Here is a 56,043-nt window from a genome sequence, read left to right as displayed (position 1 = left end):
AGGGCGAATCCCGTGTAGACCTTGTGCCAACGGCCATTCAGGAGGCCCAGGATGCGCCGGGCGTCCGAGAGATTCTTGGGCTTGAGCAGAATTTGTCCGCGGCATACCACTATGGTGTCTGCCCCCAGAACCCAATCGTCGGGGTGGTCCCGGGCCACGCTTTTGGCCTTGCGCAGGGCCAGGAGTTGGACCAGTTTTCTCGGATTTTTTTCGGCGGAGCGCTCCGAGACACAGCTCGGCACGACCTTGAAGACAAGTCCGAGCTTCTTCAAGAGCTTGCGGCGCTGAGGAGAAGCGGAGGCCAGGATCAGCTTCAGTAGTCCCCCCACTTCTCGTAATGGATACGGTCGCGCGGGATCCCTTTCTCAAGGAGGGCCTTGGTGAAGCCCTCTACCAAGGAGACCGGGCCGCAGAGAAAATAGTCCGCCTCGGCCAAGTCCGCGATCTGCTTTGAGAGCACGGCGACGTCGAGGCGTCCGGTAGGTCCCGTCCAATTGTCTCCCGGCCCCATGTCCTCGGGCCGGGTGATCGTGAGGTAGACTTGAACGCCTTTCCTGCGGAACTCCTCCAATTCTTCGCGGTATAGTATGTCCGCGGGGGTTTTCGAGGAGTAAAAAAGGGAGAGTTTGTTGGGAAGGCCTCTTTCCAGGGCGTAGCGGCATATGGAGCGAAACGGGGTGATGCCCGTGCCTCCGGAGATGAGCACTCCGTGCCGGGCCTCGTCGCTGTAGCGCCATTTTCCATAGGGGCCCTGGAGCTCCACGCGGTCCCCGGCTTTGAGTCCGGAAAGCTTGCGCGTGAACTCCCCGACCTGGTTGAAGCTGATCTCAACGGCGCCCCTCTCGAAAGGCGAGGAGGCCAGCGAGTAGGCGCGGGAGGGCTTGGGCCGGCCCGGCAGTCTCAGCATCACCCACATGCCCGGAATAAACTGGAAGTCCCTCGGGACTTCTAGTCGGAAGGTTTTGACTCCCGGGGTTTCCTGCTTGGTCGAGATGATGCGGGCCGAAAAGGCCCTGGCGGGGCTGGCCTGGAGGGCCGCTGGCCCTCCGGTCATAGGGCCCGGAAGCCTTCCTCGGATTGACGCGCCATGCGGGTGCCAGCGCCCAGCCACTCCAGGTAGGGCTTGGAGCCGCCCGTGATCGGGAGCGCTATGATCTCGGGGACCTTGGCGGGGTGCTTCTTCCTGATGTATTGAAGAAGCTCCCCCATGAGCCCGGTCTTGGTCTTGATTACCAGGAGTATTTCAACCTCCTTGCGGAGCTTTCCCTCCCACATGTAATGGGAGCTGACCTGCGGCACCTCGCTCACGCAGGCCGCGAGCTTCTCCTGGACCAAGCCCGAGGCGATCTCCTCGGCGGCCTTGGCGTCGGGAACCGTGGATAAAACGACGCAGTACTTTATGCTGTCCATGTCCCCATGGTAGCAAAAAGCGCGGGCGCGGGTCCCTCACCCGCGCGGAGGCGCTTATTGGCAGTAAGTGATCGTCAGATTGGAAATGAGCACGCCGCCGAAGGCCGCGAAATGTTGGGAGGTGATTTTGCCCTCGGCGTTCCTGAAATAGATGTCCCCATCGGAATTGACGCGCACGGAGTCAAAGCCCTTCTTGGGATCCTTGGCCGTGAGAGTGAAGGTCTTGGCCGGAAGGGGATTGTCCCGATTGAAATATTTGATCATCTCTTCTTCGATCTCGGCTGCGACCGCGCCTCCCGAGAAAGCTATGGCCGCCCAGTAAGGGTGCGAGATGCCGTGCTCTCCCGCGATCAAGGCCGGGCGGGTCAGACTCAGCTCGCAGATCGGCCGCTTGAAATTCATGGTGAAGCTGATGGGGCCGTTGGCCCCTTTCTGAGTCATGATGTTGGGGTTGTCATAGGAAGGCGGGAGCACGGCCTTGCCCTCATACTCGGTGCGGGCGTCCACGATGACGACCCGGGTGTTCTCAGCCACGTTGGACAAAGTGATTCCCAGGTCCGCCAGGGCCTGCTCCGCTGAGACGTGTTTCTTGGTGGCGTCCACGCCGCTGACCTTGAGGAATACCGTTTTTTGAGGAGTCGCTTCGGCGTCGTTCTGTTGAGCCGCGACTTTCCCGGAGGCCGCCGGAGCCGAGAAGTAGTTCTCGCGTCCCACCTGATCCATCAACTGGCGCATCGCGGGACCTGTCAGCCCCTGGGGGGCGAGCTGCGCGGAGAGATTGGCGGTCAGCAGCGGCATGAGGATGGGTACCAGCGTCATTTTAAATTTCATAATTCTCCTATGAGGGCGACAATAAATGATAGAGGATATGCCCAAGGCTCGCGAGGGTCCTTGAGCCCAGCGGATTCTAGGCCTTTGGGCCTATGTTATCCACAGGACTTCGCCGCGAAGTTTTGTGGATATCCCCTTTGCGGCGCTACCGATACGTGAGAGAGCCGATCACGTGGATCTTGAGCATATTGGAGGCCTTGTGCTTGGCGGTGCCGCCGGCCGTGATGAGGACGGTCTCGCCCTTCTGCAGGAGGCCCGCCTTGACCATGAGGCGTTCCCCGATGGCGAGCATGGTGTCGGTGGATTGTCCGAGCGGGCAGAGGATGGGAGTGACTCCCCAGTAGAGCGAGAGCTGGTTGAAGGTCGTGGCCAGCGGAGTCAGGGCGTAGATGGGGGCGCTCGGACGGTACTTCGACATGATGTGCGCGGACCATCCCGTCATGGTGTAGACGGCGACGGCCTTGGCTCCGGTCGCGTTGCAGGCGTCTCGCGCGGCCCGGGCCAGTGCGTTGGCAAATCCCGTTTCCTGGGTGTCTATGAGGCCCTGCGGCAGGTGCGGATACTTGAACGGGGACTTCTCCGCCTTGGCGATGATTTCCGTCATCATGGTGACTGCCCCGACCGGATGCAGGCCCACCGCGGTTTCCCCGGAGAGCATCACCACGTCGGCGCCGTCGAAGATCGCGTTGGCCACGTCGGAGGCCTCGGCTCGGGTGGGGTAGGGCTGTGAGATCATGGACTCGAGCATTTGAGTCGCCACGATGCATAGCTTTCCCGCCTCGTTGGCCTTGCGCACCAGGAGCTTCTGCGCTACGGGGACGTCTCCCGGGGAGAGCTCGACGGCCAAGTCCCCGCGCGCGACCATGATGCCGTCGCAGGCGTCCAAGATCGGGTCTATGCGCTCCAGTGCGAGGGGATGCTCGATCTTGGCGATGACCTTCATGTTGGAGCCCGCTTGTCGCACCATTTGCCTGGCCCGGTGGATGTCGTCGGGGCTCCTGACGAAGGATAGGGCCACGTGGTCGAGGCCCAACTTCAGCCCCATCTGCAGGTCCCGGATGTCCTTGGAGGTCAAGGCCGGCAAATCTATATCGGCCCCGGGAAGATTGATGCCCTTATGCTCCTTGAGAAGCCCCCCCACCATGACCTCGCACTCCACGCTCGAGGAGGCGGTCTTGAGGACTCGAAGGACGATGGAGCCGTCATCGAGGAGTATTTTTGAGCCCTTCGATACGGTCTTCGGTAGCTTCGTGAAATTCGTCGAAATCTCATTCTCGGTGCCGGGCACGTCGTGGGTCGTGATGCGCAGGCGCGCTCCTTTCTGGAGCGCCACCGGTTCGGCGTTCCTGAGGCGGCCTACGCGCAAGCGCGGCCCCTGCAGGTCCATCACGGCCGCGCAGGCGATCTTGAGCCGCGCGGAGGTCCTGCGTATGAGGCTGACGTGGCTCGACAGTTCCGCCATGGATGCGTGGGAGCAGTTGAGGCGGAAGGCATTGGCTCCGGCTTGGAGGAGTGCCGCCACGGCCTCGGGCGTGGCCGAGGCCGGGCCCAAAGTGGCCAGTATCTTCGCCATTTTTTGGCGGGAACGGCTATTGAGCGATGACGGGCTATCCAGCATAAAGCTCCTTGAGTTTCTTGGCGTTGGCCGGAGAGGCGATTCCCCTTTCCGTGACTATGGCGCTCACGAGCCCGTGGGGAGTTACGTCGAAGGCGAAGTGGCGGGCTTTTGCGCCGGACGGGGCGATGGGCCGGCCGAAAATCTTCAGGACTTCATCCGGGCCGCGTTCCTCTATCGGAATGCGGCTCCCATCGGGGCAGGCGAAATCGATGGTGGTGGAAGGGGCCACCGCGTAAAAGGGGATCCCATGGTGGCGCGCCAGGATCGCGAGCCCGTAGGTGCCTATCTTGTTGCAGACGTCTGCGTTGGCCGCGATGCGGTCGCTGCCCACGATGACCGCGTCGATCCTGCTGATTTTCATGAGGTGGGCCGCCATGTTGTCCGTGATCAAAGTTGCTGGCACCTTGGCCCGCATGAGCTCCCAGAGGGTCAAACGGCTGCCCTGCAGATAGGGCCGGGTTTCGCAGGGGTAGACATGCTCGATTTTCCCCAAATAGTGGGCGTAGCGAATGACTCCCAGGGAGGTCCCGAGCCCCGAGGTCGCCAGGGCTCCGGCGTTGCAGTAGGTGATGACCCGCGAGTTCTTGGCAAGCAAAGAGGCCCCGAGCCGCGCCATAGCTTGGTTGGCCGCCAAGTCCTCGGCATGGAAACGCTCGGCCTCGCGCGCCACGGCCTGGCCCATCCCCCGGCCCGGCGAGCGGCGGGCCACGGCGAGCATGCGCTCGACCGCGTGGGCGAGATTGACCGCCGTGGGGCGGGCCCGGCGCAGGATCTCGGCCGCTTTCTCAACCGATGCAAGAGAGCTTTGCCGCGCGGCCAAGGCCATCCCGTAGGCGGCCGCCACTCCGATAAGAGGAGCTCCCCGCAATGCCATGTCCCGAGTGGCCTTGGCCACGCTTTCCGGGTTTCGGCAGTTCAAATAGAGGATTTTGGCGGGAAGGAGGCGCTGATCCAGGACTTCCAGGCGTTCCCCCCGCCAGCGCACGGGAGCGACCGGATCCTTGAGGGGGAAGTCCTTGGCTTTCGTCATATCTTTTAAAGCGGAACACCCGCGGCTGTCAGGAAAGTCGCCGCGGGTGTTCCCCCAGATCAGTTGGCGCGCAGCGATGCTTTTTTAAGGAATCGACTCCATGACCCGCTTGAGCTGTTCCTCGGTGCGTCCAACGATCTCGACGGTTTTTTCCCGGCCATTGGCTCCCCGCAGGATGTTCACCTTGCGCGCAGACACCTCGAAGAACTCCGCCAAATAGTTTTTCAAGGCCGAGTTGGCCTTTTCGTCCACGGCCGGGGCCGCCACTTTGACTCTCAGCACGCTGCCGATGCGGCTGACGACCTCATTGTCAGGGGCATTCGGGATGACGCGGACTTTGACGATCATTCATGCCTCCTTTGCGTCATGCAAATAACAATGAGCCGATGCGCACGTGAGTGGCTCCTTCTTCAATGGCGATCTCGAAATCACGGCTCATTCCCATGGAGAGCTGCGCCTCGGCGCGGCCCCCGAAGAACTGCTCAAAGGCCTGGCGCAGGCGCCTGAAATGGGGCCTTGTTTTCTCAACGGGATCCTCGGCCGGGGCGATGGCCATGAGCCCGCGGATGTCCAGATGGGGGCGGGCCTGAAGCTGCGCAAGGACCTCGCCCAGGGCCTCCAAGGCCAGGCCCGACTGCTGCTGCCGGCTCGTGAGCTTGACTTGAACCAGAATAGGAAGGCGCCTGCTTTGCTCGATTAGAAGTTTTTCCAAGATATCCGCCAGTTCCACGCTGTCTAAAGAGTCGATAACGTCAAAAATGCCTAAAGCCTTCTTCGCCTTGTTGGTCTGAAGGTGGCCTATGAGGCGCCACTTAGCTTTCTGCGCCAGGGGGCCGAGGGCCGCCTTTTTCGCGGCGGCTTCCTGGACCCGGTTCTCGCCGATTTCCTGGATGAGGCCGGATTCGAGCAAAGCCTTCATTCCTTCAAGCTTCGCGTACTTGGTGACGGCCACCACCTTGACCGAGTCGGGATCCCGCCCCGAGCGCCGAGCGGCTTGATCCACGCGATCTCGAATTCGTCTTAAATTGTCAAGGACCATGCTAAAGTCCAACAAAGGTATTTTATCAAAATTCATCCCGTAAAACAATCCCCCGCCCCGGGAACCGGGGCGGGGGATTCCTAGTCTTTCGCGTCTTTTTAATTAATACATGTCTCCGCCGTGGCTGTGCGCGGCCGCGGGAGCGTCCTTCTTCTCCGGGATGTCGGAGACCAGCACCTCGGTGGTGAGAATGGTCCCGACGATGGAGACTGCGTTCTCGAGCGCGGTGCGGGTGACCTTCAAGGGGTCGACGACTCCGGCCTTGAATAGGTCGATGTATTCCCCGGTGGCGGCGTTGAGCCCCACACCGTTGTTGGAGGACAGGATTTTCTGGACCACCACGGAGCCCTCGAAGCCCGAGTTCTCCGCGATTTGGCGAATCGGAGCTTGGAGAGCCCGGCGCACGATCTGGGCGCCGGTGGTCTCATCCTCGTCCTCGCCCTTGAACTTCTCGAGGGTCTCGGAGGCACGCAGGAGGGCTACTCCGCCGCCCGCGATCATCCCTTCCTCGACTCCGGCGCGGGTGGCATGGGAGGCGTCCTCCACCTTGGCCTTCTTGGCCTTCATCTCGGTCTCGGTGGCGGCTCCCACGTTGATGACGGCGACTCCGCCGGAGAGCTTGGCCAGCCTCTCCTGGAGCTTCTCCTTGTCGTAATCGGAGGTGGTTTCCTCTATCTGCTTGCGGATGGAATCGGCGCGCTTCTTGATGTCGCTCTTGTCGCCGGCTCCGTTGACGATGGTGGCGTTGTCCTTGTCCACGACCACTCTCTTGGCGCGGCCCAGCATGTCCAGGGACACCTTGTCGATCTTGTGGCCGAGCTCCTCGCTGATGACATCTCCTCCGGTGAGGACGGCGATGTCCTGGAGCATCTCCTTGCGGCGGTCTCCAAAGCCCGGGGCCTTCACGGCGCAGGCCTTGAGGGTCCCGCGCAGTTTGTTGACCACGAGGGTCGCCAGGGCCTCTCCTTCCACGTCCTCGGCGATGAGGAGGAAGGCCTTGCCCGTCTGGACGATCTTCTCGAGGACCGGCAGGAGGTCGGACATGGCCGAGATCTTCTTGTCGGTGATGATGATGTAGGGATCGTCGAGCACCGCCTCCATGCGCTCTGAGTCGCTGACGAAGTACGGGGAGATGTAGCCGCGGTCGAACTGCATGCCTTCGACCACCTCCAAGGTGGTCTCGGCGGATTTGCCCTCCTCGACCGTGATCACGCCCTCGTGCCCCACGCGCTCCATGGCCTGGGCGATGAGGTCTCCGATGACACGGTCATTGGCCGAGATGGTGGCGACTTGGGCCTTCTCTTCCCGGGTCTTGACTGGCTTGGTGCTCTTCTTGAGCTCCTTGACCACGAGTTCGACCGCCTTGTTCATGCCCCTTTGGATGGCCTTGGCGTTGGCGCCGGCGGTGATGTTCTTGACCCCTTCCTGAAGCAGGGACTGGGTGAGCACGATGGCCGTCGTGGTTCCGTCTCCGGCGACGTCGCTGGTCTTGGAGGCGACCTCCTTGACGAGTTGGGCGCCCATGTTCTCGAAAGGCTCCGGGAGCTCTATGTCCTTGGCGATGATGACTCCGTCATCGACGATTTGCGGAGAGCCGAACTTCTTCTCCAGCACCACGGACCGGCCCTTGGGGCCCAAGGTGATCTTCACGGCATTGGCGAGCTTGTCCACGCCTTCCTTAAGCTCCTTGCGGGCCTCCTCTGCGAAAATAATCTGTTTTGCCATTTAATCGCACCTCTCCTTTTAGAATCAGGTTACTTCAGCACGCCGAGAATATCGTCTTGATGCATGATCAAGTACTCGACGTCGTCGAGCTTGACCTCGGATCCCGAATATTTGCCGTAAAGGATGCGGTCCCCGGGCTTTACGTCCATGGGAAGGACCTTCCCGTCCTCGGTGATCTTGCCCTTGCCGGCGGCCACGATCTCCCCCTCTTGTGGCTTCTCCTTGGCGGTGTCGGGGATGATGATGCCCCCGCGCTTGGTTTCCTTCTGCTCAACGGGCTTTACCAGCACGCGGTCGCCAAGAGGCTGCAATTTGACTTTGGTCAACGTCGCTTCGGCCATATGGTCTTACCTCCGGATATTAGTGTGTCTGACTGAGATTATGAGGTCGAGCTTTATTGGCAGTCGCTCTTCCTCAGTGCTAATTATATCACAGCGGGCTGAAAACTGTCAATCAAATCTTGGGAGTGCTAATTATAAGGGAAGGTTCGGCGGCGTCTATTTCCCGAATTTTGAGGTGAAGCCCTGGAATAGCTCGGCCAGGGTCCGGGTCTTGGCCAGTTCACGCTCCTTCTGCGCCAGCTCGGCCTCCAGCCAAGCCGCGCGCCGAAGGCGCGCTTCGAGCTCCTGAATCAGCCGGGTCCTACGCGCGGATCGGTGCTCCATTTGCCTCAACTCCTTGAAAGCGCCCTGAGATAAGACAGCACCTCCGCGGCGTCGCAATTCTTCTTCAAGCACTCCTTGGCCCGGGAATGGGCGTCCGAGAAATCCGGGTGGGTCAGGACCCAAAGGAAATCCCGCCGCGCTTCCTGGTCTTGCCCTAGGCCCGCGTGGGCGTAGCCGCGGTAGAGGTGGTTGAGGGCGAGCCAAGCGTCGCCTCTCTTGATGGCAAGGGCCTGGTCGAACCAGTTGACGGAGTCGCGCAGCACTTCAGGAGAGAGGCAGCGGTCTCCTGTCATCCCGCAGGCTAGGCTCAGGAGCTTTCGGTTGAATTGCCTCGGATCGGCCTGGGCTTTCTTGAGGATAGCGCCGCCGGCCTGTAGAGAGCCCTCCAAATCCCCGGTTTTATAGAGAAGCATCGCCTCCAAGAACTGGAAATAGAGGCTGTCTGGAAAGCTCTCCAGCAGCTTGCGGGTAATTTGAAGGGCCTGAGCGTAATCGCCGCGGTCGGTGATGTAGATGCTGCAGAGAAACTGCGCGGCCTGCCGCGAGCCGTAGCGGCCCCTGTCCATGGCGAGCCGCATTCTTTCAAGACCCCTGTCCTCGTCGCCGCGCACGCCGAACAGGAAGCCGAGCTTGAGCAGGCCCCTGAAATGGTCCACTTGGTAGTCGTAGACGCCGAGGCCCAGATAGGCGTCGTAGTATTCCGGGTCGCTCTTGAGGCATTTCTTGAGGTGCTTGAGGGCCTTCTTGCCGTCGAAATAGGCCTTGAGCCATTGCCCCCTCATCATATGCCATTGCCCGCGGGTCCCCAAGGCCATTCCCATAACGAAATGGGCGTCGGCCTTGACGGACTTGTCCTCCGAGTCGGTCAAGGGCTCCGCCTTGGCCAAGGCGGCCTCCACGTCGGCCTCGAAGAGGCCCTCCAAGGTGGGGGTGTCCTTGAAGAGCCCGTACTCCTGGAAGGATTGCCACCACAGGGCTCCAGACTCGGCCAAATACCCGAAGGGATTGTCCGGCTCGAGGGCGATTATTTCCCGGAACGAGGCTCGCGACTGCTCGTAGTTCAGGTCGTACAGGTTCTTGAGGCCCGTCTCGATTCGTTCGGCCGCCTGGGGGCCCAAGCCCAGGGCCGCCTCGGGCAGCAGAAGTAGGGCCAGGAGGGCCTTATTCGGCATGGCTCTCCTGGCCCTGGGCGCAAGATTGCCTGTCCCCCCATCGGCAAGCTTGGCGGTAGGCTTGGGAGAGTTTCTCTCGGGATTCGAGGATGTCCACGGGGCTTGCGCGGCCGCGGGTCAAGTCCTCCAACTCGCGCAGGCCGAGTTCGATGGCCCGGCGCTGATCCGAGAGAGCCTGCCTTTCGTTTCCCCGCGCGGCCTCGAGGTCCGCCTTAGCCGAAAACACCTCGGGCGCTCGGCCCCGGGATTTGGACCTAGCGAGCTCGATAGCACCTTGCGCCGCGGGCCAGTCCTTGCGGGCAAGCGCCGCGCGGGCCAGTCCGAGGTCCGTCCGGAAGTCTTCCGGCGTCGCCTGCGCGGCCTTGGCGTAGGCCTTGGCCGCGGCCCGGTGTTTTCCGGCGCCTCGGTAGGAGTCCGCCAGCCGCAGCCAGCCCGCGCCGTCCTTGGGGTTGAGCACGGTGTATTCCTTGAACGCGCGCGAGGCGCTCTCCCAGCGCCCAAGCCTCATCTCGATTTTACCCAGCAGCAGGTGGGCTTGGGCGTTTCCGGGGTCGAGGGAGAGGCTTTTGGCGAGGTCGCTTTCCGCCTCGGGAAATTTCGCGTTTTCGTAGCGGGCCTGGCCCCGGCGGAAATGGCAGTGGGCCAGCAGAGAATTTCCGTCGGAAGGGGTCCAGGCCCGTATGGCGCGGGTGCAATACTCGATCTTCTCCTCAAGCCCGCTCAGGCGTTCGGCCCGGCGCAGGTTCTTGAGGAACTCGTCGGCTCCCCAGGCGGGGCGCAGGAGCCCCAGCAGGAGGAAAGCCAGCCTCAAGCGGCCTCCTTCTTGTCGTTCCAAAACCGGCGGATGTAGTCCCAGCCCTCCTCGGCCTTCTCCACCACCGCGAAGAGCTTCGTGTCCTCCCAGGAAATCATTCCCTGCTCGGCCAAGAACTTGAAGTCTATGAGGCGGTTCCAGAACTCCCGGCCGAACAGAACGATCGGCAGCGGCCTTTTCTTGCCGGTCTGGACCAAGGTCAAAGTCTCGAAAAGCTCGTCCAGGGTTCCATAGCCTCCCGGGAAGGCCACCAGGGCCTTGGCCCGCATCATGAAATGCATCTTGCGCAGGGAGAAGTAATGGAACTGGAAGCTCAGGTCCGGGGTGATGTAGGGGTTGGGATCCTGTTCGTGGGGCAAGGTGATGTTGAGGCCGATGCTCTTGAACCCCGTCTCGAAGGCTCCCCGGTTGGCCGCCTCCATGATTCCAGGCCCTCCGCCGGTGACGATCACAAACTCCAGGCTCTTGTCGGCCCGCTGGGCCCGTGAGATGAGGGCCGCGAAGCGCCGGGCCTCCTCGTAGTAGCGCGATTGCTTCAAGCGCTGGTAGGCCAGGTCGAGGCGCCGCCGAAGCTCCCGGTTCTTGGGATCGGCCGGAAGCTTCCGCTTGGCCGCGTCCACCTGCTCTTGGGCTTCCTGCCTCGAGATCAGCCGGGCCGAGCCGAACACCACTATGGTGGACCGGATCTTGTGCTCGCGCAGGATCAGTTCGGGCTTCAAGAGCTCCAATTGCAGGCGCACGGGGCGCAGGTCCTTCTTGCGCAGGAATTCGTTGTCCTCGTAGGCCTTGAGATAGGCCCTGGAGGACTTGATGCGCTGGATCAAGGCCTCCTTTTGGGAAACGGTGATTTCGGGGTCGTCTTTTTTCATGTTCATTGGATTTTCAGGGTTCGAGGAAGCCATAGGCTGAGATTGGGCACGTAGGTGACCAGGGCCAGGACGCCGAGGAGCAGGGCCCAAAACGGGAGCACGGCGCGGTAAAGGACCGGCAAGGGGCGCTCGAAGCGCCGGCTGGCGAGGAATAAATTGAGGCCCAAGGGCGGGGTCATGTAGCCGATTTCGAGGTTGAGCAGGAACAGCGCCCCCAGGTGCACCGGATCGATGTGGTACTTCAGGGCCACGGGAACTATGATGGGCACCACGATGATGATGGCCGAGAAAATCTCGACCATGTTGACGACGAGCAGGAAGACATTGAGCAAAGCGAGAAAGCCCCAGGGGTGGCGGATATGGGCGCTCAGGAACTTGAAAAGCCGGCCGGGGACCTCCGCGTCTATGAGGTAGTTGGTGAGCCCCAGGGCCGTGCCGAGAACGATAAGGATGGCTCCCACCAATATTTGGCTTCTCACCATGATCCCGGGGATGTTCTTGAAGTCCAGGTCCTTGTACATCAGCGTTTCTACGACCAGGACGTAAAATGCCATGACGGCGGCTGCCTCCGAGGCCGTGAATTTGCCGCTGTAGATGCCCCCCACTATGAGGAAAGGCAGCGGGATCTCCCAGAGGGCTGCGCGCGCGGCCTGGAGCAGGGCCTTCACGGAGAAAGGCGGGCGAGGAACCTTGTGGCGCGCGGCCACGGCCATGGCGTAAATACCGAGTGCCGCAAGGAGTACGAGGCCCGGAACGGCGGCGGCCGCGAAGAGCTTGTCCACCGAGATCTTCCCCACCAAAGCGTAGAGGATGATGGGAAGGCTCGGGGGAAAAAGGAGCCCCAGGCTTCCCGTGGTGCTCACCAGCCCCAGGGAAAAGCTCTCTGGGTAGCCCTGCCGGCGCAGGAGAGGATAGATCAGCCCGCCCAAGGCGATAATGGTCACGCCCGAGGCGCCGGTGAAAGCCGTGAAAAGGGCGCAGGCCGCCAGGCCCGCCACGGCCACGCCTCCCGGCATCCAGCCGAACAAGGCCTCGGCCAAGGCCACGACCCTCTGCGGCGCCCGGCTCTCGGCCAGGACGTAGCCCGCGAAGGTGAAGAGGGGTACTGCGACCAAGGACGGCAGGGCCGCCAGCCGCGCGAGCTCGATGATCACGGCCGATGATTCGATCCCCGCGCTCCTAAAAAGAAGGAGGGCTATTCCCCCCAGGAGCGCGAAGATGGGAGTGCCCAGGAAGGCCAGCGCCAGGGCCGCGGCGGCGACAAGGATCGTCATCTTGATTTCCGCAAGGCGAAGGCGCGCAGGACGGTGTGCAAAAATACCAGCAGGAAACCCAGGGGAATCACCGAAAGCAGGAGCCAGCCGGGAACGTCGAGGCTCCCCAAATGAAAAAGAGTCGCCCCGGAGGCGCGCTCGTCGCGCAGGAAATCCCATGAAGCCTTGAATAGGAGGAAAGTCACGGCGGCCGTCACGAGCTGGATGAGCTCGGTCGGGATGGAGAAGCGGTTCTTTCGCTCGGAGCTCGGGGTTTCCCAGGCGAAGTGTTTGCCCTCGGCCGTGGCTAGGGCCGCGCCCAGAAAGCCCACCCAGAGCACGAGGTGGCGCACCAAGGTGTCGGCCCAAAGCAAACCGCTGGCAAAGAGCTGTCTCATGAGCACCTGGAGGAAGGAGAGCGCCACGATGGCCGAAAGGAGAAACACCAGCAGGGCTTTTTCGACGCGGATCAGGCGGGCCAGCATTCTAGCGGCTCGTGGACTCGTTTTTCCCGTTTTTACCGGCGCGCAATTTTTCCAAGGACTTCTCCACTTTTTTAAGGAGTTGCGCCGAGTAGAGCCTGCCCGCCAGTTCCTGGCGGGCTTTCTTGCCAAGCTCTTGGTAGAGCTCGAGGGTATCGGGGGATGGCTTTCCCGAAAGAACGAGACCCTGCTTCTGCAGGGATTTGAGAGCCTGGTCGTTTTCCTCGCGGGAGAGCTGGTTTAAGCGCTTGAGGTGCTTGGCGCTGATTTCGAGGAGAGTCTTCTGCTCGGCCTCGGAGAGCTGGCCATCGAAGAACTTGTTGGAGATCAGGACGGCCCCGGTGGCGTAGGCCATGGGCACGGGATAGATGTATTTCGTCCGGGTAAACCACTGAAGGGCCAAGACCCCCATGGGCGGGCCATAAACCGCATCGATCATCCCCGTTTGCAGGGAGGACAGGACATCCACCACGGAAAGCGGTATGGGGCTCACCCCGATGGCGCCGTAAGCGGCCTGGGCGATGGGGTCGCCCTCCCACACCCACATTTTGGCCTGCTTCATGTCCTCCGGTCCCCGGATCGGCTTCTTGCTGAAGAGGTAGACAGAGCCCAGGTCCACCCAGCCCAGGAGCCGGTAGCCTCCCTTCCGGACCGCCGCCTGGAAGTCCGGGTCGAAAAGCTTGTGGACATGGTCCACTTCCTGGACGTTTTGGAAAAGCCAAGGCGAGTCGAGCACGCGCACCTCGGGGGAGATCTCGCCCAAGCCCACGCCGGTGAATCCCGCGGCGTGAAGCTGGTTGATGCGGATTTTCTTGACCACGTCCTTCTCGTCGCCGGAGACGCCTCCGGGATACATCTTCAGGGCGAGCGCGCCGCCGGTCTTCTCCCGCAGCTCGGCGTTGAGCTCGGACATCACCTTCATCCATGTCGAGCCCTCTGGAGCCAAGGTCGCGAACTTGACGTGCTTGGCCGCGGCCCGGGCCGGGCCCGCCAAGGCCTGCAGTAGGCATCCCAGAAAAAGCGCCCGCGGCAGCCTCGACTTAAAAGTAATCATCGGCCTTCTCCAAGAGAGCCTTGGCCCGGCCCTTGGCAACCTGGTCGGCGAGCCGCGCGTCGGGCAAGGAGCCTGGCGCGGCTTCCTTGATCTTTTTCAAAAGATCGGCGAAAAGCTCGCGGTCCTGGGCCGCGACCGCGTAATAGCGTGCCTCGAGCCAGTAGCCCATGAGGTAGCGGCCCTGGGTGCGGCGCCGGGCCTCCTGGAAATGGGCCTTGGCCTTGCCAAGGTTGCCTCCCAGGAGCGGCGGGCGGGAGGCGTAATAGAGCCCAAAGAAGAGGTCGGCCCCCGCGAAATTGAAGTCGGGTCCGAGCTCCAGGACCGGCTTCATGAGGGCCACGGCCTTGGGAAGCTCGGAAACGGCCTCCGGGGAATCCTTGGCCAGGTTCACGGCGTTGGCCCAGCCGAAGGCCGTCCAGAACAGGGCGGGGACGTCGGCCTTGGAGGCCGAGCCCAGGGCTTTCTCGAGGCTCTCCAGATCCATGTCCCTGAGCCGGGCCCAGTCCCTCTTGCGGGCCAGGGCCTTGAGCCCGTAGTCCCGGCCGCGCTCGTAGAGGGCCTTGGCGCGCTCGGGAGCCGAATCCTCCAGGAAAAGGAAGGCATAGCCGTTGAAGCCCTCGGCCGCGAGGAGGTTGAGGCGGGCGTTGTCTGGCTCGTTGCGCAGGAGGACTTCCAGCAGCTTGAGCTGGCCCGCCATCGCGTCCTTGGCCAGGGCTGGATCGGGCTCCTCGTAGAAAGCCCCCGCGCCCCCCTCCAATAGCGCCGCGGTCGAGCGCAGCGCCGCGCTCTTGAGGCTGCAGCCGGACAAGCCCAGAGCCGTCAATAAAAGGAAGAATCTCATTCGGCGTCATACATTAGCAAATTGGCCACTTCATCGGCGATCGCGGGGCTGGCGGTAAGCCCGGGGGAGTCGATCCCGATCAGATTCACCCAGCCGGGAAGGCCGCGGGAGGATTCCTCGGCGAGCACGAAGTCGCGGAAGCTGCCGTCATCGGAAAGCTTGGGCCGGATTCCGGCCGTGCCCGGAACCAGGTCCTCTAGACGCAGCTCCGGCAGGTAGCGCCGGGCCGCCCGCCAAAAGGACTCCTTGTGGGAGGGCTCCACCGAGTAGTCCAAGCCAGGCGTTGGGAAAGCGTTCGGGCCCAGGCGCTGCCGGCCGAGCCTATCCAAGGTAAGATGAATTCCAAGGCCGTGGGCTTCGGGAATGGGATAGACCAAGGTCTCTAGGGGAAGCTTGCGGCGCAGGTTGAAATATTCCCCCTTGAGGTAGCGCAGGCGGTACCCGGCCGCATCGGGGTCTATCCCGGCCAGGGCCGCGACCTTGTCCGCCCCGAGCCCCGCGGCGTTGACCACCGTGCGCGCCAGGATCGGCTCTGCCTCTCCCGAGACTTGGAGGCGGTAGCCGCCGCTCTCGCGCTCGACGCGCAGAAGCTCGGCCTTCCACAGAAATAAGGCGCCGCGGTCCCGGGCCTGGCCCAGGTAGAAGCGCATCAGCTCCTCCGAGTCGAAAATCCCGGACTCGGGGGACCATAGCGCCGCCGCGGCCGAGACTCCCGGGGCCAGGCGCGTGATCTCCCCCGGCTCCAGGATTCTCAAGCCCTCGACCCCGTTTTCAAGTCCGCGGCGAAGGAGGCTCTTGAGCTCGGAAACCTCCGAAGGATCGCAGGCCGCCACGAGCTTGCCCGTCTTGCGGCAGAAGAGATCGTGGCGGGAGCATAGCTCGTAGAGTTGGAGGCGGCCGCTCAGGCAGAGCCTGGCCTTGAGGCTCGAGCGCGGGTAATAGAGCCCGGCGTGGATCACCTCGGAGCTCCGGCTCGAGGTCTCAAGGCCCTGCCTTTCATGGCGTTCCAGGACCACCACTTCCCGCCCGGGGCCGGCCAGGCGCCGGGCCACGGCCAGGCCCACGGCCCCCGCGCCCACGACCGCGACGTCGACGCGGGTCATAAGGCCCTGTCAAGTAATAATATGATCATATTATTACTTGACAGGGCCTAACTTGGAGCCGGGGCCTTGGCTGATGCCGCGGCTGGTGCTGTTGAATATCTGGAAGGCCTGCTGGCCGCGCACCGAGACGACCCAGCGCGAGGGGCCCGGGCCGCGGTTCAAGGCGTAGGCCAGATCAATTCGGATCACTCCGCCGCTCTGGGAGCGCGTCGAGCTCATGCGCAGGCCGACTCCGACGTCGGACTTGAACCGCGCCAGGGAGTAGCCGCCTGCTTGGGGCAGCACCACTCCCGAGTCGAAGAAGACCACGCCCCCGAAGCGCAGGAGGTGCAGGTATTCCCCGGGGAGAAAGAATCGGTTCTCGAGGTTGAGGAGAGCCGATTTGGCTCCGGTGAAGCTGTTGTTTTTGTAGCCGCGCAGGCCGGTGTTTCCGCCCAGGACCATTTGCGCGTCGGAGTCCAGGTTGTGCCCGAAGTTGCCCTCGAGGTGCGCCACCCAGGTCTGGGCCAGGCGGTGCTGGGTCTTCCAAAACAAGTTGAGGCTGCCGTAGAGAAGGCTGTTTTCCCAGCGTCCTTGCGCGACCCTGCCGCTCATGCCCGCCTGGCCCAGCAGGAACCGACCCTCGGAGAGGGAGAGCCCTTGCTGGTCGGCGACATTGACCAGCCAACGGTCCCGGGTCGAGCCGGTGTATTCGCCTTGGAACCAAAACACGCTCGAGAGCTCGTTTCCCATGTTGAAATCCTCGACCCGCTCCATCTTGTTGATGTAGGTTTCCTTGACGTAGCGCGGCTGGACCCAGGAATAGCGCAGGGCCGGCCCGGAGAATTCGCGGTTGGCGGGCAAAGTCCCGGGCGCGGTCTGGGGCAGCTCCGAGAACCGGTCCCGCTGATATTCCCAGCCGACCTCCCCCCTTTGGACGAGCCGGGGGTCTCGCCCCAACCGCATGCCCAGGCTCGCTGAGGCCTGGCGCGAGCTCCGGAGGAATTTGGTGCTTTCCGAGGCGTTTTGGAAGAGCTGGTTCTCGGCGTTGGTGCGGGAGGCAGAGAAGGAGCCCGCGTAGGGGGTGTCCACGGAAAAGAAGGGCCTTGCGAGCTCGATTCCCACGGAGTCGCCGTGCTGGGATTGGGTATAAAAAGGAGAGAGGCGCACGCGCGAGCCCAGGAAGCGCGGATCGCTGTAGCGCAGGTCGTTGCTGATCTTGGATCCTACCTGGGAGTGTGAGAAGCCGATGGATTTTCCATAGCCCAGGAGGTTGTCCTCCGAGGCGCCGTAGGTAAAGAAGTTCTCCCCTCCCTCGGTCCCCGCGGAAACGAAGACGTTGGTGGTCCATGCGTCCTGGGTGTAGACCGCCAAGTCGAGCTTGCCGTCTGGCCGGCGCTCGGGGCGGACCTCGGCTTTCCGGAAGAATCCCAGGAAGCGCATATTGCGCTCGGACTCCAGGGCTTTAAGCTTGTCCCAGCGGTCCCCCGGCCCAAGGAGAAGCTCGCGCCGGAGCACGGATTCTTTGGAGATGAAATGGATTTTGTTGGCTATCCGGAACGGCCACCAATTCTCGCCCGGTACTCTCGGATCGAAGACGTTGAGGCGCTCCACGCGGACGTCGCTGACGGCATCCGAGGGCTGGGCCCCGGCCGCGGGGGCCCAAGACAGGGCCGCCGCCAGCCAGGCCAGCCTCCCTGTCTGACCTAGCACTATAGATTTTGACGCAGACGGGATAGGATTTCGGCGGTGGAGCGGGAGCGGTTGAGGGTGTAGAAGTGGATGCCGGGGGCACCCCCCTCCAATAGCTCGAGGCATTGGCGGCTGGCGTGCTCGATGCCGTAGGCGATGACGGCCTCTGGGTCGTTCTGGATATCCTCGAGGCGGGCGGTCATCTCCGGCGGGAGCTTCGCCTTGCACAGGTTGGTGAAGCGCTTAAGCTGGGCGTAGCCCGTCACGGGCATGATCCCCGGCACTATCGGTGCTTGGACGCCGGCCGCGCGCGCGCGGCGCACGAAGTCGAAGTAGTCCCGATTGTCGAAGAATAGCTGGGTGATGACCCAGTCGCCTCCGGCTCGCACCTTGGCGCGGAGCCTTCTCAAGTCGTCCTCCGGAGAGGAGGCCTCCGGGTGGGTCTCCGGATATCCCGCCACCGCGAGACTAAAGCCCCCCCGTCTCTTGACCGCGGCCACGAGATCCCCGGCGTAGGCAAGCTCCCGCTCTTGCGGCGGCGGGACGGCCTGGCCGTTCGGGGGGTCCCCGCGCAGGGCCACGATGTTCTCGATGCCCAATGCCTCCAGGCGGTCCAGGATTTGGATGATCTCGGCCCGGGTATGGGTGATGCAGGTAAGGTGGCAGGCCGTCTCTATTCCGATCTCGGCCTTGATGCGGCCCGCAGTCTCGACCGTTTTCTCGCGGGCCGATCCCCCCGCCCCGTAGGTCAAGGTGACGAAGGATGGGCGCAGTTCCTTGAGCCGGCGCACGCTTTGCAGGAAGCCTTCCATGTCCTCAGGGGCCTTGGGAAGGAAGAACTCAAAGGAGAATACGGGTCCGCCCTGGCGGAATAGCTCCGGAATCCTCATGGCGCGTCATTCTAGCATTCCTAGGCTGTCTTCAATAAGCCTTTGATACTCGGCGGCCATGGACGGGTCGGTGTTGGCCAGGCTCGCGATCTTGTAGTCCGCCGCCGCGTTGGCGAAGGCGCGCATGTTAACGTAGGTGGAGCCGCGGTTGCGGTAGGGGCGGTCCATGTTGGGGTTGGCGGCGATGGCACGGCTGAAGGCCTCCAAGGCCTCGGGATAGCGGCGCAGGGCGAAGAATCCGAGGCCGAGCCCGTTCAGGGTCACGGGATTGTCCGGGTCGTATTTCACCGCGAGCTCGTAATTGTCGAGAGCGCGCCTGAAGTCCTTCTGGAAGTAATAGATGTTCCCCGCGCGCAGGAAGGCCTGGCTTCCCTTGGGGTTGAGGCGTATGGCCTTGCGTATCTCCGCCAGGGCCTCCGGGTAGACCTGCTTCAAGGTCAGGATGTTGGCCAGTTGGACGTGGAGCTGGAAATCGTCTCGGTTCAGCTCCATGGCCTTGAGCGCGTCCTGCTGGGCGTCCTCGAGGGACTCGAGGGAGGCCTGGCAGAGGGCGCGTCCTGAATAGGCGTCGGCGATTGTCCCGTCCAGATCCATGGCCCTGGTGTATTCCAAGACCGCCTTGTCGTAGAGCTCCGCGTTGTGCAGGGCGTCGCCCTTGAGCACGTGCACGTAGGGGTTGGAGTCGTCGGCCTTGAGGGTCTTCTCGAGGTCCCAGATCGCGTTGTAGAAGTCGTCGTCGCGGCCCGCGGCCGGGCCGAAGCCGATCTCCGGCGAGCGCACTCCAGGGTGGAGCTGGAGGGCCACCAGGTACTCCTTGTGCGCCTGTCGGTATTGGCGCATGGCCGCGTGCGCGACCGCCTGGGCGAGATAACCCTCCGGACTTTTGAGCCCCAGGCCGACCGCGGAGTCCACGTCCTCGATCGCCTGCGGATATTCCTTGAGCGCGAGATGGGCCAGGGCCCTTTGCAGATAGGCCGGGGCGTAGGACGGGTCGGCCTCGGCGGCGCGGCCGCATTGCTCCACGGCCTTGCGAGGTTCTTTGAGGAAGCGCCGGACCTGGCAGAGGGCGGCAAGGGCCTCCGCGGAGCGGGGTGCCAGGCGCGCGGCTTGGCTGAAATCGCGCAGGGCTTTTTTGAGCTCGCCCGAGGCGGCCTCGGCTTTGCCGCGGCCGAGGAAGGCGGCGGCGCTCTTGGGGTTGAGCTCCAAGGCCTGGCTCATGGCCCGCGCCGCGGCCTCGTAGTCGTGGCTGAGCAGATGCGCTTGGCCCACGGCCTTGTAGAGCGAGGCCTGTTGGGGGTCGGCCTCGAGGGCCGTGTGGAGGTCCTCGAGGGCCCTCTTCTTGTCGCCGAGCTGCGCATAGGCCGCGGCGCGGGACTCCAAGATCCAGGAGGCGGGGACGTCCGAGGCCAACGCCGAACTCAGGGCCTCCACGGCCTTATTGAAGCGTCTGACCTTCAGATAAAGCATGCCCAGGCGCAGTTGGTATTGGGGATTGCCGGACTCAAGAGCGGCCGCGGCTTGGACGTCGCTCAAGGCCTCCTCAGGCCTTCCCGCGGCCGCGAAATAGGCGCCGCGGCGGCTGTAAGCCTCGGCGGACTTGGGATCGGCCTCGAGGGCCGCGTTGAAGTCGTCGAGGGCTTCCCGGCCTCTGTCCGCGTTGGCGTAGCAGGCCCCGCGGGCAAGCCTCAGCTCCGCATTCTTGGGCTCGAGCGCGATTCCTTCGTTGAAATCGGCCAAGGCGGCCTCTTGGCGGCCAAGGGCCAAAGAGGCCCGGCCGCGGCCGAGGAAGGCCCGGGCCTTGAGCTTGGTGGCGGGCGCCGACAAGCCTCGCCCGAAGGCCCGGGCCGCCTCCTCGAAGAGCTTCAGCGCCGCTAGGCGCTCGCCCATGACGAGGACGGCTTCCGGAGGGACCCCGGCAGCCTCCAAGGCCTTTTTGTAATCCCGCGCCGCCTCGTCCTTGCTGCCGCGCCTCCAATAGGCCTCGCCCCTGTTGTAATAGGGAGCGTAGCCCGCCATGTCCGAACGCACGGCCAAGGCGAAGTTCTTGAAGGCCTCCTCCTCAGAACCGGCGGCGATTGCCAGCGCCGCCCGGCCAAGGTAGGCGAAGGAGTAATCGGGGTTGATCTCCAAGGCCTTGCCGAAGGCCTGCGCGGCCCTCTTCTTGTCTCCCTGGAGGGCGAAGACTTCTCCCAAGAGGCCGTAGGCGGGGTAGAAATTTCGGTTGCGCCGCAGGATTTGCGTGATGTCCGCCACGCCGGCTGGATATTGGCCCAGCTCCCGGCGGGCGTAGGCCCGGTGGTAGAAATAGAGCGGGACGCCGGGATTTCGCGCGATCAAAGCGTCGAGGTCCTTCACCGCCTCGGCGGGCTTGCCGAGGGCCCGCCAGGCCCGGGCCCGGCCCTCGAGCGCCGCCGCGGACTTCTTGTCGAGGGAGAGGGCCGCGTTGAAGTTGGCCAAAGCCTCCTGGGGCTGGCCGAGGATCAGGAGCATGCTTGCCTGAAGGACGCGTTCCCCCGCGCCGAGATTGCCCAAGGAAGCGCCTTGGAGCCGGGCGAGAACTTGGCGCGCCTCGTTGGCTGACTCTTCCTGGGAGCCTAAGGCCGCCAAAGTCCGGGCGCGCAAGGCCCCCGCCTGCTCGGGATAGACGCCCATGGCGCCGGGCTCGCTTGCGGCCTTGAGGGTCCGGCTCCAGTCGCCCTTGAGGAAGAGCTCTTCCGCCCGCTGGAGGGAGGCTTTGGCTTCGAGCGAGCCCGCGGCATGAGCCGTAAGAAGGGGCCACAGAAAAGCCGCGCTTACAGCAAGCGTTTTTCGTCCGGACATGCCCTAGTAGTATAAGAGGAATTGTTACAAAATCAATATGCGCCGTTTCTTTCGTCGTGGGCCAGGCAGTTTTTCTCGGCGACCGGCATTTCTTCAAGCGCTTCGAGGGAGGAGGCCGTCAGGTCGAGAAATTCCTTTTCCTCGGCGAGCCAGGCGTATGAGTATTCCGAGCAGCGCTGGCGCACCTCCAGGGCGGAGAGGGGGCGGGCGCGGGGAATGGCCCCATGCTGGTCGAACATGTCCGGGGACTCCCCAATGACGAAGGGCTTGGGATGGGTCAGCTCGTAGTCGCCGCGCACCCAGGAGCGCAGTTTGGCTTCCTTGCTCATGAGGTTGACGAAACGGTTCTTGAGCGAGGGATGAGTGCGGCCTTCCTTTTCGATATTTTTTGCGCAGCCGAATAAGATAATGGCGCCCAGTATCCAGTCCCTGGGCTTGTAGCCCGCCCGCACCGCGAGCCGAGCTCCCAGCCAATCGGCGTGGCCCTCCACCTTCTTATCGCTCCACGGGGAGTATCCGAAATCATCATCAATCAGCTCGCCTTTGAACAAGACGGTGTTTTGAATCCAATGCCCCATTTCGTGGGAGATCGCGGCGATCAAGGCTTTTGAAGGCAATCTCAGGAGCCCTCCGTTGATCCGGATTTCTTTAAGAGATTCGATATACTTGGCGTTTATTTCGTTTTTATGCGTCAAAAAATACAAGAGGAGCTCCCCTTGGGGGAGACCGCTTCCCGCGAGCAGCTTTTTAAATATTTTTCCGCCGGCGTAGGCGTTCAGGCATTGGACCTTGGTCCAGGCTGGATCACGGACTTCATTTTTGCATGCGTCCTCGGTTGCCGGGGCCGTGAACTGTTCGGCCGACGCCGTCCCAGCAAGGCAGAAGGCCAGCGCCAAAGAAGCGGCAAGGGCGTGCCGCGAAATGCTTCTGGCCATGTCCTGGGGAGTATGGCCCGGAAACTAGAAAAATTCAAGGATGGGTGCCGCCATGTTCCCGGGCTTTGAGGGCCCAGGCCTATTCATCCCTCCGCCCCCGGGCCCCGGGGAACCCGTCCTGGGTTCCCCCCTAAAGGGGCCCCCTTCCCCACGGGGTCGTCGGGATAAATAGGCCCGAGCCCTCCAAATCGCGGTCCCAAGCAAGACCGCGGCAATTTGCTCCGTTTCCAAGCCCGCGAACTTTCGCCGGCGAAAGTTGGACTTAAAATATATTGGCAAAGGCGGCGTTTTTTATGAATCAGGTCGCCTTATCCGCCCCGGTTTGTCTCGCGGCGAAGGGCCTTTCAAAACCCCGGGAACATGGAGTGGGCGCCGGCGGCCAAAATGTCTAATGGTAACGGATGACGACGAAAGAACTTGGGCCGGGGATCCCCATCTTATTAATAGAGCGCACTTCGAAAAAGTTGTCGCCGGCAGACAGGGACCAGGGCATGGAGTTTCCGTCAAGATGCTCCCAGGCTCCTTGCCTCGATGTCCGATACGCGTAATATGAATGCCAGGCGGAGCCATTCGCCAATGAGACTATGAAGTCGGGCTTGGGAGCCCAAAGGGGCATTTTGGCCAGATATTCTTCTTCCGTCTTGATTCCCTGGGCCAGCAGCAACTCCTGCTTTGTGCCGCTGCGCTTGTTTCGATATTCGAAACTAATCAAGGTCCGATTCATGTCGGGATAGAAGTCCTCCGGCTTGCGTGTATAGACAGCATTCTCATACGGCCACCCTTGAAAGGCCAGCGCTTGGGTCTTGTCATCGAGCTGCAAAGCGAGAAGATGTTTCCTCCCAGAGAGATTGACGGTCGTTGCCACATGCCCGAAGTACCTTGCAATAAACTCCCGGTAAGTTCGGTCGAATTCGTGATCGTTGAAATCCGGATAGCGTTTTCTGAAGCTTTCGGTTACATTGAACTGGACCGCAGCGAATTTTCCTCGTCTTTTTAGATCGTATAAATCATAAAAACTCAAGAGTTCGCCATCAAAAGTGGGATAGGCACCGTTCTGGGGATCGATGAATACCCATTTCTGGAGGCTATTGGACCAAACCTCAGCGGCGACGTGCTGGCGCCCAAAGCCGCCATAGGTGAAATCATCGGAGTCGATCTCTACGGATCGAGCCGGATATCCCAACGAGCGCAGGAGCTCGGATGCGACGAGACCGTACTCGACGCAACGGTAACGCTTGGCGCGCTCGTGGACATCTTTGAGAATGTCGAGAGCTGATTCATCTTTTCTGGGCTCATTCATGCCGTCATGCTCCCACTGGGCGCTCACCCAGTCGAGAACGCGGATGATCACCTCGGGATCGTTTGCCGGCTCAAAAGCTGCCCTCTTGGCGACATAGGAGCGCAGTTTTTGGAGGGCGGAGTTGTCGGTCATGTCGAATGGATAAGAGGAAGCCCCAGGCGCAAGGAAATTATTGGTGTCGATGATTTCGATCTTTCTGAGAAGCGGCTGGTTTGCTGACATGGCGACGCAAAGCCGAGGAACGAGCAGGAATCCGATTAGGTTGATGAGCAAGATCATGATCGTGCCATTAGAAAATAGCAGATAGGATGATGCGGCGCAGCAATGGCGAGCACACCCACACGGCCAGGTTCGCTCCGGACCAGGCCCAGAGGGCGCGGGAGAAGGACTTCTCTCCCCATTTCTCGCGCAATGTCTTCAGCGCCAGGAAGGAAAGAAGGACGACGGCCGTTCCCAGCTTCTGGCGGTGACGGGATTCCCCCACGGCCACGAAGAGATGCAGGGCCGTGAGGTAGAGAACCCACGCGGCCCAGGGCCGGGCGCGGGGCTCTTTGCGGCTCATCCATATCCCGGCGAATGCGAGCGGCAAGAAAAAGACGAGGGTCGGGTCGAATCCCGGATGGAATGGATAGTAGAAGAGAGCGAGATTGATGAGGATCGCGCGCGCCAAGACCGGGAGCGGAGTTTCCTTGTAAAATTTCTTGACCGCACGGCGATAAAACTCCCCTTTCTTCAGCTCGTCCAGGGACTGGTCCGGCTCCGCGTAATTCCTGACCCCGCCTAGGCGCAGGCGCACGGTGCGCGGCACGCCCCAGGCGTAGAGGTTGAAGGAGCCCGCCGTGCCGGTGATGACGGGCCGGCCGAGGGCCCTCTGGTTGCGCAGGGCCCAGGGAAGTAAGAACATGCTGAAACTCGCCAAGATGAAAATCAAGAACCTGGCGTGTGTCGGGGTTGTTTCCGGTCTTGCGAAGTACTGGAGTGCCATCAAAATCGGCAGGAACAGCAGTACTTCCGAGCGCATCAGAAACGCCGCTCCCAGGAGAGCCCCGGCCCCGAGCGCCGTCATTTTCCCGAGGCCGCGGGAGTTTCGCGCCAGCAGCCAAAAGACCGCGGTGACGAGGAAAGTGGCGGGCGCCTCGGTGAGCAGTCGCGCGCAGGGAGAGATCAGGTCATGGTAGCAGGCGGTCGCGAGTCCGGCCGCGGCCGCCCACTTCAGCGAGCCCAGGCTTTCTCGGGCGATCAGGAATGTTAACAGGCAGGCCCCGGCCCCGAGCAGGCATTGGACGAGCTGGACCGGGAGAACCCCCCGTCCGAAAAGAGAGTAGATTCCCGCCAGGAACAGGGGATACCCCGGCGTGCGCCAGGCCAGGCCCGCCGGAATCTGGTAGCGCCCGTGGTCGAGCAGATTTACCGCGTAGAGGTGGTACTCGAGGGCGTCCCCCGCGCGCGCGGCCGGGCCCTGGCCTATCCAGGCGGCATAGGCCAAACGCGCCCCGAGCGCCAGGGCGAACACGAGCCAGGGCGCGGCTTGGGCCAGGCTAGGGAAGCTTGAGCTCGTCTTTGACATCCTTGACGCCCTTGATCGAGCGGGCCAGGGCCAGGGCGAGCCGGCGCTCCTCCTCGGTGTGCGCCAGGCCGCGCAAGGTGACCACGCTTTTGTCCACGTCCACGTTGATATGGCCGGAGCGCAGCCTGCCTTCGCCGAGAAGGGCGGCCTTGACCTTGGCGTGGATCCATTGATCGGAGACTGTTTCCCCCGCGCCGCGGTCCTTTTGCCCGGCGACGTAGCCGCCCTCCGCGGCCCCGCCCATGAAAGCCCAGAAGCAGCCGTTGAAGGCGAGGCAGAGCCCGAGCCCTCCCAGGGCTAATGCCGAGCGTGTCCGGACGCAGTTTGATATCTTCAAGTGTAGAAGTTCCGCACCCAGCGATGGGCCGCGATGGCCTCGAGCTCCCGGGGGCCGTAGTAGTCGGAGTCCGCGGCCCGGGCGTTTTTCTCCACGTGGGCCGCCTTGCGCATGCCCGGGATCACGGTCGAGACCGCGGGAAAGCTCAGGCAATACTTCAAGGCCGCCGTCGCCAAGACGGGGGCCTTTTCTCCCAGCACGGCCGGCTCCAGGGCCTGGACCCTGCGGCAGGTCTCGGCCAGGCGCTCCCCTCCGAAATAGTGGCCGCGGAAGTCCTCGGGCTCGAACCGGGTTTCGGGCCTGAGCTCCCCGGTGAGGCTTCCCTCGTCGAAGGGGCAGCGCACGACCACGGCCACCCCCTTCTCAAGGCAGAGCGGAAATAGGCGGTCCGCGGCCCTTTGATCGAAGAGGTTGAAGAGAACCTGGACCTGGTCCACCAAGCCCGATTTCACGAGCTCCAAGGCGGAGTCCGGGTCGTCGCTGTTGAGAGAGGCGCCGACGAAGCGGAGCTTGCCCTCCTTTTTGAGCCTGGCGAAGGTCTCGGCGACCTCGGGCCAGAGCGGGTCCTTGAGCCAGGCGTCGGTCCAGACGTGGAACTGCTCCAAGGTCAGGCAGTCCACGGCGAGATTGCCGAGCGAGCGCTCCACACAGAACGAGATCCAGTCCGGCGGGAAGGCCAAGGCCAGGGGCGTGCTCGGGCGCGCCGGCCACTCCATGTTGCGGGGAGGTATCTTCGTGGAGACCACAGCGCTTCGCCGCGACTCCTTGAGCGCCTTGGCGATCAGCCTCTCGGAATGCCCCCGGCCGTAGGCGTAGGCCGTGTCGAAGTAGACGATGCCGGCGTCCAAGGCCGCGCGCAGGGCCTTGAGAGACTCCGCGTCATCGGTTTTTCCCCACATGGATTTCCCGATCCCCCAACCCCCGAAGCCGATCTCGGAGACCATGAGCCCGGTCCGGCCAAGGCGCCGGCGGGGCATCGGGCTTTTAGCGGCGGGAGTTCCTGCCACGGCGCTACTTTAGCAAATTTTATTTCGAGACCCGGACCTGGAGGCCGATCTCTTCCAGGACCATGGCCACGGCCTCGCAGCGCTCCCGCGCCCCATGGTAGACCACCGCCGAGCCCTGGGTGTGAACCTCCATGGAGAATCTCCTGGCCTGGGACAAAGAGCAGCGGATGGCCTTGATGAGCTGGCGCTCGACCTGGTCGAAGGTGTGGCACTCGCAGTTGTGGAGGATGGTCTTCCACTCGTAGTCGCCGCGCGGCTCCGCCTCGGAGCGGCTCTCTCGCGTGGGCCTCGCTGCGGTCGCGGGCATCAGCCCGCCCGCACGGCCACGGCCAGCCCCTCGGCGGTGGGCAGCATGGCGCAGGAGGAGAAATACTGCGGATCGGCCATGAGCTTCAAGAACTCGCGCATGGCCGGCACCCCGGCCGCGTCCTCGCCCGCGTCCTTGGGGGCGAGGTGGAGCTTGCCGAAGAGGTAGGCGTTGTCTCCCGCGACTATCCCTCCGGGGCGGACGTTTTCGACGGCCCAGCGCAGGTAGCTCGGGTAATTCACCTTGTCGGCGTCTATGAAGCAGAAGTCGAAAGGTCCTTGGGCGGCCAAAGCGGGCAGGAGCTCGAGAGCGGCCCCCTCCTCGACCGATATCTTGGAGTTAAGCCCCGCCTTGCGGATGTTCTCCCGGGCCGCGGCCGCGTGCTTGGGGTTGAATTCGAGGGTGTAAAGGGCCCCGTTCTCGGGCAGGGCTTGGGCGATCCAGCAGGCCGAGTAGCCGGCCAAGGTCCCGATCTCCACGGCCTTGACGGCCGAGCAGGCTTGGACCAGGAAGTGGAGGATTTGCCCCTCCTCGGCCCCGATGTGAATGGGAGGGATGCCCTTCTTGGGAGTCTCCTCGTGGATTTGCCGCAAGACCTCGCTCTCCCGCCCCAGGATGAGCCCCGCCCGGTGGGCCGCCGGGGAGCCTTCAAGCCTCAAATGTTGAGCCATTGCCTGATCCTCCATTTCTCCACCGCCTCCAAGGCCGGGCCGTCGCGGCGCAGCGTGTAGCGCCTCAAGAGCTTTCGCGCGTCCTGGCGCAGGGCCTTTTGCTCTGGCTCGAGCAGAGCCACCCGGTTCTGCCGGAAGGCGAACTCGATGAACCCCAGGGCGTCGGCCACGGTGCGCGCCTCTCCCCCCGCCGTGAACTGCTTGGCGTAGGCCAGAAAAAGGTGGCGGTAGCGGGTGCCAAGCAGGCGCGCGCTCTGCGGCAAAAAGCGCGCGGCCTGCCACAGTCGCTCGACTTCCAGGGTCTCGGTCTTGTTCATGCGCGGCTCGGGTCCGTGAGAGCCCATTATAATATAATCCCGCGGTCCGGGATCAGGCCGGATCAGCGGAGTTGGACGGGGTGAAGGCGGGCCGTTTTATCGCTGCCGCCGGTGAGCAGCCATTTTCCGTCAGGGCTGAAGGCGATGGCATTGACGGTGCCTGAATGGCCCCACGGGCTTTGAATCGGCTTCAGTGAAGCCGCGTCCCAAATAACGACGCGGCCGTTGTCCTCGGCGGTGGCCAGGAGCCTGCCGTCCGGGCTCCAGGCGATGTTGGTAACCCGGCTGGCGGTTTCCCTGCCCATGGTGATGTATCTTGAGGGATTGAGTCTCGACAATGGGCCGGAATGGACTATCTCCAGGATGGGTGTCCAGCGTGCGTCTACAGAATCATGGGATATGTTATCCAGCATCGTGCACTTCATGCTGGAAAGAACAAGAGAATTTCCGTCAGGACTGATGGATACAAAGTGTTCGTGTTTTTGTTGCCGGCGGATGCTGATGGGCCTGCGATCCCTCAGCCCCGTTTCCACGGAGTAGTGGTCGAGGTGGATCACCATGATCTTGCCTGTAGTAGCATGCCAGTCAACCCATGCGAGCTTTCTTCCATCGGGGGTCCATTGAATGGCTCTGTCACCTGGAGAGATATTATTGGTCTGGATTATCTTCCGCAGGGCTCCGGTGGCGGTGGCCCATATCCAGATCCGCCCTTCGGAGCTCAGGCCGGCCAGCAAATGGCTTTCCGGGCTCACGGCCAGCGAGAGCAGGGTTTCCTCCGTATGCTTCTCGTGGATCGTGATGATCTCCCTCTTTTCCCCGTCGAGCCAGCCCCGCTGATATATTTTGGCGTCGTCCTTCAAGAGGATGAAGAAGGTCTCGCCGTCCGGGCTCAGGGCCAAATCTTTGACGCCCTGCTCCCCCATTGACATCGTCCAGAGGGGTTTTCTCCGCCTGGGGTCCCAAAGGGAAAGCTCGCCGTTCTCGGTTCCCACGATGAAGGAAGAGCCGTCCCGGGCCCAAAGGACCCGGGCCGCCGGAGCGTCCAAGTCCATGATTCTCTTATCCTGCCGGAGAGGACGGGACAAGGCCAGCGCCTCTCTCGAAGTCCGCGCGGGGAGCTCCGGCAGGCGCGGCATTTGCGCCAGCCATGCCCGGGTTTCCCGAAGAAGGGGGTCGTTGCGGCCGCGCATGAAGGCGATGGAGGCGGCGTTGGCCTCGATCTCCTTCCATTTGCCCTTCAGGAGCTCGCGCTCTGCCTCCGAGACGGCGGCACCGGCGTACCAAACGATGGTCAGCAATTTCCTGAAAATCCAAAGCGATAGGTCGAACGACTTCGAGTCCCTGATCCAGGATTGAGGCTCGACTTGCCACAAATCCAGCATTTCTCCCAAGAACCCATGGGGGATTAAAAACGGCTTCTCCGCGGCCATGGTCTCGTAGGTCCGGAATATTTCCTGGATGCTGGTTTCCGGCTCGTGCCTGCCGTTGCTCTTGAGGCTCGGCCGGGACGACGGGCCCTGCTGCAGATAAGCGAGGATTTCCCCCCTCAGCAAGGGCTCTAGCTCGGGGGACACGACCTGCTCGGGGTCGGCGAGGGTGGCCTCCAAAGCCGCGGCGGCCTGTGAAACTTCCTCCGGCTTTCCGCTCCACAAGCTCCTGGCCCATTCGGCATCCCTCAATGCGGGGAGAGCTTGGGTGGGGCGGGCCGCGGCAAGGGCAAAGGGCCTTGTCATGGCCGAGTGAGGCTCCGTCTCTTGTCGCGGGGCGCCGGAATAGGGCCGCCCCATGGCTGCGGCGGCTTCTTCCTGAGAGGCGTTGGGGCGCAGCAGTTGCGTATGCTCCGCCGTTTGTTCCAGATGGGCCGAGGAAGGCGCCTTGATGCGCATTCCCGCGATGATCTCCGGGCGCGGCAGGTGGAGTGTTTTTTGCCCCTGGGGCGCGAGCTTCACGGTCTTGAACGTGCCGTCCGTCTGGGCAGAGAACGCCGGGGAGGGAAAGGCGGCAAGGCCTATCAAGGCGAGGCGTCCGAGTTTCATCTGCCTTGGTAGTATACCGCGGGGCGGCGCCGCGGGATAGGAGCGAAGGTCCTAGGACGGCGAAGCCGAAGGGCCCATGGGAAATAGGCCCTTGCTTTATTAATATAATCCTTCGGATGCTCGCCCAGCTTTTCGCCCCCGACGGGATTCTGGCGGATGTCTCGCCGCGCTACGAAACCCGCCCCCAGCAGTTGAAGATGGCCGAGGCCGTGGCCGAGGCCTTGGAGGGCGAAAGCCGCCTCGTGGTCGAGGCCGGGACCGGAGTCGGCAAGTCCCTGGCCTACCTCCTGCCCGGCGCTTTGTGGGCGGCGCAAAAAGGCAAGCGCCTGCTCGTCTCGACCTGCACGCGGGCTCTTCAGGAACAGATACTAGAGAAAGAACTCCCTCTGGCGGCCGAGGCTATGAAGCGCCTCGGCCTTACTCTACGCTACGCCATGCTGCAGGGCGCGGATAACTACCTTTGCCTGCGGAGGCTGGAAAGACTCGCGGCCTCCGCCGAGCCTTTGCCCCAGGCCCAGCGCCGGGCGCTGGCCCAAATGGCCTCCTGGGCCCGAAGCGCTGAGACCGCTCATCGCTCGTCCATGCCCTGCCTTGTCAGCCAAGCTTTTTGGAGCCGGGTCTCGCGCGATCCCGAGCTTTGCCCGGCCGGGGCGGCGCGAACGCGCTGCCTCTACCGCAAGGACCGGGAAAGAGCCGAGTCGAGCCACATTCTCGTGGTCAATCACGCCCTTCTTCTCTCCGGCGCACGCCTGCCCCCCTACGACGCCATTGTCATAGATGAGGCCCATTCCTTCGAGGAAAGCGCTGTTTCCCACTACGGGGTCGCGGTCTCCTCGGCGCGCTGGAGCCGCCTGGCCGAGGACTTGCGGCCCTGGGCCGCCGTGGTTCCGGACTTGGGGCCGATTCTCGGCGAGTTCGAGCGGGCGGGCCAGGCCTTCTTCGCGGAGTTGGCCCGGGAGCACGGCTTCTCTCCCGGCGCCAAGGAGGGCGGGAGGCTTTTGTCGCAGGAGAAGGCCCCTCCCTCGCCCGGCGCTCTGACCGCGCTCGAATCCGCCTTGATCCGGGAGCTCGAGGCTCAGGGCTCCCGGAGCGAAGCCGACGAGGCCTCTCTTCTGGAACTGCATAGTCTCCAGGGAAAAGCCTCGGCCCTGCGCGCAGATCTGGTCGCCATCCTGGGCGAGGAAAGCGAAAGCACGGCGCGCTGGGTCGAATGGTCGGGCGGAGCCGTCGAGCTGCGCTCGGTGCCCTTGGAGGTGGGCTCAAGGCTCGAGGAAGGCCTTTGGTCGCGGGAGATTCCGGCCGTCATGACCTCGGCCACCCTCTCCTCCGGAAACGGCCTCGGCGAGTTCAAGTCCAGGGTGGGCTTCTCGGGCGCTCGAGAGCTCGTGCTCGACTCCCCTTACGATTACGAAAGCCAGGCCGGGCTCCTCATCCTCGAGGACTTACCCGAGCCCGCGGAGGGTGAAAGCCACGCCAGGGCCTTGGCCCGCGCCTGCCTCAAGATCGTCCGCAAGGTCCCCGGAGGGGTGTTCCTGCTTTTCTCAAGCTGGAGGATGCTGCGCGCGGTCCACGAGGAGATGAAGGGCAAGTTGAAGAAGCGCCCCCTCTGGGTGCAGGGGCGTTCGGGCCATGAGGCCTTGCTCAGCGACTTCATGAAGGCCGGCAACGCCGTCCTTCTCGGTGTGGACACCTTCTGGCAGGGCGTGGACGTGCCCGGAGAGGCCCTTTCCTGCGTGGTCCTGGCCAAGCTTCCCTTCCCGAATTTCGCCTCTCCCATGGAGGAGGCCCGCCGCGCCTGGCACGAGTCCTTGGGCCGCTCCTACTTTGACTCCCACAGCCTGCCCCGCGCCGTCATGAAGTTCCGCCAGGGCTTCGGGCGCCTCATCCGCTCCTCCACCGACCGCGGAGCCGTGGTCGTGCTCGACCCCAGAATTGTCCGCCGCTCTTATGGAGAGGCATTCCTCGGGGCCATTCCCCGCTGCCGGAAGCTCGCGTCTTTGGAAGAGCTGGGAGAGTTTCTTTCTCAAGGCGGGGACTGATGAAAATCACGGAGAGGGAGGGATTCGAACCCTCGGTACCCGTTTACACAGATACAACGGTTTAGCAAACCGTCGGTTTCAGCCGCTCACCCACCTCTCCAAAATTTGAGTGGTCTTCAATTTAGTATTGAAAACCATAAGCAATTCTACGGGCTGAGCGGTCTAAAGATTCCGGCCTGCGCGAGCCGAAATCCTCAAAGTGTCCAAAAAGTGTCCACCGCCGATCCACCTGGACACTCTGTCCAACAAAGTGACCCCAAACCCATCACGGCCCACGCATCGAGCCGCACAACCCAAAATACGGGACTCCTCGCGGAGTCCCTGCGCTTGTCGCGATTGAGTCATGATAGCAAATTGTCGCCAGTCAGGTCCCATTGCCTAGAATTTGACCTTGGCCTTGGCGCGGTATCGTACCGAGCCCTCGCGGACCTCGTTGGCGAGGCCTGTGAGACGATCCATCGCGGAGCCGAAGATCTCGGTCGCCACGCGCTTGTGGTCCGGCGACAGGTGTCCGTAGCGCTGATCGACCATTTCGGCCGTCGTGTGTCCGACAAGCTCCGCGATGGTCTTGAGGTCGATTCCGTTCATCATCATGTACGAGACGGCGGTGTGGCGGAGATCATGAAAGCGGAAACCCTTGATGCCGCCTTTGAAGCAGGCCTGCGTGAACTGATGCTGAACGAACCTCAGCGGTTGCGTCTGGCTCCGATCCTGGTTGAAGACGAATTCCCCATGCGGGCCGGCGGACAGGGTCTCCAGGAGTTTCAGGGCTCGCGGCGGGATGGAGACCTGGTCGGGCTCCTTCTTCTTCGTGCGCGGGTAGTAGACGTAGCCGTTTTGCAAATCCACGTCCTGCCAGCGCATGCCGAGAATTTCCCCTTGCCTTCGTCCCGTATAAAGGGCGAAGGTGACGACGTTTCGCAGCGCCGGGGTGCAGGATTCCAGCAACAGCCGGACTTCATCGGGCTTGAGGTAACGCTTCCGAATGAACTCGCGCTCATCGAACAGCTTGATGCCGCGCAGCGGGTTGGCCGGGATGACTTTCCAATCCACGGCCTTATTGAGTATCTTCCTCAAGCAGGCGATTTCACGATTCACCGTGGACTTCGAGACGGTCCTGGTATTTCTTGCCGCCCAGGCTTTCAGTTTGGCCGCTCGCTCCTCAGGGGTTCGCCGCGCCAGCGCCGCCCCCGTTCTGCCCCAAAAAGGGTGAGAGATCGGGTCCTGCAGACGCTTGGCCATGTATTTCTCGGCTTGGGCGATGTCGATCTCGGCGAGCTGCAGGTTTCCGAATGTCAGCAACAGCCGGCGGACGCGCTGCTGGTCGTCATCGACGGTCCTGATGCGGCCCTGAATCCATTCCAGGTACCGCGCCGAGAATTCGCGGAACGTCTCCCGGCTCACCTTGCGCACATCGAGGAATCGTTTCTCGGCGATCTCGGTCTTGCGCTTGGCCAGCACTGAATCGGCCAGTTTTCGGCTCTCTCCGATCTTTTCACGGATGCGCCGGCCGTAGGCCCTGTAATCGATGAACCAGTTCCCGTCCTTTTTATAGACTCCCATCGCTCACCTCGCTTTTAAAAGCCCCTCCATATACAACGTTTATCCCTCAAAAAAGTTCCCTGAGCTAGGCTTCCACGGGCGCATGAGTGTTCGACCTGATCCACTCGTTTATTTGAGACTCGGGGAATCGGGTCAGCCGGCCGACCTTCGTGTAGGGTATCCGGCGCTGGCTCACCCAACAGCGGATCGTCCACGGCTTCACGCCGCCCAGCTTGTGGCAGACCTCCTCGATCGTCAACAATCGTTCCGTCATGCCTTTACCTCCTTGAGCAAAGTCCGGGGAAGGTCTTTCAATTTATGCCGCTTCGCGTCGGCGATCAACTGCTTCTCTTTTTCCGTCAATGACAGCAGGAACTTGTACCGGTTCTCGCAGAGGGAGATCAGTCTCTCCGGATCGATTTTCTCGCTCCGCCGCACCAACTGCCTCAGGTCCTCCCAGTCGTATTGGCTCGACCGGAGTCTTTGCAGAAAACGCGCCGGATCGAAGGCGTCGCGGACGTTCCAGCACTTGATGACGGCCAGGGCCCGGATCACGGGCGCGCTTATGGGCTTCTCCGCGGCTTTCGCCAGGTCGTAAAGGTCCCGTGCCCGAACCCTCTGGCTTGCGGCGCGGATCTTCTCGCCGAGCAGTTCCTCGAACCGGAAACAGGCGACCTGGGATGGTTTGAACTCCAGCGATTTGAAGTAGGGCTGGGATTGGAAAGGCATGACGGCCAAGGAAAGGGACGGCCGTTCACGAAGACTCACATCCAGCTTGAACCGGGCCTCGTTCCATGAATGGCGATAGCCGACGGTCGCGCCGCAAGAAAAGCCATCCTCGGCCACATAGAAATCCTTGGTCTCGATCTGAAAGGTCAACCCGTAGGCCGGCTTGTCGAGTGCCGTCACCAGCCCCAGGATCACGTCGTCCGCCGCCGCTTCGGTGAGGCTGGTGAAATCCAGGTCCACCGAGAACCTCGTCTCCTTGCCGTAGACGCATTTGCGCAGGCACGTGCCGCCCTTGAAGGCCAGGGACTTGAGAAGCCCCGCGTCCTCGAGAATTTTCAGGACGTAAGTCAGCACGATCTCCCGCTCGGCGACGGCGAGGGGCACCTGGGCGCCCTGCGCGAACAACTCGGTGTGTTTTTGCTCGATCATCCTATTCGGACCTCCCCTAGAAGCTCCTGCTTGGGAACGTTTATGACGAGATTCCAACCGGGGTCGCGTTGGCCGTCCTTTCCCCAGCGCGCCGGGGAACCGAGGTAGGCCGGATTTTTGTTCACCTGCGCCCGGAGATACTGGGACAGCTCCTTTGGAAACTCCAACTTGAGCTGGTCCGCCAAGTAACCGAAGCGCCGCGACAACGCCCTATCATCCATTCGCTTGAGATAGCCTAGGAGTTTAGCGTAGTCGGCCTTCTTGCCCGCGTGGAATAGGACCTGGATCGAGGCTTCTATGCCGCCGACAAGCTCGGGCCGGTCCAGGGCGTCCAAGACCGTCCTCTCAAGGTCGGAGACCTGAATCTTTTCACCGAGGATGGTGATTTCCTCGAACCCGAAAAATCTCTTTGGCGTCAGGACGACGAACTCGAACCGGACATTCTTGAGCTCCAGCGGACGCTTCGGACGCTTGAGCGCGACATGGATGGTGGTCGGCACCTGCGTCAGAAGACCATAATGCTCGCACGCGAAGCGGTACGCGAAGAAATAGGGGTTCGGCAGAAAACGCGCCACGACATAGGGATTCATTTCGCGGACGCCCTTCGGACCCCGCTCGGCGCCGATGAGCTGAGATTGGCCCTTAGCCAGGGGCTCAAGCCATCCTTTCTTGTGGAGGGCATGCGCCATGAAGCGGGCGTACTCGGGGGAGCACCGCAGGCGCCTTCTGATGTCCTTGAGGCTGACAAAGCGCTGCTTCTCCCACTCAAGGGCCAGAACAAGGTCGCCTTCTCTTTTCGACAGGCTGCGTCTGGTCATTCTAGTAGTATTATCTCCTGTTAGCGAATTACTAACAGTGTAATGTATAAGTATACCTCTGTCAAGACCCATCAAAACGCCTCGTTGAACTGTTTCCATCTCGAAAGAACGCTCCGGTAGACGCTTTTAGAGATCAAATCCTTGAGGCCGTCGGCGTCCTGCAGTTCGTAGAACGGAATCCGGTGCTCGAAAGCGAAGTCCAGCACCCCGTTCACGATGTCGCTCGTGGTGAGCGATCGCTGTCCGGGGTGCAGACGGCTGGCGTTAAAGCCCTTGCGGATGGCATCCATCTTCGTGATGTGGTCCACCCGGAGCAGGACCCGCTGATGCTTGGTGCTGTATATCTCGGCGTATCCCCCACGGGATTCGGGGATGTCGTCGAAGGAAGAAGGCGTTTTTGCCGACCGTGCCGGCGCGGAACTTTCCGACTCTGCTTGGAAACGGTCCCAGATTTTTCGTGTGGGCTGAAGGTTCTCTGGAAAGTAGCTTTCAGGTCCGCGAAGGATTTCTAATTCTATCATCAATACTCCACGCGCTGATTGACGAAAATGCGCAGGCCCACGTCCGAGTCTATCGAGATGCTCGTCGCCACCTGCTGTTTTTCTATATCCAGTTCTTTCAACGCTTCCTGCGAGACGCCCTGGGTGGCCTGCGACGCGATCGGGCTCACCCCCGTAATGTCGAGGGCGGCCTGGGTGCCCGAGACCACGGATCTCAGCACCGTGTTTGCGACCGCGGAATCCTTGTGGGTTTCGACCTTGCCCTTCAGGCCCGCGGAGCCATCGACGGAGAGCGCGATTCCGGAGAACTTGATCTCGTCCCCCTCCGGGAATACCATCGTGTGCCAATTCACCAGTACCCTGTCATGGCTCTTCTGGACCGTGACAGTCCCGATGATCCGCGTCTCAGGCGGGACCACGACCTTATCCAGGTACTTGATGCCCCGCTCCACGATGCCGATGGCCGGGGTCTCCACGTTGTAGGAGTAGATGGCGTTCTCAAGCCGAGCCGGGAAGGAAAATCCGGTCGGGAGGAAATACCGCGCCTTCGATGCCGTCTTCTGGCTGACCCCCTGCCAATCGGAATCCGCTTTGGCCCGCGCCGGCTTTTCAGGAGCCGGAGGCGCGCGCTTCTCCTGAGCCAAGGCGGGCCAGGCGGAACCAAGCGCCACCAGCCAGGCTCCCAGCCATATCCGGCGCCGCATGGGCCTAAAATAGCTCATGGAGCTGCCTCAACGGCCAGTAAGCCTTCCGGTAAATGGCGGTGGCCATGGCCTCGCGGATTTCTTCCGGTTTCTTTAGACCGGTCAATACCACGGGGTGGTCCAGAACGAAATCGAGCGCCGCGCTCACGATGTCGGAGACGCTGACCGGGAATTCGTCCTCCGGCCTGGTCTTGTTGAACTCATTGACCAACCGCATCAGCTCCGGGAAGTGCTCCACCCGCAGGACAAACTTGTAATCCTTGGTGGTGTACTCGCCGAACCAGGGGCGCTTGAACCGGAATTTGAAGAACGGGTTGGGCTCCGCCGCCTTCGGGCTGGCGGCAGAGGCAACATCCTTGAGGCGCATGGGTTCCTCCTCCATGGGAGCGCCGTTGTCGTCCAAAGGCGGCGAGGAGATCGCGCTCAAAGGCCGGTGCAGGGCCTCGATCATGGCTCGCGTGGGCGGAACGGGTCTCGAAGGCGAGTGCGGTTTCCTTTCCAAGAATTCCGGCAATGTCGTGTGCATGGATTTCAAAAGGGATAGCGGACTGGCAACTCCATAGCCCGGCCGTTCTCCCGATCCTCCTTTAGTGTGATTTTGACTTTGGCGCCCGCGGGGGCATCGAAAAGCAAATGTCCCTCCCGGGTCCTTCCGGGCTCCACCAGGAGCCTGAAATAGGATTTGATCGTCACGTAAACCGACCCGTCATAGGCGGAAAGCTCTTTCACGAAGAAGTCTCCGCCCGTCTGGTTGTCTACGGCGACCTTCAGGATGAAGTGGCCGCGCCAACGGCACAGACCCTCAAGGCGCAGGGACACCCTCTCATTGGCGATCTTCAGGTCGAGAGGAAACTTCGAGAGCTCGCCGTCAAATGAGTCGCGGATCAAATCGGGAGTGAATTCAATCGGTCCCACCGCGGGCTCTGCCGCGGGAGCCGCCACCGGGATTCCCTCGATCGGGGAGGGAGCACCGTTTCGCTTGTCCGGCGAATCAGGCGGCGCTGGAGCCGGAGGCCGGGCCGGTGCGCCTTTCAGGGAAGAACGATGGCGGCCCGCTCTCCGCATTCGAGCGCCTGGAGCGGTGGCGGTTGTCTTGGTCACCTCAGAGGGAGACTGATCGTAAACTGTGAGCCCGCCGGCGGGCTCCTGGCCAGTCGTCGCCGCCACCGCCGCCGAGGGATTCGAGCCGAGGTGCTTGTCCAACGAAGCCTGTGCGGCGGCAAAGGTCGAAACCAGGCTCCCGAAGGAGCTGTAGGTGGTCCCGGTCGAACGTTCCTTGCCGAACGAGAGCCCAAAGACGACGCATAGCGCCGCCGTTACCGAGAGCACGATCCAAGGCGCGCTAGTTTTTAAGAGTATTTTCATAGACGCTCTCGTGCAGATCATCGACCAGGACTCCGTAGGGAGCCTTGTCGGATCGAGGCACCTTTCGCAGTATGATATCGTGCTCGAAAACCACCCGTCCCGAGCCGCCGTCCAGCTTGAACGAGCCCACTTGCCGGTTTCCCATGACCCGGCACTCCACGATATCGGTCGTGTCGCGGAGAACCTTCAGTTCCGTGAGAGTCACCGTCACGCGGCCCTGGTTCGACTTGAGGGCGTCAATGGTGCCTTGGCGCTTGAGCATGTCGTTCGCCTTCGGCTGGAAGCCCGCCGTCATCATGGGGAAGGCCACATTGAGATCCGCCTCGTAGGTGTAGGCGTTGAGGCCGAAGAAGAACCTCTCGAAAAGCGAAAGGAAGTTCTTGATCTCCGCCTCGCTGACCGGGGGCTGGCGGCTTGGGTCCGCGACGACTTGCGCCATGCCCGCGTCGGTAACCCGGATCACGATGGGCGGTCGCGTAATGAGAAGCCGCACCAGGATGAGGCACAGGACGGCCGTCGTCGTGGCCAGCCAGAGGCCGGCCCACAGCGCCCGGTTGGCGCGTTCAAGGCTGCCCCAAACCTCGTAGTACGCCGGGATCGCAGTCGCGATAGGGGCCGCGGCCCTGGCCGTCGGGGGTGGCCCGGCCGCGCCCTTCTTGTTGAAGAAACGTCCCAGCAGGCTCATGACTTGCTCCCCGTGCCGTCCGTCCGGCTCGGGGCCTTCGGGGCGCCGAAGAGACTCTGATACGTCCGAGTCATGGTGGCGGGAATGGGATGGTGAAAGAAGCTCTTCTGCTCGTGCGGCGAGGCTTTCTTGTATTTCTCGACCTCGCTGCTGGCGAATTTGCCGGTGGATAGGGTCTTGGCGATGACCAAGGTCTGCATTGTGCCCAAGGCCGCCTCCCCGAAGGCCGCCAGGTTCTCGCCCGAGAGCAGCCGCGCCGAAACGACCGGGGTTCCCAGGACCAGCAGGATGAAGGTTACGTTCACCGTGAGCATCCCGAGATAGTCGTCGGCACCGCCGGCTCCGGCCGAGGCGGCCATGGGTCCCAAGGTAAGCCAGACCCGCATTACCAGCCGCAGGAAGAAGCTCCAAAACGCCGCCTGGAAGGAGTTGGCAAGCCAGCCCCGGGTGACCTGGGCGCTCTTCTGGTTCACGGAGCAGACGATGGCGATGGGTCCGAAGGCGAACAGGAGGCTCAAGAAGCAGCCCTGGAGCATCACGATCACGTCCCTCACCGTGACGGCGACGAGCGTCGAGAGGAAAAGGATGATCTGCTGTATCGACGTGACGGAGTGAAAGAGTATGGAGAGCGTCGGATAGGTCGAGTCGCTGCCCTTCAGGGATCGGGTCAGGAAGTCTCCCCAATCCTGCTCGCTCAAAATGGCGAAAGACATGATCTGGGACACCTTGAGGATGAAATAGAAGAGGCGCTGGTAGCACATCAGGCATACGATCACGGCAAAAACCCGAGTGAAAAGGCCGCTGTAGCTTGGCCTCTCCTTGGACTCCAGGCTCCTCACGTTCATCTCGATGATGGTGAAGGGGATGATGAAAGCCAGCATGGCCCCGGCGAGGCCCGAGACCAGGCCCGCAAGGCCGGAGAGCTTCGCGGGAATGACGGTGATGTCGATGAAGAGGCTCGGGCTCATTTGGGTTCCTCCTCACGGACGGCCCCCGGGGCCAACTTCTTCACGCTCTTGCGGACGCTTTCGATCAGGCGCTGCTCGGCCTGCTGGCGCCTGGTGTCGTTTGCCAGTTGCAGGGAGTGTATCTCGATGATCCTGATATTATCCTCGTGAATCTGGGAAAGATATTGAAGCTGAATGCCTTGCGCCTTCACCGCGAGGTTGGCCGCGTCCTTCGGGGAAAGGTTCCCGGCGTTTCTGGCGATATCGACACCGATTTTGCGATTGGCGATGAGGTTTCCCAGCTCGTCGCCCGCGTACTTCATGTTGTTGGCGATCCCGTGGTCTATGCTCTGGAAGAACTGGTCCACCTTGGTATCGGTCTTGTAGGTGTTGATGAAGTCGCGGTCCACGGAGCGCTGCAAGTCGTCGCCCATCTGCTCCGCGGCGACCTTGAGCTGCATTCCCACGTTGTAGAGGATGCCGCGGCCCTCGTTGAGGCGCTTGAACTCGTTGTAGTAGCGCACGGAGGCGTCGAAGTTCTGTTTGAGGATGCGGATCTCCTCGATGATCTTGAGCTTCATGAAAGCCTGATAGGCCTGGTCCTGGGCGTACTTCAGGCTGCCGACGAAGGTGTCCACGATGATCGCATGAGCGGGAGCCTCCGTCAGGAATATCAGAATAAGCAGAATGGGTAGAATTCGTTTCATCGAGCCTCCGCGAGCTTGAGCAACAGATCGGTCTCCGAGATGCCGGGGTTATCGGCCCGGACCTGGTCCTCGCGCACCCGGTCCTTGGCATCGGTCGTGCAAATCCAGTAGTCCAGGGGGCATGGTTCGATGCGGACCACCATGGAATGGTTGCCGTACTTGGCGAAAACATCCGTGAAGACGCCTTGCTTGGACTGGAGCTGCTTGACCGCCTCGACCTCGTTGGAATTGAGGTCAAACTGCGAGAGAAGCTCGTGCCCCTTGGTCAGCTTGAGGATGTACTTGATGTAGCTGTTGGTGATGATGGCCTTGGCCGCGCGCGTCTCAAGAAAGTCCGCGGGCGACTGCGAGATGGAGAATACAGCGCCGTTGAACTTGCGGGCCGTGCGGTAGAGGTTCTCTATCAGCTCCGCCCCCACGTCGTCGTTGAAGAACTTCCAGCCCTCGTCTATGGCGATGATCTTCTTTAAGGCGCGGTTTTGGAGCTTGCCCCATATGATCGAACGGATCACGAAGAAATAGACTCCCTGAAGGTCCGGGTGGTTTTCGAGGTTCTGAAGGTCAAAGACCACCATGCGGTTGGAGATGTCGAGCGCGCCCGGCCGGTTGAAAAGCCGCCCGTACATGCCCGACGTCCATAGCTCCAGGGCATCGGCGAAGGCCTTGGCCGTCGGATGTTCCTTCGCCAGGTTGAAAAGCTGCGCGCGGATGTCCGACAAGACGACCTCCTCCTTGTCGGCATAGGCCGCCTTGATCGCCTTTTCCAGAAAACCCTTTTGATAGACCGAAACGCCGGTCCCCTGCTCGACGCACATCCTTGAGATCAGGAGGGAGAGATAGGCCACGGCGTCATCGTCGAACTGGCCGCCCGGAGCGATATGCGCCCTCAGCGGGAAGGGGTTGAACCCGAACTCCTCGGATAAAGCGACTTCGAGATACTCTCCATTGAAGGAGCGCGCCAGCTTGCGGTAGGAGCCTCCCACGTCGATTAGGACCACATGGTTGTTTTTGGACTCGACCATGAAGTTGCTCAGGATATAGTTGGTGGTGAAGCTCTTGCCCGAGCCGGTCGTCCCGAGAATGAGGCCGTGCTTGGCCGGCAGCTCATCGTCGAAAGGATCAAGGCCCACCAGTTCACCCAGCGGGGTCTCGACCAGCATCTTCTTCTGGCGGCTGCCTCTCCAAGAGCCCGTCAACGGCAGGAAACCGGCAAGGGCATTGGTCTGGACGTAGAACTTGCGGTCGTTCAGTTCCCCATGCCCCGGTATGGATTGGAGGTAGAGCCGGAAATGGTTCATATCGTCGGAAGCCGCCTCGGCCGAAGCGAAATCGTGGAAGGCGCCGATGACGGGGTTGGTCTTGTCCTTAAGCTCGTCGAGGCTGTCGGCCCTCACCAGGACCGACAAGCCGAAGCGGAAAAGCCGCTGGGCCGAGGCGCGGATCTCCGTAATCATCTCGTCCAACTCAAGGTGCTTCTGCTCGGCCTCATAATTCTTGGTCCAGGCCGAGAAAGCGAGCGTCCGCGTGATGTTGTTCCGGAGCTTGAGGCTTGAAAGCGCGCCCTCCGTGTCCAGGGAATGCACGGTGAGGCAGAGGTCGGAATCCGGCCAAAGGGAGTTGATGAGCTTCTGCGTGTAGCCCAGGTGCGAAACCTCGGGCAGCCTCAGAAGGCCCAAGCCCTTGAAATACGTTCCGTTGACCTGGACGTGGTCGAACTCCTCCTTCAACGGGTAGAAAGCCGCCTGCTCGCGGATGGTTCTGAACGGCGAAAGCCCTTGCGCGGCAATTCCGCGCGGCCGGCCCGGGTTTAGCTGGTCAAAAACCAGGTCGAGGACCTCCTGCCCAGCCAATTTCCTGAAGCGAAGCCCCATGCTGTGGAGCCGCTCGGAAACGATCTGCTCCAGAGCCGAGTGTTCCTTGATCCGCAGCTCGTGGTAGTCGCGCGTGACTTCCCGCCATGGGTGGTTGAAGGTGGGGAGGATGAAGGTCAGCGGGGTCTTTCTCTCCCGCGGGTGGCTCGTGACGTAGAGAAAATACCGTCGGCGCTGGATGAACTTGCCCTCGATGAACTCGCATTTCTTCTCGATGATAGCCCTGGCGAAGTCCTCGGGATTTTCCCCAAGGACCGCCTGCCGGTGTTCCCGCAATGCCTCCGGGTCTCCCTTGCGGATGCGGACGAGGAATTGCAGGGTGGCGTCGGGCGGGAGCGCGTTGAGGAAGGAGCGGGATTGCGCGGAGAAAAGGTCCTGGCGGCCGGGCTCCATCAGAAAGATGTTGTCGAACTCCAATTCATAGACCGATGAGAAGTCCAGGTTGACGCCGATGAGCGTGTCCCCCCAAAGGCTCCAGAGATTGAGGTATTGCGCCAGCGGCGGGACTTTCGGCCCGTGCAGGATGCTCCTCAGGTTGGTCAACATCAGCTCGATCCGGTTCATCTGATATAGGGCCTCAACGGTTCGCATTCCGCAAAAGCGGGAGCCCTCTTGAATCGGCTCATCAAGACGTGGCGCGACAGCACCAGCATGTAGCGGTCGGGCTTGCCGCGCTTCATGGCTCGCAACCCGAAATAAACGAGCGCCAAAAGAGCCCCGTTGCTGAAAAGCCCCTCGCGGTTGATGCTGAAGGCCGCGAAGAAGATGACCAGCAGAACGCAGCCGTCCACAAGTTCCAAGCCGAAGAACTTGTCCACGGTATTGATGTTTCGATAGACCCTGACGCTATCCATGATTCTCCTCAAATCGGGCCCCGGCCCCCAAAGGGGGCCGGGGCGATGTTTCAGACGCCGGCCAACTCCCCTTGGCGCGACGCCACGCCCTTGGTCTGCGGGTCCTTCAGCGGCTGCACGACGTTGGCGACGACCTGCAACTGGAACTTCTTGCCCTCGTCGTCCTTCCAGCTTCGCAGGCGGCCCTCGACATGCAGAGGGGCGTTCTTGGCCAGCCGTCCGCAGCTCTCCGCCAGAGCGTCCCAGGCCACCACGTTCACGAAGGTCCTCTCCTTGCCGCGCGTGACGGTCAGCGAAAAGGCCGCCCTCAAGTGGCCTTTCTCCGTTTTGGTGACTTTCGGCGCGTTCCCGCACCGGCCCGTCAACATCACGTCGTTCTCGTATGGCAGGTCCGCGCCCTCGCCCGCCGTCGATACTCCCGGCTCCGCCTCGTCTTTTTCCATGGATTCCAACCTCCTTTTCAGTTGCGACATGACCGGTCCGACCAGCTCCCCGGCGTGCGCGAACGCCGCCCCGCGCAGCGCGCTCAGAACCCGCCCGCCAGGCGCTTCAACAGCGCCACCACGGCCTGGGATAGGAAGATCAGCGCCCCGCCCCCGATCACGTAGCCGCCCTTGCGCATTGCGTCCTGGTCGCCGATCGACAGGCTGATGCCCACCATGATGACCCCGATCACGAAGATGCCCGGCCCCAGGATCGTCACCAGCCAGTTGGCGGACTGGTCCAGGAAGCTGGTCAGCGCCCCTTCGTTTCCGTAGGCGTGGGCCTGCCCGGCCCAGGCCAGCATCCCCAATCCCGCCAGCGCCCTTCCCATTTTCTTTCTCATGCCTACCTCCTCACTCACTTTTTATTCCTCCGTCGTCTTGTTGCGAATCATCGCCTCTTCCAGGGCGTTCGCGTCCGGATCGGCCGCGTTGCGGCGGAGTATCTCCTCCAGGAGATCCCGCGCGGCCTCCGGGTTGTGGTTGGCATAGCGGACGGCCGCCAGGAAATACAGCCTGCGCAGATAGAGCCGCTCCCGTAAAGTCAGTGAAACCCTCGATACGACCTCGCGCCTCCCTGACTCGACTTTGCCGGCGAGCTCGCGGTCGTCTGGATAAGCCCGCTGAATGGCCGTCAATGCGCGGAGAGCCTGGCCGTAATTGCCGGATCGCCGCGCGTCCTCGGCCCGGACCTCCAGGTACGCCCGCGCGGTCCCGCCTGCGGACAGGACCTGTTCCTTAAGCAGAGCGATGGCGCCGGCGGACGCGGCGCTTTGGCCGACCTCGAGATTCTCGATGAGATAAAGGGCGTCGGACGTAAGGCCGACAGTCTTTAGACGGAGAATCTCGGCACGTCTTTGCTCAACGGCGGCTTGGGAGATCGTCTCGAAATCCTGTGGCTTCATCCGCCCCGGCAATTTCTTCATGATCTCGATCAACGCCGTCCGGTTGGCGGGCCGCAAATCCAGCGCCGCGGCCAAGTCCTTATAGACGTTGATCTCGGTTCCGGGAGCCACGGCATCCACATCCGAAAGCTTCCGAAGCCGTTCCCGGTTATTCACTTCCACCGCGCGCCTATGGGCATCGGCCTTCTCTTTATTCTCAGGATCAAGAAGGGACGCGAGTTGGAGCGGCCCGATGGCCTTGTCGTAATTCTCATCCTTGAAGTAGGCCCGGCCCTTGAGGTAGTGCTCCTCGGAGAGCGATTGGGCGCGGGCCAGGGCCTTTGCATAATCCTCGTCCACCTCTTGTTGGGACGGCGCGTTGGCGGAGGCCGCGGCCTTGAGAAACCTGTAGGACACCGTGAAGCGGTGGTTCATGGACAACGGCTTGTTCTCAAGCGCGTAGTCCACGGCGAACTTCCCGTCGGAGGTGTGGAGGCCGATGCCGCCGGAAATGCCCTGGTCGTAGCCGAGCCGGACCACGAGCAATTTCTCCAGGGCGTAGCTCAGGCCGACGCCCGGATGAAGCCCCGGCTCTCCCGCGACCTTCTTGAACGATAGAGAGACCGAGGTCCGGTCGCTTCGGATGACGCCGGAATCCAAGGAAGCCCGCGAAAGAGTATTGAAGGACAGGCTCAGGCCGCCGCGCAGCTCGCGCGGGAGGGTGTCCTTGCCGTTCAAGAGCTTGAGGCTCGGAGGCAAGAGGTTCTTGAGCACGGCCCCGAAAGACCAGAGAGTCTGCTTGAGCGCCCAGAGGTCGTCTCCCGGGTAGCGGGCTTGCCCTCCGAGGTCGAGGCCGAAGGACATGTCGTGATAGCCGGCCAGGTTGAAGTTGAGGAGATTGGCCGTCCCGCCCGCGGAGAAATGCTCCCCCAGCCGCCGCGCGAAGCCCAGCAGATAGTCCGACTGGCTGTTTGAGACCTTCGTCCCCGGATCGTCTATGGCGTTGCGGGCCACGATATTACCCCGGTCGAGCTGCAGCGCGCCCAGGCCGAAGGTGCCGACCGGCGACGGCACGCTCAGCCCTAGAAAGTCATAGCGCGCGCCGTCATAGAGAAACAGGTGCTCGCCCATCACCGCTCCCCCGGCGTGCGCGAGGCCCGCCGGGTTCCAGTAAAGCGCCGCGGGGTCGTTGACGGTGGGGATGATCGAGTTGCCCAGGGCCGCGGCCTCGGCTCCCGGCCCGCGCGAGAGCAGGTGCGTCGCTCCCGAGGTTTGGGCGAAGACCGGAAGGCCGCCGAGATATAAGGCGAGCAGGCGCAGGAGGATTCCCATTATTTCACCACCAGGAGGTAGAAGATTTCCTTGTCGTCGGGCCCCGTGAAGCGGACCCGGCAGATGTAGCTCCCGTTGAAGAGAGACCGGCCGTTCCGGTCCCGGCCGTCGAAGACGAACTCGCTGATTCCGGGCGGGATGTTCGCGTAGTCCTTCTCGAACAGGAGGTCCTGCAGCTCGGAGTAGATCGAGACCTTGGCGCTGGCATAGCCCGACGACGGGGCGTTGAAGACGATATGCGTGCCGCCGCGATTGGGATTGAAGGGATTCGGATAGTTGTAGGCTTTGGGAAAGCCATTCTCCGGGTTCAGGGCGAAGGTCTGAAGCGAAGTCGCGCTCGACGCGCCGTAGGGGTTTGTCGCCACGATGCGGAGATAGTAGCGCCGGTAGTAGTCGAGCCCGGAGAGGGTCAGCTTGATCGTATCGCCCTCCAGCTCCACTTGAGAGGCCGGGCGGACGGCCGCCGGCATCGAAGCGAGTATTGGGCCGCTGGCGGCGAGCGTCTGCGTAACGCGAGTAAGCACGTCCATGGAGTCGGGAGAATTTCCGAAGTAGACCGTGTAGGTAATCGGGTCGCCCTGGGGCGTGGTCACCTGGCCCCAAGACACCAAGACGTTGTTGCGCATGGTGCTCACCACAGGGGAGCCCTTGAAAGGCGAGACGAGGTTGAGCTGGCCCGGCGGGTCGTTCAAGAAAAGAGGCAGGAAGGTCTGCACGCCGCCCGTCACGGATGTCGTGCCGCCAAAACCGTCGTAGGCCTCGACGTGCCAGTAGCAGGTCGTTCCATACTCGAACGCCAGGTTGAAACTGGTCGAGGTTGATTGCTGTATGACCGGCAGAAAAGCGGGACTCGTGGACAGGAATAAGCCGTAAGTCAGGGCGTCTCCATCGGGATCGGTCGAACTTTTCCAGGAGAGGAGCTGGGAGGTCGCGCGAGTCGAGACGCTGCCGGAGCCGGACAGGCCGGCGAAAGGCGCGGGCGGTTGATTGGCGAAGTGCGCCACTAAGCTCAGCCAAGCGCCGGTCGAGGCCCCGCCGTAGGGGTCCGAGGCCGTCACGCGCCAATAGTAGGTCGTCTCGAATAGCACGCCGAGCGCGAGGTTCGTCGCAGAGCCCAGCGCGACCGAGGACAGGTTCCCGGCGCCCGCCTGAAGGTCGAGGCGGTAGGAGATCGGGTCCGCGTCCGCATTGGCGGAGGGCGACCAGCTCAGGGTCACGCTTGGCGAGGTCGTGTGCAGACCGAACGACGCGGCGGTGGTCAGGTAGACTATGGGGCTTGGCGGGACGATCCTGAAGACGTGGAGGAGGCTCTGGGTCCCGCCGTTGATCGTCGTAGTCGCGCCCAAGCCGTCGTAGGCCTCCACGCGCCAGTAATACGTCGTTCCGAAGCCGAGGCCGGATAGGAGGAAATTCGGCTGGGTGGTGTCGCCCAAAGGCGCGAGCGAGGCCGCCGCGGTGCCCGCGAACACCCGATAGGCGACCGGATCGCCGTAGGGGTCCGTCGATAGCGTCCAGGCGAGGCCCGCCGTCGTATCGCGGGTGACGAATGTCCCGGTGGCGGCCACGGTATCGAACGCCTGCGGCGCGGCGTTGGAGAATTGGTAATAGACCCAGTTGACCGGAGAGGCCGACGCGGCGCCATAACTGTCCGTCGCCACGATCTTGTAGTAGTAGGCCGTGTTCACGGAAAGACTCGGGACCGTGAAGCCCAGGGGAACCGGGCTCGAGACCGAGAGATTCGTCGCGTCGGTCCCTATATAGAAGCTATAGGCGAAGGGGTCGCCGTCCGGATCGGTCGAAGGTTGCCAGAAGAAGGATTGCGCTGGAGCGAAACCGTGATAGAGGACGGTGCCGGCCTTCGATTGGTTGACCGGAACGGTTGGAGGTGAATTCCGAAAAACGGGCAGGAAAGTTTGAAGCCCGGGCGATGTCGCCGCGCCGAAGACATCGCGGGCCGTGACCTGCCAATAATAGGTCGTCCCGAACTGGAACGGCAGGCTGTAGCTCGCGGCCGTGGAGCTCTGAACAATCGGCATGGTATTGGGGTCGCTCGAAAGGGAGAGGTCGTAGGCCACCCCATCCCCATCAGGGTCCGTCGTGGCCTGCCAGGACAGGAGCTGCGAAGCATTCCTCGTGGAGAGGACGCCCGCTCCGGTGAGGATCGAAAAGGAAAGCGGCGGCGAGTTCTTGAAGACGGGAAGGAAACTTTGCAGAGGGCCATCCGTGCGCCCCCCGAAACTGTCGGTCGCGGAGACGGACCAGTAATAGGTGGTCCCGAATTGAAACCCCAGGTTGTAAGCCGTGGCTGTTCCCTGCTGGACTGCGAATTGCGCCGAAGGATCGGTCGAGAGCGACAGGCTATAGCTCGTGGGGTCGCCGTCGGGATCGCCGGCGTCCTGCCAGCTTAGGATGGAGCTGGTCGCCCGCGTGACGAGCGTATTCGGCGTCGAATAGACGATGGGATTGGGCGGCCGGTTCGCGAGATGGACCGCGAAGTTCATCCACGACCCCGTGGAAGCCCCGCCGTAGGGGTCGGAGGCCGTCACGCGCCAGTAGTAGGTCGTCTCGAAAAGCGGGTTCACCGTTATGCTGGTTGCGGCTCCCATTGGAATCGAGGGCCAGGCTTCGGTGCCCGTCTGAATTTCAAGGAGATACGAAACCGGATCTCCGTCGGGATCGTTGGAGGCGGCCCAGCGCAGGGCGACGTTTGGCGACGCGGCATGCTGGCTCCAAGAAGTCGCCGTGGTCAGGTAAACGACCGGCGTCGGCGGGTTGTCTTGAAGGACGAGGAGCAGGTTTTGAATCGGGCTCGTGCTGGCCCCGCCGTAGGGGTCGGAGGCCGCCACCTGCCAGTAATACGTCGTGCCGAAAAGCGGGCCGGGCAGGGGAAAGGATGTAGGGGCCCCGTCCTGAACCGCCGCGAGGGCGGCGGGATTGGTCCCGACATGAAGATGGTAGGCCACGGGATCGCCGTCCGGGTCCGTGACCCCGGCCCACGCCAGGTTGGCCTGGGGAGAGAGCGTGTGCTGCTGCGAAATCCCGGTCCCGCTCGTAATGGGCGGCGCTGGCGGCGGCGAGTTCTTAAACACCAAGTTGTAGGGCTGCTCGACCCCGCCCGCCATGAGCCGCGAGGCGTTGTAAACGTCCCTCGCCTTGACGGACCAATAATAAGTCGCGCCGAAGGAAAGGCCGCTGACTTGCGCGGAGTTCTGCGGTATCGTTGCGATCACCGCGGCCGTGGCTTGCGAGGCGGGCCTCCAGAATACGTCATAGAGCACGGGATCGCCGTCCGGGTCCGTCGCCGTCTGCCAAGATAACGGCGCCGTAGCGGCCCGCGTGAGGACCGTGCCGGTCCCCGAAACGACGCCGAACGCCCCCGGCGCGGAATTCTGAAGGCTCAGCCGGGCGCTGACCACGGGCGCGGATTGTTGTTGCAGCGGGACGCCTTGATAGGAGTCCATGGCCACGACTTGCCAGTAATACGTCGCCTCGAAAGTAAGCGGCGCCGTGTTGAAGCTCGTCTGCGAGGTATTGCCGATCGGTGAAAGCTGCGTCGGCGAGACGCCGAGGCTGACGTAATACGTCACCGGGTCGCCGTCCGGGTCGCCCGAAGACTGCCAGGAGAGAGCCGCGGAGGATGAATGCTGAACCACCGGCCCGATGGGGGCGCTCTCGCTGGGGACGGATGGGACGCCGTTGAAAATAAACCGCCGCAAAGGCGTCGCGCCCGCGGAATTGAGATAAAGAATCCGGTCATCCCACGCGCAGCCCGTCGGAGAGTCCGCGGCCAACTTGCTCTGGACATTGCCCATGCCATCCAGCTTCACGACGCCCGCCTGGCATCCGCTCGGGCCGCACACCGGCTGGCTGATATACAGGTTGGACTGCGCGTCGGACCACATCCCCCGGACCGTGACGTAGTAGTTGGAGGTCCAGCTCGGCGGCGAGAAGGTGCTCAAGAGGCTGCCGGCCTTGGAATATTTGAAGAGCTGCTGGCAGACGTTGTCCGCGACGAAGATATCCCCTTGGGGGTCCGTGGCAAGGGAAGACGGCGTATAGCACGAGCTGTAGGTCGCGCTGACGCCGGGCATCGTTACCGTCAGCAGGAGACTCCCTGAAAAATCGTACTGGCTGATGTAGCCCTTATAGCCGCTGGGAGGGCAGCCGCAACCGAGGCATTGCAGGCACAAATAGCTTCTCCACTGCTGGTACGCCAGATACACCAGGCCGTTCACCTTATCTATGGCGGCCGAAAATACGGTCTTGGGGTTGTCGTAAATGCTGGCCATGAGCGGGTAGGAAACCTGACCCACGAACGCTCCGGTATTCTGGAAACGCTTCAACGTGACGGTGGTCGAGGATGCGTCCAGGATGTCGATGATCCCGGAGCCCTCGACCGCGAAGGCGATAGGCGAGGAGACGCCGGTATCGAAAGAGAAAAGGGCCGACATCCCGGGAGTCTGGAAGCCGGAGACCTGGTAGCTTGCCCCTCCCGCCGGCCTCCCCAAGACGTATAGGTTTCCGAGCGAATCGCTGTCCGTCCCAGCCACCGAGGCATAAGCGACCGGGAAGGAGGCTTGTTGGAAGTAGGCGCCCGCAAACAGCTCCGCAGGGAAAACCGTGGAAGACAGCAGGACTGCAAGCGCGGCGTATCTCATGATCGGAGGCCTCTCTCGTTGACGACGGCGGTCTTCTGGCTGGGCTTGGCCGCCGAGGCCAGGTCCAGGCCTTCCTCGGTTTCAGGCATCACGGCTTCCAGTTCCGGCGTCCGGCCGCCCGCCAGTTTGAAGACCCGCGCGGTCCGAGCCATGGTGTCTTCGTGGCCCGGAGCGAACACGAGCGCGCTCCCCGGCTTGAGATTCTTGAGGGTATTGGGGTGAACCTTGAAGTGCTCCACCTTGCGGCGGGACATCTCTCCGGTCCCGCGGGTTCCGAGGAAGCTCTTCTGAACGCGCTCGGTGTCGTCGAAAGTCGAATAGGTGCCCAGCATGGAGGACCAGAATTCGGCGTCCTCCGGGTCCGGGGTCCGGAAGCACACCTTGCAGCCGGACGTGTTGTTGAACACCGCGGACTCGAAGGCGTCGGCGTCCATCCCTTCGATATTCCTGAGCTGGCCCAGGTCCTGATGGGAGAGAATGGTCCAGAACCGCGCCGAGCCCACCGTCTGGATGAAAGACTTGAAAGCCGGCGTCGCGAATTCTGCAAACTCATCCAGGATCACCGAGGCCGGGCCGGGCTTGACCCGGGCCTGCTGCCGCCAGGTCGCCACCGACAGGAGGCCCGAGATCAGCATCCGGCCGAGGGGGTTGGCGAGGACCTGAAGGTGCCCTATCGGTATGGCGAAGTAGGCAAGCTGCTTATCGTTGAAAATGTCCTCCAGCTTGATCTGGGGCGAATAAGTATTAAGGAGATCGCCCAATACCCCGGTGGTCCAGGGTCTTATCGCCGAGGTCAGGGCCGTGGTGTCCGGATTCTGCTCGAACTCCTGCCGCGCCATCGCGACCAAGGCCTCATCGTTGCAGGCTCGAAACGCCTTCTCCCGGCACTCGGAGCGGCTGAAGTAGTAGAAGCAGTCCCGGAAGGTGAACTGAAGGCCGGATTTCCAGAAGATCTCCGCCATGTTCTGGATCTTGGCGTAGTCCACCTGAAGGTAGTAGTCCTTCCCCTCGCCGGACGACTTGGGCTCCCGTCCCAGGACCCGCGCCAGTTGGTTGGCGAGCGCCGTGGCATCCTGCCCAGGGACGGGGCGGATTGGGTTGAACGTGTGGGAGCGCGGGTCCTGGGGATTGAAGTAGCGCACCGCCGAGCCACGGCCGCAGCGGTCCGCCAGGGCGTGGAATTGGTCGAAATCGGAATGGTCGCCCTTGGCTTCCATGAAGAAAACCGGCATGCCCTGGCGCATGTCCTGGGCGCTCAAGGCGAAGAGGAACTGGGATTTCCCGGAGCGCGTCGGCCCCACGATCTGCATGTGCCGCTCGCGGGAAACCGGCGTGAGAAAAACGGACCGCCCCCCGGCCGCCATGCCCATGAACGTGCCGGCTTTCTCGGCCCCGCGATCCAGATGTTTCTCAAGCGCCTTGTCCAAACCGCGCTGGTCTTTCGGCTCGTCCCACTCCGACCGGCGGCCTTGCTTGGATTTCCGCAGCGCGATGCAGAGGCCGACCGCCAGGCTGAAGGCTCCCGAGGCGGAGTACCAGCCGCGGCGGACCGCGCCCATCCGGGGAACGGCCCATTTCCGGAACCGGGCGTTGTCCCGGACCAGGAGATCCACCGTCCGCCACGGCAGGAAGGCCAGGAAGATGAAGGCCGCCTTCGCGAAGACGGCGGCGCCCGTCTTCTTGTAGCCCAGCCCCAACAGGACCAGGCTTGCCGCCATCACCGCCATCATTAATAGGAAGAGGACTTGGCTCATCGCGGGTCTCCGTTCAGCAGTTCCTCTCCTTCCGGGGCCGGGGAAGGAGTCGGAGGATGGGGGCGGGGGAAGGGACGAATCGCCAGCGGCGCAGCGAACTGATCCGGCCGGCCCCTCGGCCGGATGAGCTCCCCGATCCGGATGGATTGGGGAGGCGGAGCGAACGGCGCGACGGGAAGACTCCCCCCGGCCGAGGCGTCCTGGCGGGCTGGGAGGCTTGCTGGCGCGACGCGCTGGGGATTCGTCCCTTGGGGCTGGCCCAGCACGATCTCGCCGCCGCGATAGCCCACATAAGGGCCGCGCCCCAAGCTGGCTTTGAAGTCCTCCAGGCTGCACACGTAGATGAAGTCGGCCATCAGTTTTCGCGCCCTGGCGAGGATGAGCCTTGGCCCGTTGGGGAAGGAGGTGATGTAAAGCACGACCGTCGCGGGCGGAAGATCGTGCCGGTACGACGCCCAGGTTTTGCGGTAACGCTCGCGTGACTTCTGCGTCCTTTCCACCTCTATGACCTTGGGTTTTCCCGGCTCAGAAATCCAAAGGTCCGGCATGGGAATGTCGCCCGCAGCCGCGCTCCGCGCGGCCCCCTGGCTGAACACCTGCCGTTCAAACTCGGTCGAGACGGACAAGCCGAGAAGCTCGCTCAAGACCAAGCCGATCCCGGTGACCAGCAGTTCGTGCTTGACCAAAGAATCGGCCAAAGAGGCCCGGAACTCCGGCAATAAAGACAGGTCCAGCCCCCTTAGGGCTTGGTGCCCCGCCGTAGTCAGGGTGTAAATCCGAGGCATGTTCGTATAGTGGTTGACCGTTACCAGACCCAATTCCTCAAGGTACCTGACAGCCTTGTAACTGGCCCCCCGATACTCGTCCCGGAACTTCGAGTTGAAGAACAAATCAACCCTCGCCGTCGTATCCAAACCGTTGCAGAACAGCAGCCCTTCCATCTGAGCCAACCCCATGATTCCCCACTTTTCCAGAGATCTCAGAATCCCTAAAGTCCTTATTCCTACCTCCACCTTCATCTTTTTTCCGTTCCTAAAAATCTGTATCTCAATCACAATCAGTCCTCTTTTTTTTCCTATTTCACTGCCTTCCAGTCCACCGACCTCCTGACCACACCACCACCCCAACCCAAATTCTCACTATCGTAGTGGGGGTGTGGTCAGGAGGATTTGGCGCCCCCGGCGCCAAAGAGGTGGACTAAATTTGGCAGTGAAATCCAGATGATTTCATGGTTTCAGTGTTTTCACCACGCTTCTGCAACGACAGAAGCGGCGACAGAAGCGTGTAGCAGCTACCCCCTGAGCTCAAATTTGCCCTCCGAGACGGCCTGCGCCAGCAGCTTGATCGCCTCGGAGATCAGCCGGCTGCGGCTCACGTCCACGCCCTGCTTCATGTATTTGAGCCGGATCTCATCGAGCGTCACGGCCTCCTTGAGCGGCTGATAAGTCTGGAGCTTGATGTAGGTCGCGGCCTTCGACTTCCGGCCTTCCGGCCGGCCAGACTGTCCGGGTTCCCCGTCCTCCAGGTGACCCAACCCGCCGTCCTCCTCCACCGCCGTCATGTCGTTAGCCATGTCTGGTTTTCTCCTTTTGCGAGCGCCCCGGCGCCCGGTTGTTCCCTTTTATGCGGCGCCTTCCCCGCGCGCGGCCGCAGAAATTCTTCACGCCGCCAAGAATCCCCAACCCACCCAAAGCTCCCGAGAGCCCGCCCTTGTCCACCGCTTCAGGAGCCCACAAAGGTCGCAAGATGCGCCTGGACATGAGCGCCTCAGGGGTAATCCTTGGCGTGCCGGAGGATGCCAGCAGACGAATCTCCTCCGCATTGAGCGCATCCCTCAGGATCAGGTCGTAATGCTTCGGCGAGACAGCCCGGACGACTTCCCGCGCCAGGCTGACCGGAAAGAAATAGCGCCTCCGAAGGTGCAGGACGACCGCGGTGACGTAGGTGTGCTCGGGATGCAGATAGTGAGATCGGTGGCGAAACCGGTAGTTCGGCGGAGGAATCAGACGGCCTCGCGGTGAGCTGTAGAACTGGAGGGTTTGCCTATCCACCGAATGTCCTGAGACGGCCTCCACGAGCTTGATGAACTCATCGGGAAGCAGCAGGGCCTCGCACGACTCCAAGGCAGCGGGTCCAAGCGCCCAAAGCGCGCTGAACGTCATCACCCGGCGGTGCGGCGTAGGGGGCAGACGCCGCTCTTGAAGCACCGGTTCGCCGCCGTCCCGGTAGCAGAACCGGCCCTCCTCATCCGTGAAATATCGCCCCATGATGCCGATCGGATGCCTACGGCTGTGGTGCCGGAACCTGGACGCCGTCCCCGGTTGTCCCACTTGAATCTGCTCGCCGCCTTTCTTCTCCGCTACGCTTGCCACTCTCTACTCCCTCCTTGGGATTGCTGGGCAGGTGGGGATGATTCGCGCTCCCCGAGTCTCGCTGACTGGCTACCAGGCTGCCCGCAATTGCCCCTCACTTAGTAATCGGACGAGCGAGGCGAATCGTTACCGATTTTCGCCCCGATTCCCAATTTTTGCCCCCAGAGTTTCTGCTTGACCCAGCGATGCTTTCCATCAGTCGCGGCCTTTTTTTTCGCTTTCGAGCGCTGGGTGCGCGCGAGGTGCCTGGACTTGCGGTCAAGCAGAATCCTCAGAGGGTCTTTCCCGTCGGAGCCCGCCGCGACGGGCTCGCTTTGAAGGCGGTGTAGGAGGATATCCACCGTCTCCTCGCCGCCGTCATCCGATCCATCGAAGGCTCCCTCCAAGGGCACCACCCCATGCCCTTCGCGGTCCCTGACAATGTCCAGGGAGTTCCTTTTGACCGCCAGAGGGTAGAAGTCTTCCTTGACCGCGTCGGTCAGGAACTCGAAGTCGGACTGAGCGACCGCCTCATCGGCGTCGGGAAGGTTGTCCGTTATCGCGAAGGCCAGCTTAAGCGCGCCCTCATGCTTCGCGGCGAGAACCGCCGGGATTCTTTCGAGCCGCGCCGCTTCTTGAACCCGCCAGCGCTGGGCAAGGGCTTCAAGAAACCTCGGGCCATGCTCAGGCCAGTGATTGAGGTTTTGGAGCTGGCGGGATTGTTTCTCCTCCATCAGACCATCGAGAAGTTCCTCGATGACCTTGTGGCGCGGCTTCTGCGGGAAGCTCCGGCCCAGCCGCGCCGCGGCGGCTTTCACGAGGCGTATCTCCCAGGCTTCCGCCACGGGCTCAACGGGCTCCGGGAGGGTTGCGACGACGGATTCCGCGACGGGTACGGCAACGACGACGCTACTTATTTGACCGATGTTCGGTACCATAAATGATCTCCTCGATCACCTTTGGCGTCCGATTTTTTCGGTCGGCTGCGGGTGGAATTTATCCCCGAAGGGATTTACGATTTACGTTCGTTCGACGACTATACTGCCGCCATCATCACCTCCTGGGCGTTCTGCTGTTGCCCGATCAACGGGAACCTGACGCAATCGGCGGGATTGCTCATCCTCCCGTTTTCTTTGGCATAGACGACCTGCACGGGGCGTCCATGCGTGAAATGGATCTCGGCAATAACGCAGTCCCGCAAGGCTTCGCAACGCCGCCTCAGGTGCCGCCATTGCCAATTGAAATCCTCGGGAACGAATTCCGGGGGAGGCTCTTCGCCTCGGGAAAGGAGCTCCGTGAACTCTACGCGGCCCCAGTCCACGACGGCGCCCTTGGAAATCCTCACGTCCTTCCACTTGGAGTAAGGGAACTGCTCGCGGATCATGTTGAAATACTGCGACCATGCGGCTTCTAACCTCTTCTCTTCCTGTGACACTTGCGTCTCCAAACGGCTCGGCGTTCCGTTGAAGCGGCCGAATTTGACCGTTGGGCCGTGCCCCGATGTCCGGGGAAATTGCGTAGCGTAACCTAATTGGTGAGGGATTCATTCTAACTTTTTAGGCCGCGACTAGTTGCCTCACCTCCGCTTGCTCTTCGGTTCCAATCGCGGCCAGCGCAGGAACATTGCT

General features: G+C 62.3%; 55 protein-coding genes and 1 tRNA gene (1 of these 56 only partly in view). 1 reads left to right on the top strand and 55 read right to left on the bottom strand.

Features of this window, described 5'->3' with window-relative positions; genetic code table 11:
- The 31 genes from maf to HY921_12210 all read right to left on the bottom strand — a co-directional run.
- Positions 1-329, bottom strand: the 5' portion of a protein-coding gene (gene maf, locus HY921_12360) for a septum formation protein Maf (GenBank protein MBI5631662.1). The gene continues 247 nt to the left of window position 1, outside the view; the window shows 329 of its 576 coding nt (coding positions 1-329); its start codon is at positions 327-329; its stop codon lies off the left edge, out of view.
- A complete protein-coding gene (locus HY921_12355) occupies positions 314-1,054 on the bottom strand; it encodes a hypothetical protein (protein ID MBI5631661.1) in 741 nt (246 codons plus the stop codon). Before HY921_12355 ends, maf begins: the two co-directional genes overlap by 16 nt.
- Entirely contained in the window at positions 1,051-1,410 is a 360-nt protein-coding gene (locus tag HY921_12350) for a divalent-cation tolerance protein CutA (protein MBI5631660.1), read from the bottom strand. Before HY921_12350 ends, HY921_12355 begins: the two co-directional genes overlap by 4 nt.
- 54 nt (positions 1,411-1,464) lie before the next feature.
- On the bottom strand, positions 1,465-2,229 hold the full coding sequence (locus HY921_12345; GenBank protein MBI5631659.1) for a hypothetical protein: 765 nt from the start codon (positions 2,227-2,229) through the stop codon (positions 1,465-1,467).
- Positions 2,230-2,386: 157 nt separating this feature from the next.
- Positions 2,387-3,814, bottom strand: a complete 1,428-nt coding sequence (pyk, locus tag HY921_12340) for a pyruvate kinase (GenBank protein MBI5631658.1) — start codon at positions 3,812-3,814, stop codon at positions 2,387-2,389.
- 34 nt (positions 3,815-3,848) lie between these two features.
- Positions 3,849-4,889: an S-methyl-5-thioribose-1-phosphate isomerase gene (gene mtnA / locus HY921_12335; protein MBI5631657.1), complete on the bottom strand. Its 1,041-nt coding sequence runs from the start codon at positions 4,887-4,889 to the stop codon at positions 3,849-3,851.
- An 84-nt stretch (positions 4,890-4,973) separates the two neighbouring features.
- Positions 4,974-5,237 carry a DUF167 domain-containing protein gene (locus HY921_12330; protein MBI5631656.1) on the bottom strand — a complete coding sequence of 88 codons (264 nt, stop codon included), beginning with the start codon at positions 5,235-5,237 and terminating at the stop codon, positions 4,974-4,976.
- 16 nt (positions 5,238-5,253) lie between these two features.
- Positions 5,254-5,928: a YggS family pyridoxal phosphate-dependent enzyme gene (locus HY921_12325; protein ID MBI5631655.1), complete on the bottom strand. Its 675-nt coding sequence runs from the start codon at positions 5,926-5,928 to the stop codon at positions 5,254-5,256.
- Between the two features lie 102 nt (positions 5,929-6,030).
- On the bottom strand, positions 6,031-7,653 hold the full coding sequence (gene groL / locus HY921_12320) for a chaperonin GroEL (GenBank protein MBI5631654.1): 1,623 nt from the start codon (positions 7,651-7,653) through the stop codon (positions 6,031-6,033).
- A gap of 29 nt (positions 7,654-7,682) precedes the next feature.
- Positions 7,683-7,994 (bottom strand): co-chaperone GroES, encoded by a 312-nt coding sequence (gene groES / locus HY921_12315; GenBank protein ID MBI5631653.1) that lies wholly within the window; start codon positions 7,992-7,994, stop codon positions 7,683-7,685.
- 156 nt (positions 7,995-8,150) lie between these two features.
- Positions 8,151-8,318 (bottom strand): hypothetical protein, encoded by a 168-nt coding sequence (locus HY921_12310; protein MBI5631652.1) that lies wholly within the window; start codon positions 8,316-8,318, stop codon positions 8,151-8,153.
- A 5-nt stretch (positions 8,319-8,323) separates the two neighbouring features.
- The gene (locus HY921_12305; protein ID MBI5631651.1) at positions 8,324-9,490 is read right to left on the bottom strand and encodes a hypothetical protein; all 1,167 of its coding nucleotides are present in this window, start codon (positions 9,488-9,490) and stop codon (positions 8,324-8,326) included.
- Complete coding sequence (locus tag HY921_12300) at positions 9,480-10,301, bottom strand: tetratricopeptide repeat protein (GenBank protein ID MBI5631650.1); 822 nt, start codon at positions 10,299-10,301, stop codon at positions 9,480-9,482. The genes HY921_12305 and HY921_12300 overlap by 11 nt, the downstream gene beginning before the upstream one ends.
- Complete coding sequence (locus HY921_12295; GenBank protein MBI5631649.1) at positions 10,298-11,179, bottom strand: TIGR00730 family Rossman fold protein; 882 nt, start codon at positions 11,177-11,179, stop codon at positions 10,298-10,300. Before HY921_12295 ends, HY921_12300 begins: the two co-directional genes overlap by 4 nt.
- Positions 11,176-12,447: a TRAP transporter large permease subunit gene (locus HY921_12290; protein ID MBI5631648.1), complete on the bottom strand. Its 1,272-nt coding sequence runs from the start codon at positions 12,445-12,447 to the stop codon at positions 11,176-11,178. Before HY921_12290 ends, HY921_12295 begins: the two co-directional genes overlap by 4 nt.
- A complete protein-coding gene (locus tag HY921_12285; GenBank protein ID MBI5631647.1) occupies positions 12,444-12,911 on the bottom strand; it encodes a TRAP transporter small permease subunit in 468 nt (155 codons plus the stop codon). Before HY921_12285 ends, HY921_12290 begins: the two co-directional genes overlap by 4 nt.
- A 1-nt stretch (position 12,912) precedes the next feature.
- Positions 12,913-13,962 carry a TRAP transporter substrate-binding protein DctP gene (gene dctP / locus HY921_12280; protein MBI5631646.1) on the bottom strand — a complete coding sequence of 350 codons (1,050 nt, stop codon included), beginning with the start codon at positions 13,960-13,962 and terminating at the stop codon, positions 12,913-12,915.
- A complete protein-coding gene (locus HY921_12275) occupies positions 13,949-14,803 on the bottom strand; it encodes a hypothetical protein (protein ID MBI5631645.1) in 855 nt (284 codons plus the stop codon). The genes dctP and HY921_12275 overlap by 14 nt, the downstream gene beginning before the upstream one ends.
- A complete protein-coding gene (locus HY921_12270; protein ID MBI5631644.1) occupies positions 14,800-15,906 on the bottom strand; it encodes an NAD(P)/FAD-dependent oxidoreductase in 1,107 nt (368 codons plus the stop codon). The genes HY921_12275 and HY921_12270 overlap by 4 nt, the downstream gene beginning before the upstream one ends.
- A 33-nt stretch (positions 15,907-15,939) precedes the next feature.
- Positions 15,940-17,598 carry a BamA/TamA family outer membrane protein gene (locus HY921_12265; GenBank protein MBI5631643.1) on the bottom strand — a complete coding sequence of 553 codons (1,659 nt, stop codon included), beginning with the start codon at positions 17,596-17,598 and terminating at the stop codon, positions 15,940-15,942.
- Positions 17,598-18,467: a methylenetetrahydrofolate reductase [NAD(P)H] gene (gene metF, locus HY921_12260; GenBank protein ID MBI5631642.1), complete on the bottom strand. Its 870-nt coding sequence runs from the start codon at positions 18,465-18,467 to the stop codon at positions 17,598-17,600. The genes HY921_12265 and metF overlap by 1 nt, the downstream gene beginning before the upstream one ends.
- A 6-nt stretch (positions 18,468-18,473) precedes the next feature.
- On the bottom strand, positions 18,474-21,287 hold the full coding sequence (locus tag HY921_12255; protein ID MBI5631641.1) for a tetratricopeptide repeat protein: 2,814 nt from the start codon (positions 21,285-21,287) through the stop codon (positions 18,474-18,476).
- Between the two features lie 32 nt (positions 21,288-21,319).
- Entirely contained in the window at positions 21,320-22,222 is a 903-nt protein-coding gene (locus HY921_12250) for a hypothetical protein (GenBank protein MBI5631640.1), read from the bottom strand.
- Between the two features lie 388 nt (positions 22,223-22,610).
- Complete coding sequence (locus HY921_12245) at positions 22,611-23,801, bottom strand: transglutaminase domain-containing protein (GenBank protein ID MBI5631639.1); 1,191 nt, start codon at positions 23,799-23,801, stop codon at positions 22,611-22,613.
- A gap of 10 nt (positions 23,802-23,811) precedes the next feature.
- Complete coding sequence (locus tag HY921_12240) at positions 23,812-25,089, bottom strand: glycosyltransferase family 39 protein (GenBank protein ID MBI5631638.1); 1,278 nt, start codon at positions 25,087-25,089, stop codon at positions 23,812-23,814.
- The gene (locus tag HY921_12235; GenBank protein ID MBI5631637.1) at positions 25,061-25,426 is read right to left on the bottom strand and encodes a BON domain-containing protein; all 366 of its coding nucleotides are present in this window, start codon (positions 25,424-25,426) and stop codon (positions 25,061-25,063) included. The genes HY921_12240 and HY921_12235 overlap by 29 nt, the downstream gene beginning before the upstream one ends.
- Positions 25,423-26,403 carry an aldo/keto reductase gene (locus tag HY921_12230; protein ID MBI5631636.1) on the bottom strand — a complete coding sequence of 327 codons (981 nt, stop codon included), beginning with the start codon at positions 26,401-26,403 and terminating at the stop codon, positions 25,423-25,425. The genes HY921_12235 and HY921_12230 overlap by 4 nt, the downstream gene beginning before the upstream one ends.
- A gap of 49 nt (positions 26,404-26,452) precedes the next feature.
- A complete protein-coding gene (locus tag HY921_12225; GenBank protein MBI5631635.1) occupies positions 26,453-26,740 on the bottom strand; it encodes an ATP-dependent Clp protease adaptor ClpS in 288 nt (95 codons plus the stop codon).
- Positions 26,740-27,411, bottom strand: coding sequence for an O-methyltransferase (locus HY921_12220; GenBank protein ID MBI5631634.1), 672 nt, complete (start codon positions 27,409-27,411; stop codon positions 26,740-26,742). Before HY921_12220 ends, HY921_12225 begins: the two co-directional genes overlap by 1 nt.
- Positions 27,396-27,728 (bottom strand): hypothetical protein, encoded by a 333-nt coding sequence (locus HY921_12215; protein MBI5631633.1) that lies wholly within the window; start codon positions 27,726-27,728, stop codon positions 27,396-27,398. Before HY921_12215 ends, HY921_12220 begins: the two co-directional genes overlap by 16 nt.
- A 62-nt stretch (positions 27,729-27,790) precedes the next feature.
- Entirely contained in the window at positions 27,791-29,764 is a 1,974-nt protein-coding gene (locus HY921_12210; protein MBI5631632.1) for a hypothetical protein, read from the bottom strand.
- 116 nt (positions 29,765-29,880) lie between these two features.
- Here HY921_12210 and HY921_12205 point away from each other — a divergent pair, with 116 nt between their 5' ends.
- On the top strand, positions 29,881-31,803 hold the full coding sequence (locus tag HY921_12205) for an ATP-dependent DNA helicase (protein ID MBI5631631.1): 1,923 nt from the start codon (positions 29,881-29,883) through the stop codon (positions 31,801-31,803).
- A 9-nt stretch (positions 31,804-31,812) separates the two neighbouring features.
- On the opposite strand, the gene HY921_12200 is transcribed toward HY921_12205, so the two are convergent.
- From HY921_12200 to HY921_12085, 24 genes are all read right to left on the bottom strand, one after another.
- Positions 31,813-31,903, bottom strand: a tRNA-Ser gene (locus HY921_12200).
- Positions 31,904-32,181: 278 nt separating this feature from the next.
- Positions 32,182-33,366 (bottom strand): tyrosine-type recombinase/integrase, encoded by a 1,185-nt coding sequence (locus tag HY921_12195; GenBank protein ID MBI5631630.1) that lies wholly within the window; start codon positions 33,364-33,366, stop codon positions 32,182-32,184.
- Between the two features lie 64 nt (positions 33,367-33,430).
- Positions 33,431-33,619 (bottom strand): helix-turn-helix domain-containing protein, encoded by a 189-nt coding sequence (locus HY921_12190; protein MBI5631629.1) that lies wholly within the window; start codon positions 33,617-33,619, stop codon positions 33,431-33,433.
- The gene (locus tag HY921_12185; protein ID MBI5631628.1) at positions 33,616-34,503 is read right to left on the bottom strand and encodes a nucleotidyl transferase AbiEii/AbiGii toxin family protein; all 888 of its coding nucleotides are present in this window, start codon (positions 34,501-34,503) and stop codon (positions 33,616-33,618) included. The genes HY921_12190 and HY921_12185 overlap by 4 nt, the downstream gene beginning before the upstream one ends.
- Positions 34,500-35,321 (bottom strand): hypothetical protein, encoded by an 822-nt coding sequence (locus tag HY921_12180; protein ID MBI5631627.1) that lies wholly within the window; start codon positions 35,319-35,321, stop codon positions 34,500-34,502. Before HY921_12180 ends, HY921_12185 begins: the two co-directional genes overlap by 4 nt.
- A 71-nt stretch (positions 35,322-35,392) precedes the next feature.
- Positions 35,393-35,842 carry a hypothetical protein gene (locus HY921_12175; protein MBI5631626.1) on the bottom strand — a complete coding sequence of 150 codons (450 nt, stop codon included), beginning with the start codon at positions 35,840-35,842 and terminating at the stop codon, positions 35,393-35,395.
- Positions 35,842-36,543 (bottom strand): TrbI/VirB10 family protein, encoded by a 702-nt coding sequence (locus tag HY921_12170; GenBank protein MBI5631625.1) that lies wholly within the window; start codon positions 36,541-36,543, stop codon positions 35,842-35,844. Before HY921_12170 ends, HY921_12175 begins: the two co-directional genes overlap by 1 nt.
- The gene (locus HY921_12165; protein ID MBI5631624.1) at positions 36,530-36,976 is read right to left on the bottom strand and encodes a hypothetical protein; all 447 of its coding nucleotides are present in this window, start codon (positions 36,974-36,976) and stop codon (positions 36,530-36,532) included. The genes HY921_12170 and HY921_12165 overlap by 14 nt, the downstream gene beginning before the upstream one ends.
- An 80-nt stretch (positions 36,977-37,056) precedes the next feature.
- The gene (locus tag HY921_12160) at positions 37,057-37,890 is read right to left on the bottom strand and encodes a hypothetical protein (protein MBI5631623.1); all 834 of its coding nucleotides are present in this window, start codon (positions 37,888-37,890) and stop codon (positions 37,057-37,059) included.
- Entirely contained in the window at positions 37,868-38,575 is a 708-nt protein-coding gene (locus HY921_12155; protein MBI5631622.1) for a hypothetical protein, read from the bottom strand. Before HY921_12155 ends, HY921_12160 begins: the two co-directional genes overlap by 23 nt.
- Positions 38,572-39,543, bottom strand: a complete 972-nt coding sequence (locus HY921_12150; protein MBI5631621.1) for a hypothetical protein — start codon at positions 39,541-39,543, stop codon at positions 38,572-38,574. Before HY921_12150 ends, HY921_12155 begins: the two co-directional genes overlap by 4 nt.
- Positions 39,540-40,229 carry a hypothetical protein gene (locus HY921_12145; protein MBI5631620.1) on the bottom strand — a complete coding sequence of 230 codons (690 nt, stop codon included), beginning with the start codon at positions 40,227-40,229 and terminating at the stop codon, positions 39,540-39,542. The genes HY921_12150 and HY921_12145 overlap by 4 nt, the downstream gene beginning before the upstream one ends.
- Positions 40,226-42,664, bottom strand: a complete 2,439-nt coding sequence (locus HY921_12140; GenBank protein ID MBI5631619.1) for an ATP-binding protein — start codon at positions 42,662-42,664, stop codon at positions 40,226-40,228. The genes HY921_12145 and HY921_12140 overlap by 4 nt, the downstream gene beginning before the upstream one ends.
- A complete protein-coding gene (locus HY921_12135; protein MBI5631618.1) occupies positions 42,661-42,954 on the bottom strand; it encodes a hypothetical protein in 294 nt (97 codons plus the stop codon). Before HY921_12135 ends, HY921_12140 begins: the two co-directional genes overlap by 4 nt.
- A 50-nt stretch (positions 42,955-43,004) precedes the next feature.
- Positions 43,005-43,397, bottom strand: a complete 393-nt coding sequence (locus HY921_12130) for a single-stranded DNA-binding protein (GenBank protein ID MBI5631617.1) — start codon at positions 43,395-43,397, stop codon at positions 43,005-43,007.
- An 83-nt stretch (positions 43,398-43,480) separates the two neighbouring features.
- On the bottom strand, positions 43,481-43,780 hold the full coding sequence (locus HY921_12125) for a TrbC/VirB2 family protein (protein MBI5631616.1): 300 nt from the start codon (positions 43,778-43,780) through the stop codon (positions 43,481-43,483).
- Between the two features lie 21 nt (positions 43,781-43,801).
- Complete coding sequence (locus tag HY921_12120) at positions 43,802-45,652, bottom strand: hypothetical protein (GenBank protein MBI5631615.1); 1,851 nt, start codon at positions 45,650-45,652, stop codon at positions 43,802-43,804.
- The gene (locus tag HY921_12115; GenBank protein MBI5631614.1) at positions 45,652-50,310 is read right to left on the bottom strand and encodes a hypothetical protein; all 4,659 of its coding nucleotides are present in this window, start codon (positions 50,308-50,310) and stop codon (positions 45,652-45,654) included. The genes HY921_12120 and HY921_12115 overlap by 1 nt, the downstream gene beginning before the upstream one ends.
- On the bottom strand, positions 50,307-52,064 hold the full coding sequence (locus HY921_12110; GenBank protein ID MBI5631613.1) for a TraM recognition domain-containing protein: 1,758 nt from the start codon (positions 52,062-52,064) through the stop codon (positions 50,307-50,309). The genes HY921_12115 and HY921_12110 overlap by 4 nt, the downstream gene beginning before the upstream one ends.
- Entirely contained in the window at positions 52,061-53,119 is a 1,059-nt protein-coding gene (locus HY921_12105) for a hypothetical protein (protein ID MBI5631612.1), read from the bottom strand. Before HY921_12105 ends, HY921_12110 begins: the two co-directional genes overlap by 4 nt.
- Before the next feature lie 236 nt (positions 53,120-53,355).
- The gene (locus HY921_12100) at positions 53,356-53,637 is read right to left on the bottom strand and encodes a hypothetical protein (GenBank protein MBI5631611.1); all 282 of its coding nucleotides are present in this window, start codon (positions 53,635-53,637) and stop codon (positions 53,356-53,358) included.
- Complete coding sequence (locus HY921_12095) at positions 53,630-54,436, bottom strand: hypothetical protein (GenBank protein MBI5631610.1); 807 nt, start codon at positions 54,434-54,436, stop codon at positions 53,630-53,632. The genes HY921_12100 and HY921_12095 overlap by 8 nt, the downstream gene beginning before the upstream one ends.
- Before the next feature lie 98 nt (positions 54,437-54,534).
- The gene (locus HY921_12090; GenBank protein MBI5631609.1) at positions 54,535-55,353 is read right to left on the bottom strand and encodes a hypothetical protein; all 819 of its coding nucleotides are present in this window, start codon (positions 55,351-55,353) and stop codon (positions 54,535-54,537) included.
- A 98-nt stretch (positions 55,354-55,451) separates the two neighbouring features.
- Positions 55,452-55,850 (bottom strand): hypothetical protein, encoded by a 399-nt coding sequence (locus HY921_12085; protein MBI5631608.1) that lies wholly within the window; start codon positions 55,848-55,850, stop codon positions 55,452-55,454.
- Positions 55,851-56,043 lie beyond the last annotated feature (193 nt).

The sequence above is a fragment of the Elusimicrobiota bacterium genome (assembly GCA_016218575.1).
Lineage (GTDB): Bacteria > Elusimicrobiota > Elusimicrobia > UBA1565 > UBA9628 > JACRDN01.
This window is presented reverse-complemented; position numbering and strand designations above follow the sequence as displayed.

Excerpts from the sequence above, each read along its gene's own strand:
- HY921_12285 (MBI5631647.1), bottom strand. The coding sequence starts at position 12,911 with ATGCTGGCCCGCCTGATCCGCGTCGAAAAAGCCCTGCTGGTGTTTCTC.
- HY921_12155 (MBI5631622.1), bottom strand. The coding sequence starts at position 38,575 with ATGAGCCTGCTGGGACGTTTCTTCAACAAGAAGGGCGCGGCCGGGCCA.
- HY921_12140 (MBI5631619.1), bottom strand. The coding sequence starts at position 42,664 with ATGAACCGGATCGAGCTGATGTTGACCAACCTGAGGAGCATCCTGCAC.
- HY921_12130 (MBI5631617.1), bottom strand. The coding sequence starts at position 43,397 with ATGGAAAAAGACGAGGCGGAGCCGGGAGTATCGACGGCGGGCGAGGGC.
- mtnA (MBI5631657.1), bottom strand. The coding sequence starts at position 4,889 with ATGACGAAAGCCAAGGACTTCCCCCTCAAGGATCCGGTCGCTCCCGTG.
- HY921_12325 (MBI5631655.1), bottom strand. The coding sequence starts at position 5,928 with ATGGTCCTTGACAATTTAAGACGAATTCGAGATCGCGTGGATCAAGCC.
- HY921_12190 (MBI5631629.1), bottom strand. The coding sequence starts at position 33,619 with ATGACGGAACGATTGTTGACGATCGAGGAGGTCTGCCACAAGCTGGGC.
- HY921_12195 (MBI5631630.1), bottom strand. The coding sequence starts at position 33,366 with ATGGGAGTCTATAAAAAGGACGGGAACTGGTTCATCGATTACAGGGCC.
- HY921_12185 (MBI5631628.1), bottom strand. The coding sequence starts at position 34,503 with ATGATCGAGCAAAAACACACCGAGTTGTTCGCGCAGGGCGCCCAGGTG.
- HY921_12090 (MBI5631609.1), bottom strand. The coding sequence starts at position 55,353 with ATGGTACCGAACATCGGTCAAATAAGTAGCGTCGTCGTTGCCGTACCC.
- HY921_12250 (MBI5631640.1), bottom strand. The coding sequence starts at position 22,222 with ATGGCCAGAAGCATTTCGCGGCACGCCCTTGCCGCTTCTTTGGCGCTG.
- HY921_12295 (MBI5631649.1), bottom strand. The coding sequence starts at position 11,179 with ATGAACATGAAAAAAGACGACCCCGAAATCACCGTTTCCCAAAAGGAG.
- HY921_12230 (MBI5631636.1), bottom strand. The coding sequence starts at position 26,403 with ATGCCCCGCCGGCGCCTTGGCCGGACCGGGCTCATGGTCTCCGAGATC.
- HY921_12225 (MBI5631635.1), bottom strand. The coding sequence starts at position 26,740 with ATGCCCGCGACCGCAGCGAGGCCCACGCGAGAGAGCCGCTCCGAGGCG.
- HY921_12305 (MBI5631651.1), bottom strand. The coding sequence starts at position 9,490 with ATGCCGAATAAGGCCCTCCTGGCCCTACTTCTGCTGCCCGAGGCGGCC.
- HY921_12125 (MBI5631616.1), bottom strand. The coding sequence starts at position 43,780 with ATGAGAAAGAAAATGGGAAGGGCGCTGGCGGGATTGGGGATGCTGGCC.
- groES (MBI5631653.1), bottom strand. The coding sequence starts at position 7,994 with ATGGCCGAAGCGACGTTGACCAAAGTCAAATTGCAGCCTCTTGGCGAC.
- HY921_12210 (MBI5631632.1), bottom strand. The coding sequence starts at position 29,764 with ATGAAACTCGGACGCCTCGCCTTGATAGGCCTTGCCGCCTTTCCCTCC.
- HY921_12175 (MBI5631626.1), bottom strand. The coding sequence starts at position 35,842 with ATGATAGAATTAGAAATCCTTCGCGGACCTGAAAGCTACTTTCCAGAG.
- HY921_12220 (MBI5631634.1), bottom strand. The coding sequence starts at position 27,411 with ATGGCTCAACATTTGAGGCTTGAAGGCTCCCCGGCGGCCCACCGGGCG.
- HY921_12205 (MBI5631631.1), top strand. The coding sequence starts at position 29,881 with ATGCTCGCCCAGCTTTTCGCCCCCGACGGGATTCTGGCGGATGTCTCG.
- HY921_12115 (MBI5631614.1), bottom strand. The coding sequence starts at position 50,310 with ATGAGATACGCCGCGCTTGCAGTCCTGCTGTCTTCCACGGTTTTCCCT.
- HY921_12290 (MBI5631648.1), bottom strand. The coding sequence starts at position 12,447 with ATGACGATCCTTGTCGCCGCCGCGGCCCTGGCGCTGGCCTTCCTGGGC.
- HY921_12120 (MBI5631615.1), bottom strand. The coding sequence starts at position 45,652 with ATGGGAATCCTCCTGCGCCTGCTCGCCTTATATCTCGGCGGCCTTCCG.
- HY921_12150 (MBI5631621.1), bottom strand. The coding sequence starts at position 39,543 with ATGAGCCCGAGCCTCTTCATCGACATCACCGTCATTCCCGCGAAGCTC.
- HY921_12245 (MBI5631639.1), bottom strand. The coding sequence starts at position 23,801 with ATGATCTTGCTCATCAACCTAATCGGATTCCTGCTCGTTCCTCGGCTT.
- HY921_12350 (MBI5631660.1), bottom strand. The coding sequence starts at position 1,410 with ATGGACAGCATAAAGTACTGCGTCGTTTTATCCACGGTTCCCGACGCC.
- HY921_12170 (MBI5631625.1), bottom strand. The coding sequence starts at position 36,543 with ATGAGCTATTTTAGGCCCATGCGGCGCCGGATATGGCTGGGAGCCTGG.
- HY921_12110 (MBI5631613.1), bottom strand. The coding sequence starts at position 52,064 with ATGAGCCAAGTCCTCTTCCTATTAATGATGGCGGTGATGGCGGCAAGC.
- HY921_12255 (MBI5631641.1), bottom strand. The coding sequence starts at position 21,287 with ATGTCCGGACGAAAAACGCTTGCTGTAAGCGCGGCTTTTCTGTGGCCC.
- HY921_12240 (MBI5631638.1), bottom strand. The coding sequence starts at position 25,089 with ATGTCAAAGACGAGCTCAAGCTTCCCTAGCCTGGCCCAAGCCGCGCCC.
- HY921_12345 (MBI5631659.1), bottom strand. The coding sequence starts at position 2,229 with ATGACGCTGGTACCCATCCTCATGCCGCTGCTGACCGCCAATCTCTCC.
- HY921_12215 (MBI5631633.1), bottom strand. The coding sequence starts at position 27,728 with ATGAACAAGACCGAGACCCTGGAAGTCGAGCGACTGTGGCAGGCCGCG.
- HY921_12165 (MBI5631624.1), bottom strand. The coding sequence starts at position 36,976 with ATGATCGAGGCCCTGCACCGGCCTTTGAGCGCGATCTCCTCGCCGCCT.
- dctP (MBI5631646.1), bottom strand. The coding sequence starts at position 13,962 with ATGATTACTTTTAAGTCGAGGCTGCCGCGGGCGCTTTTTCTGGGATGC.
- HY921_12180 (MBI5631627.1), bottom strand. The coding sequence starts at position 35,321 with ATGACCAGACGCAGCCTGTCGAAAAGAGAAGGCGACCTTGTTCTGGCC.
- pyk (MBI5631658.1), bottom strand. The coding sequence starts at position 3,814 with ATGGCGAAGATACTGGCCACTTTGGGCCCGGCCTCGGCCACGCCCGAG.
- metF (MBI5631642.1), bottom strand. The coding sequence starts at position 18,467 with ATGAGGATTCCGGAGCTATTCCGCCAGGGCGGACCCGTATTCTCCTTT.
- HY921_12145 (MBI5631620.1), bottom strand. The coding sequence starts at position 40,229 with ATGAAACGAATTCTACCCATTCTGCTTATTCTGATATTCCTGACGGAG.
- HY921_12270 (MBI5631644.1), bottom strand. The coding sequence starts at position 15,906 with ATGACCCGCGTCGACGTCGCGGTCGTGGGCGCGGGGGCCGTGGGCCTG.
- HY921_12100 (MBI5631611.1), bottom strand. The coding sequence starts at position 53,637 with ATGGCTAACGACATGACGGCGGTGGAGGAGGACGGCGGGTTGGGTCAC.
- HY921_12310 (MBI5631652.1), bottom strand. The coding sequence starts at position 8,318 with ATGGAGCACCGATCCGCGCGTAGGACCCGGCTGATTCAGGAGCTCGAA.
- HY921_12330 (MBI5631656.1), bottom strand. The coding sequence starts at position 5,237 with ATGATCGTCAAAGTCCGCGTCATCCCGAATGCCCCTGACAATGAGGTC.
- HY921_12160 (MBI5631623.1), bottom strand. The coding sequence starts at position 37,890 with ATGAAAATACTCTTAAAAACTAGCGCGCCTTGGATCGTGCTCTCGGTA.
- groL (MBI5631654.1), bottom strand. The coding sequence starts at position 7,653 with ATGGCAAAACAGATTATTTTCGCAGAGGAGGCCCGCAAGGAGCTTAAG.
- HY921_12355 (MBI5631661.1), bottom strand. The coding sequence starts at position 1,054 with ATGACCGGAGGGCCAGCGGCCCTCCAGGCCAGCCCCGCCAGGGCCTTT.
- HY921_12275 (MBI5631645.1), bottom strand. The coding sequence starts at position 14,803 with ATGAGATTCTTCCTTTTATTGACGGCTCTGGGCTTGTCCGGCTGCAGC.
- HY921_12135 (MBI5631618.1), bottom strand. The coding sequence starts at position 42,954 with ATGGATAGCGTCAGGGTCTATCGAAACATCAATACCGTGGACAAGTTC.